Genomic DNA, 56,428 nt, shown 5'->3' on the forward strand with positions numbered 1-56,428 from the left:
CCCAAGCCCGTCCACGTCCGCGAGATCCTGGCCAGGGCCGAGGCGATCTGGCGCCGGGTCAACGGCGCGCCGGAGCCGGCTCCGGATTGCGCGGTGGCCGATCCGGAGGAGCCGCAGGGCGACACGACCCCGTCCCGCCCGGAGCGCCTCAAGGTGTTCTTCGACGGGCGCGACCCGGAGATCGACGGCGCCCCCGTCTCGCTGCCGCGGCGGGAGCGGCACATCCTGGAGTTCCTGGTGCGCAACCGGGGCCGGCGGGTGACCAAGACCCAGCTCTTCAACGGTGTCTACGGCGTCTACAGCGACGGGGTCGAGGAGAGCGTGGTCGAGGGCCACGTCAGCAAGCTGCGCAAGAAGCTGGCCCACGCGCTCGGCCACGACCCGATCGAGGCCAAGCGCTACATCGGCTACACCTACGTCGGCTGACGGCCTCCGGGGCGAGGGCGACCGCCCCCGCCCGCGGGTCGACGAGCCCGGTCTCACCGGCAGAACGTCTTCGCCCCCGGGGTCCACTGGCCGAAGCCGGAGGCCACCATGTTGGCGATCACCCGGCAGACATACTGCTTCTGCGCCGGGTTGTTGTTCGGGCCGGCGTGGTAGCGCGCCACCGCCAGGGTCCAGCTGCCTTCCCGGGCCTTGAGCTCCTTCAGGAACACCGTCGCGTACTCGACGTTCTGGCGCGGGTCGATCATCGCTTCGAGCGAGGTGAACTTCGCCCGGTGGTAATGGTGGTTGATCTGCATGCAGCCGAGATCGACCAGGCGCACGCCGCTGGCCTGCGCCTCGCCCAGGCGCCGGATCACGTCGGCGGCGCTCGCCCCGAAATACGCCTTGCCGGCGATGTTCATCGCGTAGGGCTGGAGCGAGCCGCGGTTGCCGCTCTCGGTGAGCCCGACGGCGTACAGCATGCCGAGGGGCACGCCGTGGCGCGCGGCGGCGGCCGCCATCTGCTGCTCGCAGACGTTGCCGGTCGCCGGCAGCGGCGCCTTGGCGGCGCCCGAGACCGTGGCGGCGGCGTGCGCGGCCGCCACGGTGCTAAAGATAAAGGCCGCTGCGATCGCCGGTCTGCGCATCATCTCTCTGCTCCATGGCCCGGCGCCCGCCTTCCTCGGGCGCGTCGGGGATGCGGCGGGCCGGCTGGTCCGGGCTCGCGCCGCCCTGCTGCTGGCCGCCGGCGGCGGTGAAGGACTGCCCTGCCGGGGCGCCGCCCTGGCCGGGCTGCGCCGCCTCGCCGGGAACACGCCCCGACTGGACGGTGATGAGGTCGGGCTGGTAGCCGGCCTCGCGCACTAGCGCGGTCAGGAGCCCGCCGTCACGGCGCAGGAGCTCGGCGGTTTCCTCGCGCTCGGCCCGCAGGCTCATCTCGAGGCGGCCGTCCTGCAGCCGCATCCGCACCTGCACCTGTCCGAGCTCGGCGGGGCGCAGCTGCAGCGTCAGGAGCCGCACCGGCCCCTCCGCCTGGGCGGCGGCGCTCCAGGCCGCCGCGACCGCGCCGGCCCGGACCGAGGCGGGATCCGGCAGCGCGGCGGCGCCGGTCGCCACCGCGTCGGCGATCTGGCGCAGGGTCGTCTGCGGCAGCGCCGAGGCGGCCGGGGGAACCGTGCCGGACGTGGTCGCGGCGGCCGCCGGCTGGGCCGGCGCGTCGGTGCGCCAATCGCCGGAGGCGGCCGACACCTTCGCGTCGGCCTGCCTCGCTTCGATCGTCCTGGTCTCGGTCGTCCTGGTCTCGGTCGACTTGGCCTCGGGCGCCTTCTCGATCGGCTTGCCTTCCGAGGTTCTCACTTCGGCCGTCGGCGACCGGGTCGCGTGCGAGGCGCCGTCCTCGACGGCAGGCCCGGTCCGGGTCGCGGAGCCGGCCCCGGACATCGCGTCCGGCTCGGCACCGCCCCCATCGGCGGGTCCGGCGGCGGCTCGGCCGAAGGCCTCATCCAGGGCCGCGCCCGCGGGAGTCGAAGTGGAGCCGGAAACGGTGGAGACCGGGCTCGTCGGTACCGCACCCGGCAGGGCGCGGGCGGCCGCGGCCTGTGTCACCGGAGCGGCCGCAGGCGAAGCCTCGCGCCGGGATGCGGGTTCGGCCCGGGTCGCGGAACCGGCCTCGGCCCTTGGGTTCAAACCGGCATCGGGCGTCGCGCCGGCGACGGCTCGGCTGCGTGCCTCGCTCGGGGCAGCATCGATGGGAGTTGCGCTGCCGGGTACCGCGCCGGGCAAGGGTCCGGCTGGCGCGGCCTGGTCGGGGGATGTCCGAGGTGACGCGGGCGCGGGCGCCTCGCGCGGCGGGAGCGTCGCGGCCGGGTCGGCGAGGACGGGGCGTTGCGCCGCCGGGGCGGCGGGCGCGCCGGGCCGGTCCGGAACCTGGGCGAGCCCGGGGCTCGTGGACTGCCGGGCCGGCGGTTCGCCGGCGGCTGGCGACGGTGCGCCGTCGGTCACGGCAGGCGCCGACGCAAGCGGCTGCGCGGGATCGCGCGGTCGGGCGGTCGCGGCGCCCGCCTGTGCGTCGGAGCCTGCGGCGACCGGCGCGCGGGGAGCGGCCGCGGTCGTCACAGGCCGCCCGTCGGCGGGTTCGTCGGATGTCGCGGGTGCCGGACCGGAGCCGTCGCCGATGCGCGACGCCGCCGCGGGTGCCGCAGGGGCGGGTGAGGGTTGCGGAGCCGGCACGGACGTCGAGGCGGGCGCCGGATCGAGCGATGACGACGAGGCGGCCGGCCCGCCGACGGGCGTCGACACGGTGCCGGACGCGGCCGGTGCCGGGATCGTGGCGGCGACCCCCGGGGACGCAGCCGGAACGGCCGCAGCGGAGGCCGCGGCGGGCGGCGGCACCGGAACGGCAGGCACGGAGCCGGGTCCAGCCGGCGAGGCCGAACCGGCCGCGACAGCGGAGGCCGGGAGCGGCGCGGCCATGGCGGACGCACCGGCTGCGGGCGCGACCGGGGCGAGGCCGGGCGGCGCCAGATCCGGTGCGGCGGCCCGGACCCCGGACGGCGCCGGAGCGGACACGTCCCGCGCCGTCGCGGGGCGGGCCGCCGAGACCGGGGCGAAATGGGTTTCCTGCGCGATCACCGAGGCGACCGGCTGCGCGGCCGCGCCGGAGGCGAGGGCCGGCAGCGGACCCGTCTGCGCCGGAACGGCGTCGGCCACGAGACGCAGGACCGGGGCCGCGGCCCGGGGGGCCGCGCCGCCGGCCGGGGCGGGTGTCGCGGTGTCGAGACGCGTCGGCCACGCGATGGCGGCGAAGGGTGCGACGGGCAACGAACCGACCGGGACGGGAGTGCCGGGCCCGGGAGCCGCGAGCACGGGATCGGCCGGCGGGGACGCGGCCGGGTCGGACGTCGGCGCGGCCGGCGCCTCGGCGGCGTCGGGGCTCTGCGTCGCGGGATCGGCCGGGGCGGCCGCCTCCGCGGGTGCGGCCCGGACAGAAGCGGGGCGGGCCGGGGCTTCGCGGGGCGCCATGGCCGGCAGGTCCCGCATCGCCGCCGGCAGCGGGAGGCCACCCGGTGCGATGGGCGGGGGAGCGGGCGCCGCGTCGTCCTGCGGGACGGGCGCGGCGGCAGCCGGGGGCGCCCCGACGGACGGGGGGGCGGCCGGAACCGTCGCGCCGGGGATGGGCGGCGCGGCAGGAGCGGCCGGCAGCGCAGTCCCGGCGACGACCGGGATGCCCGGCGCCGGGGCGGCCGGATTCGGCGCGCCCGCCCGGCCGGCGGCCCGCTCCATCAGGGCGGCGATGTCCGGGGCGCCCGGGCGGGCGGGGCTCCCGGCGACCGGGCCGGCGAGGAGCGCGCCGAGGCCGGCCGCGCGCGGCGCCGGCTCGGCCTGTGCGGGGGCGGCGTCGGCGGCGGCCTGGGTGCCGGCATCCGGCGAGGCGGGCGGCTCCGGCCGCTCGCGGCTTTCGAGGAACTCGAGCACGGAGTCGAATCCGGGGGCGGCGTCGGGGCGGGCCGGCTCGGCGGCGCTGCGGGCACCGTCGAGACGCGTCCGCGGACCCTGCAGCATGGCGTCGAGAGGGGTCACGGGTCGTCGGTCCTGTCGATCATCCGATCGACCCGCGCGAGCGCCTCCTGCGCGCGGGTGATCGAGGCGGCCTCGGGAATCGGGCGGCGGGCGGAGGGCGGCTCGGCGGCGGGCGGCGGCGGCGCGCCGCCGCGGATCTGGCGAGCGGTGGAGAGCGCGGCGTCGAGGAGCGCGAGGTCGGCCGGGGCGAGACCGGCCCGGTCGACGCCGCGCAGGGCCTCGAGCCCCTCCTCGTAGCGGCCCTCGGCGACGATCAGGGCGGCGGCGCGGTAGAGCCGGCCCCGGGCGGCGGCCTCTCCGTCGGGACCGGCGAGGCTGATCGCCCGCTCGGCCGCGAAGATCGCGGTCTCGCGCCGGCCCTGGTCGAGCCCGGCCCGGGCGACCAGGAGGTAGAGGTCGCGCCGCTCGCTCGGTTCGATCTCGTCGAGCATGCGTTCGAGCTGGGCAACGCGGGAGCGGTCGCTGTCGAAATCGAGCCGGGTCAGCGCCGTGGCGAAGCGCTGGCGGAAGTTGCCGGCATAGACCGAGCGGCGGAACCGCCGCAGATACTGGATCGACAGGACCTCGAAGCGCTTGGCGTCGCCGCCCTGCGCGTGGATGAAGATCTCGCGGCGCAGCGCGCCCTCCTCCACCAGGGTGCCGGGGGCGAGGAGCCGCGCGAGGTCGAGGAGCTCGATCGCCCGGCGGGGCGCCTCCCGCACCGTCACCGCCGCCTGGGTCAGGGCGAGCTGGCCGGCGAGCCCGGGGGGCTGGGTCCGGGGATCGTAGCGGCCGAGCAGGGTGCGCGCCTCGCGCTCCCGCCCCTCCAGGTAGGCGAGCGAGCCGACCACCAGGGCCGCGTCGCCCTCGGGCAGCTTGCCGGTCTCGATCATCCGCCGCAGCACGGCCGGACCGCCGCCGCTGAGCGCGAAGACCACCGCCGCCCGCAGGTTCTCGGGCGCCGCCCAGGTCTCGGGTTCGAGGGCGAGCAGGCGCTGTTCGATATGGCCGAGGAGCTGGCGCTGGGCGAGGTGGGCCTGGGTCGAGCCGCGGGCGATGCGGTCCTGCAGGAGCTGCAGCGTGCGCACCAGCTCGACCGGCAGGCCGCGGGCCGCCACCGGCAGGGGCTCGATCGGCTTGGGCGGCTCGCCGTGGCCGCCGCCGCCGTGCCCGCCACCGCCCCCGCCCCCGCCATGCGCGTCGGCCGCCGGCGCGCCGTGCCCGTCGCCGCCGGCATGCGCCGGCGGCGCGGCCGGGACGAGGCCGGCCGAGACGAGCCCGGCCAGGAGCAGGCCGGCGGTCGCGAGGACCCGCAGCCGCCTCATTCGGGCAGCCCCCGCACCAGGATCTCGATGCGCCGGTTCTCGGCCGCCTTCGGATCGGCGGTGTTGCGGGGCGCACGGTCGGCATAGCCCTCGATGCGCTCGATGCGGGCCTCGTCGACGCCGCCGCGCACCAGCATGTAGGAGGCCATCTGGGCCCGGGCGGTCGAGAGGCGCCAGTTGTCGTAGGTCTCGGAGCGGAACGGCCGGCCGTCGGTATGGCCGCGCACCACGATGCGGCCGGGCCGGGCGTTGATGATCTTGGCGATCTTCTCGATCGCCTTGACCACCTTCGGGGTCGGCTCGGCCGAGCCGACGCTGAACATGCTGAAGCCGATGTCGTCGGTGATGCTGATCAGGATGCCCTCGCCGGAGCGGCGCACCTCGACGTTCGGCATCGGCGCGCCGATGGCGGCGGGCGCCACCGCCTTGGCGATCTCGGCCTTCATCGCGGCGACCGCGGCGGTCTCGGCCGCCTTCGCGGCATCCTTCGACGGGTCCTTCGCCAGATCCTTGACGGCCTCCTTGGGCGCCGGGTCCTTCAGGGCGGCGAGCTTGGGGGGAGCGTCCTTCGCGGCCTCCTTCGCGGAATCCCTGGCCGGGTCGCGCGGCGTGAGCGGCAGGCTGTCCTCGGCCGAGGCGACGCGGGTCGGCGCGTCCTTCGGGTCGCGCGGCTTGGACGACGCGACCTGCCCGGCGGCGTCGAGGCGGTTCTCGGACGGGGCCGACACCGTCGTGCCGACCTTGCCCGGCCGCTCGGTGCGGTGGCGCGGCAGCGGCTCGACCTGCCAGTAGAGCGGATCGAAGGGATCGCGCGCCGCGTCGCCGCCGCTGATCCCGGGCTGGCCGGATTCGAGCGCGGCCGCGTCGGCGCTCGCGGTGTCGCCGCGGTCGGTCTCGGCGGCGAGGCGCGCCAGCACCGCGTAGGGGTCCTGGAACAGGGCCGATTCCCGCGCCCGGCTGCCCGGCGCGGCCTCGCTCGCCTTGCCGTCGCCCTTCCCCTCGCCCTTGCCCTCGCCGCCCTTGCCCTCGGCCTTGCCGCCCTCGGCACCGGGCTCGGAGGGGGTGTCGTGGGGATCGCGCAGGCCCTTCTTGTCGTGGGTGACCTCGGCGAGCTTCACCGGGTTGAAGTACTCGGCGATGGTCTGCTTCTGCTCCTTGCTGGTCGAGTTGATCAGCCACATCACCAGGAACAGCGCCATCATGGCGGTCATGAAGTCGGCGAGCGCGATCTTCCAGGCGCCGCCGTGGTGACCGTCCTCGTGGTCGCCGTGGCGCTTGATGATGATGATTTCCTGGTGGCCCTCGGACATGTCAGATCTCCGCCACCGCCGCCGCGATGAGGCGCGTCCAGGCGCCGAGCTGGGTGTCGATCACGGTCTGGTCGGCGCTCACCTGCACTTCCGCGGTCTCGGCGGGCGTGAACGACACGGTGTCGGCGAGGGGGCCGAGGCGGGTGGCGAGCGCCGCCAGCAGGTCCTCGGGCCCGCTCACCCGGACGTTGGCCGCCTGCGGCTGGCCGAGCAGCCGCGACAGCGCGCCGCTCAGCTCCGCCACCGCCTGGCGGCGCAGCGCGTCGGTCAGGACCGGCGCCAGGAGGCGGGCGATCCGGTCGGAGAGGGTCGCGTCGAGGGCGCGGAGCGCCGCCGAGAAACCGTCGGCCAGGGCCTCGGCCTCGGCTTGGCTCCAGTGCCGGCGCGCCGCCTCGAGGCGGATCTCCGCCGCCTCGTCGGCCTGGCGGCGGGCGATCTCGGCTTCTTCCCGTGCCTCGGCGAGGCCCTGCTGCCGGCCGCGCTCCTCGGCGGCGGCGAGCAGCGCGGCGCGCTCCTCGGGGGTCTCGCGCCGGGAATCGCGCCGCGGCTCGCCCGCGACGGGGGCCTTGAGCGCAGCGGGGCGATCCTCGCCGGCGGGCTCCTCGGGGCGCAGCGGCGCGAACCGGATCGGCGCGAAGGCCTCGGCGGCCGGGTGCGGCGGCGCAGGGGGGGCCGCCGGACGGGGCGCGGGCTGCACGACCTCGCGCAGCAGCGCCTCGGCGACCCGCAGATCGGCCACGCAGAGATCGGTCACGGGGATATCGGACCGATCCGTCCCGGACGGGGCCGCCGCGCGGCGCGGGGCCCGGGCGAGGCCGGCCCAGGGGTCGTCGAAGGTCTCGGGCAGGGTGGACGGGCCGCCGGCCGGGGCCGCGGGGAATTCCGGCAGGTAGCGGGAGATTGCGGCGTTCATCACGCCAGCTCCTCACGCAGCAGCCAGCGCTTGAGGATGGCGGCGACCTGCTCCTCGTCGAGGTCGATCATCTGCTCGAGGCGCTTCTGCGGCGAGTTCTTCGCCTTCTCGGCCATGTCCTCGATCAGGCTCGCCATGGCGGGCATCCCGTCCGGCCCGGCCAGCGCCGGCTGGCCCGGCATCGCCTGGCCGACGACGCCCTGTGCGCCCGGCGCCGGGAGCGCGCCGGCCTCGCCGCCCGGCAGGGCCGCGGCGGCGCCCGCCGCCTCGAGGGCGGCCATCTCCGCCTGGGCCGCCTCCGGCACCGCCAGGATGGCGCGCAGCGCCGGGCGCAGGCCGAACCAGATCAGCAGGCCGGCGACGATCAGGATGGTGGCCGCGTTGATGAGGGTCGCGGATTGCCGCATCATCACGTCGGCGAGGCTGAGCGGCGGCACCGGCTCCAGGGCCTGGCCGTCGTTGATGAAGCCGACCGCCGCCACCTTCACGGTGTCGCCGCGCTCCTTGCTGGCGCCGGCCGCCGAGGCGACGATCTGCTCGATCTCGGCGATCTGCTTCTCGACGGCGGCGGCCACGACGGAATCCGCGGGCGGCTGGCCGTTCGGGGTCGCGCCCTGCGCGGCGAGGCGCGAGCGGTTGACCAGCACCGCCACCGAGAGGTGCTTGACCGCGTAGCCGTCGCTGACCGTCTGGATGCTCTTCTGGCCGATCTCGTAGTTGGTCAGGTCCTCCTTCTTGGAGGTCTCGTTGCTGGCGGTGTCGTTGCCGTCCGAGCGGGTGCGCTGGTCGGGCAGGTTCTGCTGCGCGCTGGTCGGGCGCTGGGCGCTGCGGTTCTGGCTGTTCTCGTTCTCGCGCACCGAGCGGACCGAGCGGGCGACCTGCTGGTCGGGGTTGTAGATCGTCTCGCTGGTCGAGGTCTTGTCGGTGTTGAGCTGGGCCGCGACGCTGACCTCGAAGTTGCCGAGTCCGAGATAGGGGGTGAGCGCCCGGCGGATGCGGTCCTGGACCTCCCGGCTGACGTCCTTCTCCAGGCTCGCCATCTTGCCGGTCGGGGCCTGGGCGCCGTCGTCGCCCGACAGGAGCAGGGTGCCGTCGGCGCCGATCACCGTGACCCGGTCGGGCTTCATGCCGGGGATCGCCGAGGCGACGAGCTGGCGGATCGCCTGGGCGCCGCTGCGGTCGTCGGCGGGCTCGGTGCGCACCACCACGGAGGCCGAGGGCGGCTGCTGGTCGCGCCGGAACGAGCCGCGCTCGGGCAGCACGATGTGGACGCGCGCGGCGCGCACGCCCTTCATGCCCTGGATCGTGCGGGCGATCTCGCCCTCGAGCGCCCGGACCCGGGTCACCTCCTGCATGAACGAGGTCATGCCGAGGGAGCCGAGGTCGTTGAACAGCTCGTAGCCGGACTTCGAGCTCTGCGGCAGGCCCTTCTCGGCGAGCAGCATCCGGGCCTGCGCGGTATTGCCGTAGGGCACCAGCACGGCGGCGCCGTCGGCGCTGACGTCGAAGCGGATGCCGGCATCCTTGAGCACGCCGCCGATGCGGGCGACGTCCTCGCGCGAGAGCCCGGTATAGAGCGTCTCCTGCGCCGGCCGGCTCAGGTAGTAGGCGCCCAGGCCCACCGCCAGGAACACCACGAGGCCGATCAGCCCGAGCGCCGCGAGGCGGCGGGCCCCCAGCTCGACGATGTTGCTCCACAGCCTCTCGGCTTGCTCGCGACCGGACATCTCTTCCGCCAATCCCGTCCCAGCGCAGGCGACCTTGCCTGATCGCTCTGTGACGCCCCTGCCTTGTGCGGAGGTTGCGGCCCGGCGTGCGCCGGCGCACGCGGCGGCGGGCCGCCGGATTGACGACTTCGATGATGATCGTCATCAATACATACATGACGGCAATCATGATAAAGCCGCTGATCAGGAGCCCTCCCATGAGCGACCACACGCCCGCCGCCCTCGTCACCGGTGCCTCGTCGGGCATAGGCGCCACCTATGCCGACCGCCTCGCCCGGCGCGGCCATCCCCTGGTGCTGGTGGCGCGCGACGCCGCCCGCCTGGAGGCGCTGGCGTCGCGCCTGCGGGCCGAGACCGGCGTCGCGGTCGACGTGCTGCCGGCCGACCTCACCGACCCGGCCGGCCTCGCGGCGGTCGAGGCGCGCCTGCGCGACGACGACCGGATCGGCCTTCTCGTGAACAATGCCGGCGCGGCGGCGCCGGCTGGTTTTTCCGCCGACGACCTGACACCGCAATACCGCCTCGTCGACCTCAACGTGGTGGCACTGACGCGGCTGGCCGGAGCCGCTGCGCACGGGTTCCTGGCCCGGGGCGGCGGGAGCATCGTCAATATCAGCTCGGTGGTGGCGCTGGCGCCCGAATGGCTGCCCGGCGTCTACGGGGCGACCAAGGCCTACGTGCTGACCCTGTCGCAGGCGCTCCAGTCCGAGCTCGGGCCCCGCGGCCTCTACGTCCAGGCGGTGCTGCCGGCCGCGACGCGCACCGAGATCTGGGAGCGCTCGGGGCGCGCGGTGGAGAGCCTGCAGGGCGTGATGGCGGTCGACGAGATGGTCGACGCCGCGCTCAAGGGCTTCGACCGGCGCGAGGCGGTGACGATCCCGTCCCTGCCGGACGAGAGCCAGTGGGAAGCGTTCGAGGCGGCGCGCCGGGCAATGATACCGAACTTCGCGCAGGAGCACGCGGCGGCGCGCTATCGCGGATGAGGGGTTCGGGCGGCCGTCGGGCCCCCCGGGGTGGAGGTCGTGGCGGCCTCCGCCGCCCCCTCCCCCGTCCCGGGGCGACCGACGACGATGCACCGGGCAGAACCGCCACCGGGCAGAACCACCGAGGCCGCGGGCCACGCCCCGGACCGGCCGGGCAGCGGATGCTCGTCAGAACCGCTCGACCCACGGCCGCAGATCGACCTCGAACGACCACGCATCGCGCGGCTGGCGCAGCAGGTCGAGATAGGCGCGGGCCACGCCCTCCGGCGTGAGGGTGCTGTCGGGCTTGTCCGCCGGGTCGGGCCGGCGGGCGTTGCGTACCGCGCCGTCGACGACGACATGGGCGACGTGGATGCCCTTGGGCCCGAGCTCGCGCGCCGCGCTCTGGGCGAGGCCGCGCAGGGCGAACTTGCCCATCGCGAAGGCGGCCGAGAGCGGAAAGCCCTTCACGCCCGCCGTGGCGCCGGTGAACAGGAGCGCGCCGTGGCCCCGCTTCTCCATGCGCCGCGCCGCTGCCTGAGCGACCAGGAAGGCGCCGAAGGCGGTGACCTCCACGGCCCGCCGCACGGCCTCCGGATCGAGGGTGGCGAGCGGGCCGGGGACCCGGGCGCTAGCATTGTAGATCACCGCGTCGGGCTCGCCGATGCGGGCATCGGCCTGCGCGAACAGCCGCTCGACCGCCTGCGGGTCGGCGGCATCGGCCGCGAAGGTCTCGGCCCCGGTCTCGGCGGCAAGGGCGGCGAGCTTGTCCGTGTCGCGCGCGGCGAGGCCGACCCGGACTCCCTCGGCGGCGAGTTGCCGGGCGAGCGCGGCGCTGATGCCAGCGCCGGCGCCGACGATGAGGGCGGTGCGATAGGGCAGGCTCACGGGCGCTCCTCCCGGGAAGGGGGCAGGTCGAAGACCAGGCAGGTGGTGCTGGCGGTGGCGCAGAGCCGGCCGGCTTCGTCGGCGAGGCTCGCCTCGGCCACCGCCTGGCGGCGCCCGGCATGGACCACCCGGCCGATCGCCGTGACCGAGCCGGAGCCCTCGGTCACCGCCCGCAGGTAGTTCACCTTGATCTCCAGCGTGGTGTAGCCGCGCCCGGCCGGCAGGGTGCTGTGGACCGCGCAACCCATCACGCTGTCGAGCAGCGTCGCCAGCGCGCCGCCATGGACGCTGCCGATCGGGTTGTAGAGGTATTCGCCCGCCGGCATCCGCATCGTCACCCGGCCCGGCTCCGCCTCGGCGAGCGCGATGCCCATCAGGGTCACGATCGGCGGCGGCGGCATGTCACCGGCGATCAGCGCCCGCAGGAAGTCGAGCCCGGCCATGCCGTGGCCGGCCCGGGCGGTCGCCCGCGGATCGGCCCAGGCGACCCGGCGCTCCCGCACCGGTCCGTCCTCCTGCGACGAGGTGGCGTCCATCGCTTCCCCTCCGGCCTTCTTTGATGACGCGCGTCATGTTATTATATTGATGATCGCCGTCCTCAATCATGTCAACGGCAGGGAGCCGACCGTCGGATGCGGGTGAGCCGCGAGCAGTTCCAGGAGAACCGGCGCCGGATCCTCGAGGCGGCGGGCCGCCTCTTCCGGGAGAAGGGCTTCTCCGTCGTGACGGTGGCGGAGGTGATGGAGGCCGCGGGCCTGACCCATGGCGGCTTCTACGGTCACTTCACGTCGAAGGAGGACCTGGCCGCTCAGGCACTCGCCCAGGCGCTGGCGCCCGCGCCGCGGGAGCCCGGGGCGGCACCGGACCTCGCCGGCTTCGTCGCGGCCTATCTGTCGGCGGCCCACCGCGACCGACCGGGCGGCGGCTGCGCGCTCGCGGCCCTGGGCGGCGAGGCGGCGCGCCAGCCCGCCCCCGTGCGGCGCGCCTTCACGGACGGACTCGAGGCGCGGCTCGCCCGGATGCAGGAGGCCCTGCCGGAGGGCGACCGGGCGGCGGCGCTCGCCGCCGTCGCGAGCCTCGTCGGGGCCCTGGTGCTGGCCCGGGCGGTGGACGACCCCGCCCTCTCCGACGAGATCCTGGCGGCGACCCGGGGGGCGCTCGCCCCCACTCGCCCTTGAGTCAGGTCGGCAGGCTTTTGGTAACCCTCGCGTGACCAAGCTGGGGGCGTCCCTGTCCGAGGCCCGCGATGGTATTGCGTGTTGCGTTTCCGTACCTGACGTCGGCGGCGGCCGTGGCCTGGATGCTCGGCACCGGCCTCGCGGCCGCCGTCGAGCCCGCGGCCCCGGTACCGCCCGCCCCGGTGCCGGGCACCGCCGCGCAAGGACTTACAGCGCAGGGCCCGTCCGCGCAGGCCGCCCCGGTCCCGCCGGCCGCGGTCGAGCCCGCGCGGCGCGAGGCGACGACCGCACCCGAACCCCTGCCCGGCGACGCGCCGCCGCTGCCGGTCGGCCCGATCAAGCCCGGCGCCGCCCCGAGGACGGGTGACGCAAGACCTGCGGACCCGAGGCTCTCCGAGCCGCGCCCCGCCGAGGGCAAGCAAGCTCCCAAAAAGGTCTCGCGCGAATTGCCGCCCCTCGTCGTGGCGCGGATGTCGCAGGACACCACCCCGACGCTCACCCCGGCGACCTTCCTCGACACCCTGCGGGCGGCTGAGCGCTACCAGGGCCTGGTCGAGGCCGGCGGCTGGCCGTCCCTGCCGGCCGACCTCACGGTGAAGCCCGGCGAGCGCAACCCGGCGATCCCGCTTCTGCGCCGCCACCTCGTGATGACCGAGGACCTCGCGCCCGGCGGCCCGGAGGGCGACCAGCTCGATCCCGGCCTCGTCGCGGCGCTCAAGCGCTACCAGGCGCGGCACAACCTGCCCGAGACCGGGCTCCTCGGCCGCCAGACGCTGGCCGCCCTCAACGTGCCGGCGAGCGTGCGCCAGCGCCAGCTCGCGGCCTCGGCCAACCGGCTGATCGGGTCGAGCTTCCCGTTCGGGGACCGCTACGTCGCGGTCAACATCCCGTCGGCGGCCGTCGAGGCGGTGGACCACGGCAGCGTCGCGCGCCGCTACGTCGCGGTGGTGGGCAAGCCCGAGCGCGCCTCGCCGATGGTCGAGACGAAGATCACCAACATCAACTTCAACCCGACCTGGACCGTGCCGGTGTCCCTCATCAAGAAGGACATCATCCCGCACATGCGCAAGGACCCGGGCTACCTCGCCAAGATGCACATCCGCATGCTCGACGGACAGGGCCAGGAGGTGCAGCCGACCGCCGTCGACTGGTCGACCGAGCGGGCGGTGAACTACACGCTGCGCCAGGATCCGGGCTTCGACAACTCGCTCGGACAGGTGCGGATCGACATGCCGAACCGGCACGCGGTCTACATGCACGACACGCCCTCGAAGGGGCTATTCTCCCGCGACGTGCGCTTCCACTCCTCGGGCTGCGTGCGGGTCGCCGACGTGAAGGCGCTGGTCGGCTGGCTGCTCGAGGGCACGCCGGGCCCGAACGGCCCCGGCTCGACCTGGGGCCCGATGGAGATCGAGACCGGCATCGCCACGGGCGAGCGGCGCGACATCAAGCTCGCCAAGCCGATCCCCGTGACCTTCGTCTACCTCACCGGCTACGCCACCCCGGACGGCCGGGTGCATTTCCGCGACGACGTCTACGGCCTCGATACCGGCAAGCCGGTGGAGCCGGCGGTGACGGGTGCGATCGCCAAGCCGGCCCCCGGCAAGGCGGTCCCGGGCCCGGTCGGGGCCGGCAAGGCGGTGCCGGCCAAGCCCACCGCGACCAAACCGTCTGCCGCCAAGCCATCCGCAATCAAGCCGGCCGATGCGAAGCCGGCATCGGATGCCGCGCAGGCCGCACCGAAGCCCGCTGCCAAGGCGGTGCCGAGCCGGACGGTACCGGCCCCCAAGGCCGGGCCGGATGCCGAGCGCCGGCCCGCGACACCGGCGACCTGATCCACCGGAGGCCACGGCGGCATCATCGGAATGCCGGGCCTGCCGCCCCCAGCATATTGATGCCCGGGATGGGTATCTTTCATCGTTCGTTATGATCTGTCGCGCCCAAGCTAACATGTTAGCTTCCAGGCACCGCCGCAGGCATGGCCCCGACCCGACGACCCGCTTCCCGCCCGGCGGCGATCCGCCGATGACACCGCGCCCCGGCAAGGGCCCGGCGCGTGGCCCGCACCCGCTCGCGCGCTTCGCCCGGGACCGCAGCGGCGCCTTCCTGATCGCCTTCGCGGTCGCCCTGCCGGTCCTGCTCGGGGCGGTGAGCGCCGCCGTCGAGTACAGCCGCCTCCTCTACCGCAAGGCGCAGCTGCAGAGCGCCGCCGATGCCGGGGTGCTGGCCGGCGCCAACATGCTCAAGCTCGCCAACGCCGACGACACGGCAGTGGCAAGCGTGACCCGGCAGGCGATCGAGGCGCAGGCGCGCACGCCGGCCGACCGCCGGAGCCTGATCGGCGCGGAGGTCGGCGACGGGCGCCGCTCGGTCTCGACGGTGGTCGAGGAGACGGTGCCGTCGCTCATGGGCAAGCTGCTCAGCCTGCCCTCGACCACGATCGTGGTCCGGGCGACCGCCCAGCTCGTCGGCTCGTTCCGGCTCTGTCTGCTCGCGCTCGACAATTCGGCCAAGGGCGCCCTCGACCTCGAGAAGCGGGCGCAGGTCACCGCCGAGGGCTGCACGCTCTACTCGAACTCCAGGAGCCCGAGCGGCATCCAGGGCAAGGACAGCGCCACCGCCCGCGCGCTCTCGATCTGCTCGGCGGGGGGCTTCGACGGATCGAAGGCCCTGTTCACGCCGGCGCCGATCACCGATTGCACGCCGATCGACGACCCCCTGAAGGACCGGCCGCTGCCGACGCCCGACTACGACTGCGTGATCCTGAGCCCGTCGGCCAATCCCGGCAAGAAGATGCCGCCGCCCGGCCCGATCGACATGGTGACGGGCGTCGTCACCCTCGATCCCGGCACCTATTGCGGCGGCCTTCGCATCACCGAGAGCGCGATCGTCACCCTGCGCCCCGGCACCTACGTGATGAAGGACGGGCCGCTGATCGTCGACAAGAAGGCGAGCGTGTCGGGCCAGGGGGTGGCGTTCTACTTCACCGGCAGCAAGGGCGGGATGCTGTTCGACAAGGACACCGCGGTGAGCCTCACGGCGCCGACGAGCGGGCTGATGGCGGGGCTCCTGATCGCCGAGAGCCGCACGGTCTTCGATCCGGTCCCGGTGCCGATCGACACCTACATCACGCCCCCGCCCCCGCCGCCCCCGGGCGGCGCCAAGCCGATGCGCGAGTACCGCATCCTCAGCGACAACACCCGCACGATGCTGGGGACGATCTACTTGCCGGCGGGCCGGCTGATCGTCGACAGCAGCCGCCCGGTGGCCGATCAGTCGGCCTACACGGTGATCGTCGCCCGGCAGATCAACCTCTACGAGGGCCCGAACCTCCACCTCAACGCCAATTACGGCGCGACCTCGGTGCCGGTCCCCGAGGGGGTCGGGCCGCGCCCGGGGGCGGCGACCCTGCGCAACTGATGCCCGGCCCGGCTCGGAGCCTGCTCGACCGATGCCATGGTCGTCGGGAGGGCCTTTGACCCCATCGGCAACCTCAGCCTGAGGTGTCGGCCCATCGACGATGGGACTGACGCCTCGGGATGAGGTCGAGAGTGGGACGAGGGCTTCACGCAGCCCGAGCAGGCGCTCAGGAGATCCCGAGCCCCCGCACCAGCGTGATGCTGACGAGAAGCAGCACGGCGAGCGAGGCGACGACCGCCAGCGTCACCCGGCCGCCGACCCGGGCCACCACCCGCACGTCGACCCCGAGCCCGAGGGCCGCCATGGCGATCACCGTCAGGATGCCGGCGGTCCGGGTGAGCGGCGCGAGCGCGGCATCGGGCACGAGGCCCAGCGAGCGGGCGGCGGCGAGGCCGAGGAAGCCGAGGATGAACCACGGCACCAGCTTGAAGAAGCCGAGCTTCTTCCTCGCCCCGGCCGGCGCGCCGGGCTCGTCGCGCAGGTGCGGGGCGACGAGGGACAGGCCGAGCACGACGGGTCCGAGCATCAGCACCCGCACGAGCTTGACCAGCGTGCCGACCTGGGTGCTGACGAGGCTCACCGGCACGGTGGCGGCGAGCACCTGGGGCACCGCGTAGACCGTGAGGCCGGCGAGCACGCCGTACTCGGTCGGGTTGGTGCCCAGCAGCGGGATCAGGAGCGGCAGGCCCAGCACGACGAGGACGCCGAGGATCGCCGTGAAGGCGATCGAGGAGGCGACGTCGTCGCCGCTCGCCCCGATCACCGGGGCGACCGCCGCGATGGCCGAGTTGCCGCAGATCGCGTTGCCGCAGGCGATCAGGATCGACATCCGGGCCGGCAGGCCGAGCAGCCGGCCGATGACGTAGCTGGCGACGAGCGCGATCACCACGGTGGCGACGATGCCGGTGAGCAGGGCCGGCCCCGAGGCGACGAGCGCCTTGAGGCTGATCGAGGCGCCGAGCAGCATCACGGCGACCTCCAGCAGCTGCTTGGCGCTGAAGGCGATGCCGATGCGCCAGCGCGGCCCCGGCTCCCACAGCGAGCGGATCGCGATGCCGGCGAGGATCGCGATCACCAGCGCCTCGACGTAGGGGTGGTGGACGAGGTGCTCCTCCGCCGCCTGGACCAGGCTCGCCGCCGCCGTGACGGCGACGCAGAGGGAGAGGCCGGGCAGGACCGCGATCGCGGTACGCCCCATCGTGTCAGGCCGCATCGCCGGGCAAGCTCGCGCAGGAAGGTCTCTGGAGGGACGGTCGTGGGGGAAGGGGTCGGCCCGCGGTCACGGGCGGAAACCCGTGCCGATGCCGGCCCGCGGCGGCTGGCCGAGCCAGAGCAGGACCAGGCCGAGGACCAGGGCGACCGGTGCGGCTGGCGACAGGGTGAAGGGCAGGCCCAGGAGCTTCCACAGGGCCGGCTGCCCGCCCTCGGCCATGGCCTGGAGGCTGGCGGCCCGGTCCTTCATCAGCGCGGAGGCGAAATCGCTGACCGAGGTGACCAGGACGGCGTTGTTGGCGATCGAGCGGGCGCCGTCATAGACGATCCCGACGAAGCCGGCGGCGAGAAGCAAGAGGCCGAGGCAACGGCACAGGAAGCGGATCATCCAGGGCTCCGGACCGCGCCCCCCGGGACGCGCGGCACCTTGAGTAGTGAGAGGCCCTTGCCGGCGCAAGGATTTGCGGGGGGCGGCGCGAGCGTGAGCGCGGCACCGTGGCGGGTTGATCCCACACGACCCGGCGTGCCACGGCCCCGGCGGACCGACGGCCAGGGGAACGGCATGAGGGCAACAGCATGAGGGGAGCGGCATGAGCGGCAGGACGGGCGGGCGACCGGAACTGGTGATCTTCGATTGCGACGGCGTGCTGATCGACAGCGAGCCGATCAGCCTCGCGCGCCTGACCGAGAACCTGCAGCGCATCGGCGTGCCGATCGACCTCGCCACGGTGGCGCGGCGCTTCACCGGCACCAGCATGACCTCGATCATGGCCCACATCGCCACCGATTACGGCGTGCCGACGCCGGAGGGCTTCGTCGACGCGGTGCGGGCCGACACCCTGCGGGCCTTCGACGCCGAGCTCCAGGCCATCGCGGGCGTCGCCGCGGTGCTGGAGACGATGCCGGACCGGCGCTGCGTCGCCTCGAGCAGCGATCCGCAGCGCCTGCGCCACGCGCTGACGCTCACCGGCCTCCTGCGGCACTTCGACGGGCATGTCTTCAGCGCCACCATGGTGTCGCGGGGCAAGCCGTTCCCGGACCTCTTCCTCTACGCCGCCGCGCAGATGGGGGTGGCGCCGGAGGCCTGCGTGGTGATCGAGGACAGCGTGCCGGGCGTCGCCGCGGCGCGGGCCGCCGGGATCCCGGCGCTCGGCTTCTGCGGCGGCGGCCACTGGTCGCACGACCGGGCCGGGGCGGATCTTCTGGCCGCCGGCGCCGTCCGGGTCTTCGACGAATTCGCCGACCTGCCCCATCTACTCGGGACGTGGGACCGCGTGTCCCGTTAAGGGACGGGGAGCCCTGGCACCGGTTTCGCATTGACCTCGCGCGCGCTCCCGGCACAGTCCGGGGCCGCCGCGACCGGTCCCGCGATCCGTTCCGGGAACCCGTCCTCGTCAACCGGAGCCCGCCGTGAGACCAGCCCGCATCGTCGCCTTCTCGGGCAACGTCCGCCGCCCGTCCCGGACCCGCGCGCTGGTGGAGGCGGTCACGGCCGAGCTCGGCCGGCAGCGCCCCATCGACCTCAAGGTCTACGACCTGGCCGAGATCGGCACGGGCCTCGGCGCCACCACGCGGCAGGCCCTGCCGCTGCCGATCGCCCACATGATCGAGGCGATGGAGGGCGCCGACGGGCTCGTCGTCGGCTCGCCGGTGCACAACGGCGCCTATTCGGGCCTGTTCAAGCACGTCATCGACTTCCTCGATCCCGCCGCCATCGCGGGCAAGCCGGTGGTGCTGACCGCGACCGGCGGCGGGCCGCGCCACGCCCTGATGGTCGAGCACGCCTTGCGCCCGCTCTTCGGCTTCTTCACCGCCCATGTCGCGCCGACGGCGGTCTATGCCGGCGAGGCCGAGATCGAGGACGGGATCGTCACCGACGCCCGGGTCGCCGAGCGGGTGGCCGCGGCCGCGGCCGAGCTCGGCCACCTCCTCGACGTGGCCGAGGCCGCCCGCCGGGCCGGATCGGGACGGGCGGCGGCGGGTCTCTAACCCTCCCCGCCCGACCGCGCCTGGAGCCGGCGGAAGGTCCGGCCGTAGGCCGCGTAGCTCGCCACCGTCCGGGCCATCATGGCGCGGCGCTCCGAATCGAGGCGCGCGAGCTTCCGGGCCGGGCGCCCGCCCCAGAGCCAGCCGGAATCCAGCACCTGCCCGGGATCGGTGGCGCTGCCGGCAGCGACGAGCACGTCGGCCTCCACCACCGTGCCGGGGCCGAGGCGCGCCCCCATGCCGACCAGGCAGTGCGGGCCGATGCGGCCGTCGCCGGCGCGCACGTTGTGGCCGAGCGTCGTGTCGTGCCCGATCACCAGGCCGTCGGCGCGGGTGTGGAGGGCGCAATTGTCCTGCACGTTGACGTTCGACCCGATCACGATCGGCCCGAGCCCGGCCTCCAGCCGGCAGGAGAAGAACACGCTCGCCCCCGCCGCCAGGGCGACCCGGCCGTGCAGCCGGGCCGTGCGGGCGACGAAGACGGCGGGATCGGCCGCGAAGGCCTCGCCCGGGCCCGGGGCCGGCTCGGCGGCGGCGGCCTCGCGCAGGCGCTCGGCCCGCTCCGCCAGCTCGCCGGGGGCGAGCGGCCGCACCGGCCGGGCCGGGCTGCCGGCGCAGACGAAGCCCGCCGGCAGGGTGGTGCGCGGAAACACCGTGCTGCCGGCCTCGAGCAGCACCCCGTCCTCGATCACGGACCCGTCGAGGACGACGCATTCCTCCTCGATCACGCACTCGTCGCCGACCGTGCAGGCATGCACCACCGCGTCGCGCCCGACCGTGACCCGGTCGCCGACGATGCAGGGATACATCTCGGCGGCGATGTGCAGGGTCGAGCGGGCGCCGAGCCAGAACCGGTCGCCCACCACCACGTCGTGGCCGTCGGCCCGGATCACCGATTCGTCGCCGAGCCAGGCCTGGGCGCCGAGGCTCGCCCGCCCGATCACCGCGCTGCCGCGGCCGCACCAGACCGGCCGGGCCGCGAAGGTCGGCTCGGTGTCGTCGTAGGGAAGGAGGAGGTCAGGGGTCACGGGGGCGATCCTCCGGCCGCACAAGGCCGGCCGTTCCTCGCCCAGGTCTACCCCCGCGCGGGCGCCGCGCACAGCCTGCCGCGCGCGGCCCGTCCCGAGGCGTGTCTCGGCCCGGGGGCGTTCGTGCGAGAGCGCCTCACGATCGCGTTGCAACACGGTGCACGACAGCGACATGAATCCGCGATGATTGTCTCTCCCACCCGCGACCTCATCCCGAGGCGTTGGTCGATCGAAGATCGACTGACCTCGAAGGAGGCCTCCAGATGTCGCTGCGATGTCTGGAGGCCTCCTTCGAGGCTCAGCGATCGTCGATCGCCCGCACCTCAGGATGAGGTTGTGCATGGGAAAGCCTTGACGCAGAATGGCTTCACGCCCCTGTCGTGTACCGTAGCGTTGCAATCGCGAAGCGCTCTAGGTTTTTGATTTTGCCGCATTTTCTATCGACGAACCGGCATCCACTCCGTCGGAAAATGCGCTAGAGAGCCCGGTCAGATCTCTCTGCGCGGACCCGTCATGACCCCTCGCCTCTCGATCCAGCCCGAGCCCTTCGACGTCGCGGCGGAGATCGCCGCCCTCACGGCGGAACTCGGCGGGCGGGCGGGCGCCGTCGTCAGCTTCACCGGCCTGTGCCGCGACGAGGACGGGCGGCTGGCCGCCCTCGAGCTCGAGCATTATCCCGGCATGGCCGAGGCCGAGATTGGCCGCGTGCTCGACGAGGCCGCCCGGCGCTGGCCGCTCCAGGGCGCGGTGGCGATCCACCGCCACGGCCTGGTGCGGCCGGGCGAGGGCATCGTGCTGGTGCTCGCCGCCTCCGCCCACCGCACCGCCGCCTTCGAGGCCGCGAGCTTCCTGATGGACTACCTCAAGACCCGCGCGCCGTTCTGGAAGCGCGAGCACCGGGCCGACGGCACCCTGGGCGGCTGGGTCGAGGCGATGGAGCACGACGCGGCCGCCGCCGCGCGCTGGTGAGCGCGGGCACCCGCCCCGACCGTCGCGACGCGGGCCCCGCACGGATCGACATGACGTCCCGCGCGCCGCGCCGGCCCGGGCGGGCAGCGCCCCTTCGCGGGTGAATCCACGAAAACGACAGCATTCGAATCGTGGGAAGCGGGGATTGCGGACAATTCGAGCGGTCGAGCTGAGGATTCGCTGACCGGGCTCGGGCAAGCTCGTCCCATGATCCGCGACCACAGATCCTCCGACCCGCTGCCGTTCGATCCCTTCAGCGCGCGCAACCTCGCGATGGTCTGCGCGCTCGTCGGGCTCGTCACACTCCTGATCTCCGAGCGGCCGACGCCCGGGGGCGTGCTCCTCGCCTGGGGCGGCCTCGTCGGCTGGGCCCTGCTGCGGGTCTTCGGTCGGGCGCCGCAGCCGGTCCGGAAGCGGCCCCGCCGCCGGCCGATGCCGGTCGTCGAGATCCTGGAACCGGAGGAGTGGGCGCCCCGCCGCCCGGCCCCGGCGCTGGCGCTGCCCAAGCCCATCGCCCTGCCCAAGGGGATGACGGCGCCCGAGCCGGTCGCCGCGCCGGAGGAGGCGGCCTGGAAGACCCCGGCGCATCCCGCCGTGCTCGCCGGCGTGCGGCGCCGGCGCGAGGAGGGTTAGGCAGCGGTACGGCGGTCGCCGGATGGCCGCGCAAGGCTATGTGTGCCGGCAGGGCGGCCCGGTGCCGCCGGCCGGAGAGTTCCCCCGACATGCCCGTTTCCCCCTCGCCGGATGCCCTCGCGCCGGGCGCACCCCGCCCCGCCTGGACGAGCACCCGCTCGCTCGTCCTCGCCGGAATCGGGGTGGTGGCGTTCACGGCGGCGCTGCTGCTGGCCTGGCACTCGGCCGACACGCTGCTGCTGATCTTCGCCGGCATCCTGTTCGCGGTCTTCCTCGACGGGCTCACGCACTATCTCGGCCGCGTCGTGCCGCTCGGCCACGGGTTCCGGCTCGCGATCGTCAGCGTGCTGCTCACCGTCATGGTCCTCGGCATGGTCGGGCTCGGCGGCGCCACTGTGGCGGGGCAGGCCCAGCGCCTGGGGGAGACCTTGCGCGAGCAGTCCGGCACCGTGAAGTCCTGGCTCGACGCCCGCGGGGTCGATACCCGCTTCCTCGATTTCGGCAAGCTCAAGGACGCGGCCGCCCAGGGCGGCGGGGCGCAAGGCGGCGCGGCCGAGGAGGAGCGCCCGAAGGGCCCGAGCCTGCCGAGCCCCGGCACCCTGCTCTCGGGCGCCGGCAGCGTGCTCGGCCAGGCCTCGACGGTGGCGCTGGCGGTGTTCGGCGCCATCGGCAACGTGTTCATCGTGGTCGTGCTCGGGCTGTTCGTGGCCGCCGAGCCGCGCACCTACCGCGACGGCTTCCTGCGCTTCGTGCCGTCGCGCCAGCGCACCCACGCGGCCTCCGTCGCCGACGACATCGGCATCACGCTGCGCCACTGGCTGTTCGGCCAGCTCGTCGTGATGGCGGCGATCTTCGTCTGCGTCTGGCTCGGGCTGACGCTGGTGGGCATCGATGGATCCCTGATCCTCGGGCTCCAGGCCGGGCTGCTCTGCTTCATCCCGACCATCGGGGCGCTCGTCGCCGGCATCATCATCGTGCTGGCCTCCCTCGCCTCGGGGCTGAAGGGCGTGGTCGCCGGAATGGCCGTCTACCTTCTGGTGCAGACGCTCGAGAGCTACGTGCTGACGCCGTTCGTGCAGAAGCGGGCCCTCGACATCCCGCCCGCGACCCTGTTCGCCGGCCAGATCCTGCTCGGCGTGCTGTTCGGCCTCTGGGGCGTCGCCCTGGCGCTGCCGCTGATGGCGGTCGTGAAGGTGCTGCTCGACCGGCTCTACATCGAGGACACGCTGGGGGAGGATGCGGGCTGAGGCTCGCCCTTCGCACGAGGCGCGACGGCCCGGGACGGACCCCGGGGGGATCGTCCCATCCTCTCCTCCCACCTCATTCTGAGGCGTTAGTCGATCGAAGATCGACTAACCTCGAAGGAGGGCTCCCGTAATCTCGGAGACTTCTGGAACCATCCTTCGAGGTCAGCCCATCACTGATGGACTGACACCTCAGGATGAGGTCGCGGGTAGGATGAAAGCCGCCCTCCAGGTTGAACGGCCTCTCGGCTCCGACGGCCTCAGGCGCTCTGCGGCTTCGTCACCTTGGCCTCGATCGCGTCCCAGACCGCGACCGCGAGATCGGGGCCGCCGAGGCGCTTGATCGCCCGGATGCCGGTCGGCGAGGTGACGTTGATCTCGGTCAGGTTGCCGTCGATCACGTCGATGCCGACGAGGATCAGGCCGCGCCGGCGCAGCTCCGGGCCGATCGCCGCGCAGATCTCCTGCTCGCGCGGGGTGAGCGCCGTGGCCCCGCCGGTGCCGCCCCGCACCATGTTGGAGCGGATGTCGTTGGCCGCCGGCACCCGGTTAACGGCGCCCAAGGGCTCGCCGTCGACCAGGATGATGCGCTTGTCGCCCTCGGTGATCCGCGGCAGGAAGCGCTGCACCACCCAGGGCTCCCGGAAGGTGACCGAGAACAGGTCGAACATCGACCCGAAATTCGGGTCGTCGGGCAGCACCCGCAGCACCGCGGCGCCGCCGTGGCCGTGCAGCGGCTTCATCACCACGGCGCCGTGCTCGGCCCGGAACTCCTCGATCTCCTGCTTGTCGCGGGTGATCAGGGTCGGGGGCATCAGCTCCGGATAGGCGGTGACGAAGAGCTTCTCGGGGGCGTTGCGCACCTCGAACGGGTTGTTCACCACGAGCGTGTGCGGGTGGATGCGCTCGAGGAGGTGCGTCGCCGTGATGTAGGCGAGGTCGAAGGGCGGGTCCTGGCGCATCAGCACCACGTCGACCTCGGCGAGATCGATCCGTTCCTGCGCGCCGAGATGGGCGTGGTCGCCCTCGACGTCCTGCACCCGCAGAGGCTCGGCCCGGGCGGTGACGCGCCCGTCGCGCATCGAGAGCCGGTCGGGGGTGTAGTGCAGCAGCGTGTGGCCGCGCCGCTGCGCCTCCAGCAGGAGCGAGAAGGTGGTGTCGCCGGCGATGCGGATCGCCTGGATCGGGTCCATCTGGACCGCGACGGTGAGGGCCATGTCGGGAGATCTCCGGTCGCCCGGGGTTATCGGGCGGCCCGCGCCCGATGGCAACGGCCGCGAACGGAGGGAGGCCCCGCGCGCTTGTCGCGGCGGGGCCCCAAGTCGGGGAGGAAACGCCCATGAGCGTCGGAGAAAACCATGCACGAGGCGTGCCAACGCACCCGGTCGTGCCGGGCCCGCCTCACTCCCCCGCCTGCGGGTCGTCGTGGGAGTCGTCGTGGGGGTCCTGGCCCGGCCAGTCGACGATGCGGTCCAGGAGCTCCTCGGTCTCGAACTCCTCCTCGGTGCCGCTGACGCGGTCGCGGACCGAGATGCCGGCCTCGTGCACGGTGCGGCGTGTACCGGAGACGAGGGGGTGCCACCACGGCAGGTCGTGCCCGTCCCGCACCAGGCGGTAGCCGCAGGTCGGCGGCAGCCAGGTCAGGGTGCGCACCGCCTCGGGCGTCAGGCGGACGCAGTCGGGCACCTTCTTCTGGCGCCGGGCGTAGTCGCGGCAGCGGCAGGTGGCGGCGTCGAGGAGCGTGCAGCCGACATCGGTGTAATGGATCTCGGCCGTGTCCTCGTCCTCGAGCTTCAGGAGGCAGCAGCGGCCGCAGCCGTCGCACAGGCTCTCCCACTCCGCCGGGCTGAACGCCTCCAGGCTCTTCCCGCGCCAGAACGGCGTGCCGGCCTTGAGGGAGTTCTCGGCTTTCGACGAGAGGGGGGTGGCCTTGCCCGGAAGAGAGGTGCCGGGAGGGGATTTGCGGGCGTCGGCCACGGGTGCTGGGCCTCGAAGGCGCCGGGAAGCCGGGCGCGGATGCGGGGGAGAACGGAAGGAAGACCCCTCCCCTGCCGCAGGCCGGGGCCGAGGGCAAGCGCGGCTGCGGGAGGCTGCGCAATCCTGCGACGTCGTGTCGGCGCATCCGTGCCCCATATAGTGCGGGGAGAGGAGCGATCCGCCTCTCTGCCGCCCCGGTCTCGCGCTAGAGTGCGGGGCTTGATAGACCCGACCGCGCGCCCATCCGAGGACCCGTCGTGCCCGAGAACCGGCCCACCAACCGGCTGACCCAGCTCCGGACCCGCCTGTCCCGCGGGGCGCTCGGCTTCGACGCCTGGCTGAACGACGCGCTGTTCAGCGGCAGCCGCTCGTTCGGCGAGGGCTACGGCCGCTATGCCGAGAAGATCCAGCGGCGCTTCCGGGTCACCGGCGTCAAGCGCCTCGTCCTCGACCTCGCCAGCGAGGGCGTGACCCTCGGGCTCGCCGGCGGCGTGGTGATGCTGACGCTCGCCCAGTCGGCCTTCAACCAGACCAGCGAGAACTGGCTCAAGGCGCCGGACCTCGCCGTGACCTTCCTCGACCGCTACGGCACCGAGGTCGGGCGGCGCGGCATCAAGCACGACGATTCGCTGCGCGTCGACGAGTTTCCCGACATCCTGGTCAAGGCGCTGATATCGACCGAGGACCGGCGCTTCTACGAGCACTGGGGCATCGACCCGATCGGGACCCTGCGCGCCGTCACCGTGAACGCGCGCGGCGGCGGCCACGTCCAGGGCGGCTCTTCGCTGACCCAGCAGCTCGCCAAGAACCTGTTCCTGTCGAACGAGCGCTCGCTCGAGCGCAAGGTCAACGAGGCGTTCCTGGCGCTCTGGCTCGAATGCCACCTGACCAAGAACGAGATCCTGAAGCTTTATCTCGACCGGGCCTACATGGGCGGCGGCACCTTCGGGGCGGCGGCCGCGGCCGACTACTATTTCGGCAAGAACCTCAAGGACATCACCCTGCCGGAGGCCGCCATGCTGGCCGGCCTGTTCAAGGCGCCGACGAAGTACGCCCCGCACGTGAACCTGCCGGCGGCGCGCGCCCGCGCGGCGGACGTGCTGCACAACATGGTCGAGGCCGGCTACCTGACCGAGGGCCAGATCCAGTCGGCCCTGCGCAACCCGGCGACGCCGGTGACGCGCTCACGCGACATCAGCGCCGACTACTACCTCGACTGGGCCTTCAACGAGATCAAGAAGCTCGTCGACGAGGGCAAGCTCAAGAAGGAGCGGGTGCTGGTCGTGAAGACCCCGCTCGACCTCGCGATCCAGAAGCGGGCCGACCAGGCGGTCGAGAACGTGCTGCGCCAGTTCGGCGACGCCTTCGACGTCGAGCAGGCGGCGCTGGTCACCATGGATCCGGACGGGGCGGTGCGGGCGATGGTCGGCGGGGCCGATTACGGCCAGAGCCAGTTCAACCGCGCCACCGACGCGCTGCGCCAACCCGGCTCGTCGTACAAGCCCTACGTCTACGCCGCGGCGCTCGCCACCGGGCAGTGGCGGCCCGAGAGCAAGGTGGTCGACCGGCCGGTCTGCATCGGCAACTGGTGCCCGGCGAACTATGGCCGCTCGTTCGCCGGCACGGTGCCGCTCTGGGTCGCGGTGGCGAAATCGATCAACACCATCCCGGTGCAGTTCTCGATCGCCATGGGCAAGCAGCTCGGCGAGACCCACGACGCCCGCGCGGCCAAGCTCGGCCGGGCCAAGATCATCGAGTTGTCCCACAAGATGGGCATCACCTCGAACCTCGTCGATTCGGTCTCGCTGCCGATCGGCTCGGCCGAGGTGACGGTGATCGACCAGGCGGCGGGCTACTCGGTCTTCGCCAACGGCGGCAGGCGCGCCAAGCCCTACGCGGCGACCGAGATCCGCACCGGCGCCGGCGAGGTGATCTACCGCCACGACACCAGCGAGCCGGCCCCCGAGCAGGTGCTGTCGACGCGCGTCGTCGCCGACATGAACTTCATGCTCAACAAGGTCGTCGACGAGGGCACCGGCCGCAAGGCCGCGATCGAGGGCGTGCGCACCGCCGGCAAGTCCGGCACCACCAACGCCTACCGCGACGCTTGGTTCGTCGGCTATACCGGCAACCTCGTCACCGCGGTCTGGTACGGTAACGACGACCATTCCTCGACCAAGAACATGACCGGCGGCTCGCTGCCGGCGATGACCTTCCACGAGGTGATGGCCCCGGCCCACCAGGGCATCGAGCTGAAGGCCCTGCCGGGCTTCGAATCCGACAAGGCGGCCGCCCGCGCAGCGCAAGGCCCCGCCCCGACCACCCCGCCCCCCGGCGCCCCGGCAGGCGCCCTCTCGCGGCGCTCCTTCGAGGTCTTGGGCGGGCTCGGCCAGCTCTTCCGCTCGGTCGAGAGCCCGCCGCCGGGGCGGGCGGCGTTCAACGCGGTGGGAGGGCAGGTCGGGGTGCCGTGAGGGATGGGCGGACCGCTTCGGCCGGGCCGGCGCGACGCCGCCTTTCGGATGAGACCGCATCGATCCCGCCGAACCCATCGATGCCGCAGAGGGAGAAGCGCGGCGTCGCTCGCTCCTCCGAGCGGCACCTCCCGGGTTCCGTTCCAGTCCGGGATGTGCGGTGGCCCGGCGACGTCCGGGTCGCTCTCGTTTCACCGCGTCATCCCGCAACGCCGTCCTGAGCGCTCGCAGGATGGTGCCGGCGGCGACCGCACGGGCCTGCGGCGATGGACGAGGGCATCGGCCGGGCGGATCGACACGACGGCGCCGTCGGCGAACCCTCGCGCCGACATCCCCGCCTTCGACCGGCCGGCGCTGGCCGCAGGGACACATCTAACCGCGGGTCCGAAGGCGCCGGACCGCACCATTGACATCGAAATCCACCAAAGTTATTGCGATCTAGAATTTGAATTCTTGGTAAGCTAATGTCCCAACCTTCGCTCATCAGACAAACTCATAACGACGCCGACACCTGCGTTTTCGAGATGAGCTGCGCGAACTCGTATTATGCTTATCCGAACCTGCTTGAACTCGAAGCGATTCCAGGAAACGTGAAGGGGACGCTCGAATTCCTGTGGCGGCGCTCGGTTCATGAAGGTCGGAAAGTCAGGATTCTACAATTTTTCGATGTTTTCGTTGCGAAGGAAGGCCTCGTCTTCGATCGCGATTTCAATCTGATTCCGGAAACGCGGACATATCATAACGACGGCGAAGTCAACGAAGGACTTGAGAAAGTCAGATCGTTCGCTCTGTCCGGCGACGGGGCGTCGATCGATCGGTGCATTCTGGGGAAGAGCCGGGGAGCGACCAATTACGGGCATTTCATTCTCGAGATGCTCCCCCGAGCGTGGGTGGCCCGCAGGCACCTTCGGGTGGACGACTGGCCGGTCCTGATCCATCGTGCTTCGGCGGATCTCGTTCGAACCGCGTCGCAGGCCCTGAACGCCATCGGCGTGCCCGACGACAAGATCGTCCTGACAGGCGAAGAGCCGATCTTCGTCAAACAACTGATCTTCGTCGACGGCCTGACGCAACACTCGTACTATTTATCTCCGTTTGTTTTTCAATGCCTCGACGAAATATCAGCGAATATTCAAGCTGATGCGGACAAAAAGATCTATGCGAGTCGCGGGGCCAATTCGTCGCGCAATTTCCATGAAGAAAATGTCGCCGCGCGCAAGCTGATCGAGCTGGGATACAACGAAAAATTCTCCGGCGCTCTCGACTTTCAGTCCCAGATCAAGATGTTCAAAGGCGCGGACCGCATCGTCGGCGTGATGGGGGCAGCCCTCACGAACATCGCCTTCTGCAATCCTGGAACAGCGATCTTCTGTTTCATGCCGAACACCGCATCCGAGGTGCTGTTCTGGATGATCGCCCAGGCGCGGCGCCTCGATTATCGGGAAATCCGCTGCACGGAAGTCGGACCCCAAACCGGCAGCCTGCCCTGGGACCGTTCGATCCAGATCGATCCGGACAGGCTCGCGAGGATCGTGTCCGCGTAGAGCCTTGTCCGGCGAAGTGGATTTCGGTTCGTCGACAGCGGACGCGGCCAGATCGAAGACCCGGCGCCGTGTCGGGCAGAGTGGGCACCCGCTCGTCGAACGATGGTCCAGCGCGGCCCGCAAAGGGAGTCTTCGGAGCGGTCGGCTCCGCCCGGTCGCCATCGCCGCCACCGAACCAGGCCGGTGCGCCGCCCACCGACATGGGGCGGCGCGCGCATCGGTACCGAGCTCGCCAACCATGGACGTCCATCGCTGTCGCGGTCATCGTTCCCTCGGGACCAGGTCCATGCCCATCATCCACGAGTGACTCATGCCCGACATACGCCCCCTGATGCTCCGCGCAGAGCGACAGTTGAGACCCGCAGCTTTTGGATACGACTACAACGACGGAGGATTGAGCAATCAGAAATTGACCCTGCTCGGCCTCGTGCTCGCGGTCGACAAACAAACTGAGCCGCGTAAACGCAGGATGTTCCTGCCGGACCTCTACAGCAAACATCATGACGAGACGCGGTCGGCGCGCGTCCCATTCGGCGATGTCTTTTTCGAAGACGTTTTTCGCGATTTTGCCCGACGCTGGAACATCGAGATCGTTGGTCGGCCTCTCTTCTTCGATCAGGAACGGATCGCGCGTGGCGGATGGACCTATTTCGGCGAGGCGTCCTGCCATCTCGCCGATCTCTGCACCCACCGTCGGGAAACGATATTCGAGGATCTGTCGTCCGACTTCTTCAGGTCGCTGGTGCCCAAGGTAAAATTCGACAGGTCTTTCATCGAGATTTGCAAAGCGATATATATCGATAGAAATATCAATACAGTTGCACAATTTAGAATTGAAGAGGATTGGCACGTATTTTGTGTAAATCACCTATCTCATACCTTGAAAGAGCCGGAAGATATTTATCTAGACCCCGAAGATATTTCCAAGAAAATACAAGCCAGCGTCGATATGGGCCAGCCCAGCCTGTACGTCACCTGCGATGAGCGCTACTTGAGGCAACCAAAAGAAACGATTAGACAAAACGTCAAAATGGCGAGCGGCATCGATATATTTTTCAAATCGGACGTGGGGGATCAAGCCAGACTCTCGGCGATGAATCAGCTGAATTCCTCGATCGTCGATTTTGAAATCGCGAAAATGGCGAAAACGTACGTCGGCAATTCGCGCAGCACATTCTCGAACACCTTGTCTTTCGAACGATACTGCGCCAACTTCAACAAATCCGCTTCGGACTACATCTACAATGCGCCGGGCGGGACTTTGGGTCGTCGTCGCGATCTCGGTACACGAGACACCCCGAGCGCCGTCCTCGCAGGATGAGCGCGCACCCGGCGAGCCTTGGCTTACCACTGCCGCCGAGTTCGCTCCGCTCTTGGTGCCCCGCGAAGGGTGACGTGCCGATGTCCGGGCGCCGGCCGGGACGGAATCGGGATCGCTCGCTCGGGCCACCGGGCGCCCACGAAACTCCGACGAGGGCGGGACGCCGCCCCCACCGGCCGAAAGCCTCACACGGGAGCCTCGGCTCCACCGCGGATCGTCATTGTTCCCACGTGACGCCCTCGCGGACCACCCTGGCCGGTGCGCCGATGATGAGGCTGTTGGGAGGGAAGCTCTGCTTCGAGACGAAGGACCCTTTCCCCACGACGCTGTCCCGGCGGATATGGGCGCCGCCCCACAGTGAGACGCTGCCGGCGCTCCAGACGTGATCCTCCATGATCACGTCGCCGGGCGGGTTCAGACGCTCACCGGTCGCAACGTCGATGATCTTGTGAACGTGCGACGTCGAGAAATTCGTGCCTTCGGCGATCAAGCAATTCTCGCCGATTTCGATTTTCGCACTCTCGTGCATGTGGATGTGGGAATGGCCGTTGAAACCGGTTCGTGCGCCGATGCGCAGCGAGCCCGGGGCGATCAGCTGAATATTGACTCCGTTCAATACACACTGCTCGCCGATGTAAACGTGATTATTTCCATGAATCTTTAAATGAATATGTGCGCAAGCGATCGGATTTCCTATATATATCGTATTTCCGTATCCAAGTATTTCTATCAATCCATTCCCAGTCTCAAGCATTTGTTCCGATAGGTCGATTTGGTTCTGTCCCGCATGCTCTTCGAAGATTCTTACCGGCATCGAGAGGTCCTTTGATGGGCGCAGGGTTGCGATGTAGCGGGTTTCGCACCCGGGTGTCGATGCCGCTCCGGTGACGCCCGGCCCACCCGTCGATCATCCGGTCGTGGGCCATGGCCACAATCCGGAGGGCCGGCCCAAAAACCCGTTCGGCCCCGGCCCGACCTGGGCTAGATACGGCCCACGATGCTGACCGAGAAAATCGCCCTCCCGGATTCCGGGCGCGCCGCGTCCTCCGGCCGCCGACTTCCTGCCCGCCTCCTGCGGGGCGCCGTGCGGCTGCGCCGGCTCGGGACCGTCGGACTGGTGCTCTACGCGCTGGCCCTCGGCGCGGGCTTAGGCCTCGCCACCGCCAACTGGGCGACGCGGGGGCGCTACCCGTTCGGGGGCGTCACGCTCAACGCCTGGACCGCCTGGCCGAAGATCGGCGCGCGCGACGCCGACCCCTACGTGCGGGCGATCCATGCCCGCACCGGCGAGGTGCCGCTGGCGCTCGGCGAGGGCCTGCTGCTCACCGCGCTCACCGACGATTCCGGGCGCCGGCTCGATCCGTCCTGCCGCTACCGCATCGCCGGGGCCACCCCGCCTTCCCGGGCCTGGACCCTGACGGTGGAGCGGCGCGGCCGGGCCAGAGCCGATGCGGCGACGGATGCGGCGAAGACCGAGGGGTCGAAGACCGAGGGAGCGGGGGACGCGGGAGCGCCACGCACCGGGTTCACCTCCACGGAGGTGCTGCGCGACCGCGACGGCCGGTTCGCCGTGACCCTGGGCCCGGTCGTGCAGCCCGGCAACTGGCTGCCGATGCCGGCGGGCGAGGGCTCGATCCGGCTGGTCCTGCGCCTCTACGACACGCCGGTGGCGGCGAGCACCGGCGTGCTCGAACGCGAGGGCGTGCCCTCGATCACCCGGGAGGATTGCCCGTGACGCCGCTCGGCCGCTTCATCCTCGCCACCCTGTGCGGCCTCGTGCTGGCAGGGCTCGTCCACGTCGCGGCGGTGCTGGCGATCCCCTACCTCGCCACCGGGGACGCGCTGAGCCAGGCCCGCGCCACGCTCGCCAACGACACCTCGGTGCTGGTCCACGCCGTCGAGACCGGCGGCAAGGCCGAGGGCGCGCCGGCGGCGGGCTGGCTGCCGCGGCAGGACCCGGCAGTGGCGGTCGGCGTCTGCGCCTACGACCTCGACGACGGACCGGTGCGGATCACCGCCGAAACCGGCCCGCTCCTCGAGACGATCGCGCTGCACGGCCGCAACGGCGCCTATTACGCCATCACCGACCAGGCGGCCCTGCGCGGCACCGTCGAGCTGGTGATCATGACCAAGCGCCAGTACGACGAGGCGCTGGCGAGCGCCGACGAGGACGAGCGCAACCGCGACATGCGGATCGTCGCCCCGAGCCGGGAGGGCTTCGTCAGCATCCGGGTGCTGGCCGCCCTGCCGAGCCAGCAGGCGCTCGCCAACGAAGCCGCCCGCTCGGTGTCCTGCACCATCGACGGGCCGGACGAGTAGGCCGCAGGCCTCGTCGTCCTCGGGCATCGACACGTCGATGCCCGTTCGGGCTGGTCCCGGCGCCGTCGCACGCATCCGTTCGAAGGCGCGGCGGACCTATCCCTTGCGCACCAGCACCGCAGGGCCGGGCTCCGGCGGGACGAGGCCGCAGCGCGCCTCGGCATCCGGCGGCAGCAGCGGGTCGAGGAGGCTGCGGCGCGAGTCGAGGAACGCCAGGGCGCGCTCGCCGGCCACCGCCTCCTCCTCGGGGGCCGCGACCAGCAGGTGCTCGAGGGCGTAGCGGTAGGACGCCGCCCGGGCGCCCGTCTCCAGCCGCACCCATGCGATGAGGCAGCGGTTCTCGGCCACCCGCATCGCGGCGCTGCGCACGTCGCGGTCGTCGAGGGTGGTGATGAAGGGCAGGCTCTGGAGCCGCGTCAGGTCCGCCCGCACCACCCGGGACGCGGTCTCGGCGAAGGCCGGCACGAGGCGGCCGTCCGCCACCATGTCGTCCGAAAGGCGCCGGTAGCGCGATATCGCCGAGCGATACGGTCCGGCAGTGATCGCCTCGTAATAGGCGGCGGGGTCCGACAGGCGCCAGCCGACCGGCAGCACCCGGGCACGGGTGAGGTTGTCGAGGGCGGCTTCGAACAGGCTGCGCTCGCGCGCCGGCATCAGGAAGCGCCAGGCCCGGTCGCGCAGCGCCCGCTCGTCCTCCGTGAAGGGAAACAGCGAGGCCGCCTCGCCCCGCTCGCGCGCGGCGAGCGTGCCGGCGGCGTCGATCAGGCTATTCCAGGCGGTGGGCGCCGGGCGGCCGAAATCGCCCTGCTGGACGCAGGACGCCACCAGGGGGGCGGCGAGCAGCACGCCGACGACGACGAGACCGCGCGCGGACATCGCCCGGGAAGCAACGGCCCGGGAAGCAATGGCCCGGCGAACCGTGACATGGGGAGCCATGACCCGGAGCCTCGGCTCAGCGCGTGCAGCGCCGCTCGGGGGCGGGCAGATCGGTCTCGGCGGGATCGGGCAGCCTCTCATAGCGCACTCCCGTGAACAGCAGAATCGTGCCGCGGACCGGGTCCGCCGCAGGGTGATCGACCGGGCCGGACGCGGCCTCGCCCGCGCCACCCGCCCGGGTCGTGCCGCCCGCCCGGCGCGGGCCGCCGGCCCGGAACGGGATGATGTCCGCCGAGGGACGTCGCTGGTGGCCGATCATGCGCGCTCTCCCGCCTCTCCACGTCCCTCCGGGACCGCCGCCCGTCGCGGCTTCACGGATCGACCAAAGCACGGGCATGGTTAACGGACTGTTTCCGAGCCGCCATTCCCGAGGGGCCGCCGGGACTTCGGCGTAAACCATCGGTGAGCGGAGATGCGCGAACCGGGCCGTCATCCCCGTTGTCCCCAGGCACCGGGCCGACCCGTGCCCGCAGCCTTAAGCGTCGCTTTACGCGCGGCCTCGCATTCTCTGGATCGCTTTCATGTCCTGCGTAACCGATCGCCCATGGCTCGCTCCGCCGCCGACGCTCCGCCGGACCTGTCCGGCCTCCTCGATCTCGCACGAGACCGGCGTCTCGACATGAAACCCGTGCTGCTGCGGGTGCAGACGGACCTCTTCCGGGCCGCACCGGTGCGGGACGTCGCGACGATCCGGGCCTTCGAGGCCCTGGCCTGCGGGCTGATCCCGACGGTGGACGCCGCGACCGCCGAGATCGTCGCCCAGAAGCTCGCGCCGCTCCCCGACACGCCCCAGAGCGTGCTGGCGCTGCTCGCAGCGCAAGGCGGCGGCGCCCGCGACGCGGTGCTGGCCGGGAGCCCGGTGCTCACGACCGCCCTGCTCGAGGCCGCCGGCAGCGGCCCGGGCCTCGACGCGGTGCTGGCCCGCCGGCCCGACCTCGGCCGGGCCCTGGTCGAGGACCTGAGCCTGCGCGGCGACCCGGAGGTCGACCTCTCGCTCGCCGGCAACCCGGGGGCGCCGCTCGCCGGGCCGGCCCTGGAGCGGCTGGTGGAGCGGGCGCGCCGGCGGCCCGATCTCGCCGCCCTGCTGCTCACCCGCGACGACCTGCCGGCGGTCGACCTCGCCCCGCTCTACCTCCAGGCCGAGCCGGAGCGCCGCACGGCGATCCGCGAGGGCGTCGCTGCCCGCGCCGCCCTGCGGCCGCAGGGCCGGGCCGGGATGCGCGCCGCCGGCGCGGCGCTCACCGCCTTCGCGGGCCGGGGCGAGCCGGAGCGGTTCGAGGCGGCGCTCGGCGAGGCGCTCGGCATGCCGGGGGCGTGCTTCCGCGCCACCGAGCCGGAGCGGCGCGACCTCCTGGCGCTCGCCCTGCGAGCCGCCGACCTCGCCGAGGAGGAGGCGGTGTTCATCTTCCTGCGCCTCGATCCCTCGATCGCCCGCTCGGTCGACGCGGTGTTCGGCCTGACCCGGCTGTTTCGCTCGATGGACGCCGCCACGGCGCGCGACCTCGTCGCCTCGATCCTCGGCGGCGAGCCGACCGCGCGCAGCGCCACGCCCGACCAGCACCGCCCGGCCCACGGCCCGGCCTCGCCGCGCCTGCGCCCGGCGGCGACCGCCGCCCCGGCCCTGCGGCCCGCCCTGCCGGAGCGCACCCGCAAGACCCGGTGAACCGGGCTCGGCGCGCGGGGCGCGGCGGTTTCACCTCGGCCGCGAAATGGTCTAGGCACGGCATCCGGGATGCCGTGCCGCCCGTGACGGGCGAAGCCGCGGCGACAGAACGAGAAACCGTCGCGGAGGACGTTCGTGAGTGCCAGCCTGCCGGTCGCGCTGCCCGACATCGGTGACTTCAAGGACGTCCCGGTGGTCGAGATCCTGGTCAAGCCCGGGGACCGGATCGCCGTCGACGACCTCCTGATCAGCATCGAATCCGACAAGGCCACCATGGAGGTGCCCTCGCCGGTGGCGGGCATCGTGTCCGAGATCCTGGTCGCGCCCGGCACCCGGGTGTCGCAGGGCACGCCGATCCTGATGGTCGACACCTCCGGCGAGGCGGGAGCGCCCGCCCCCGCCGCATCGTCCCCTGCCCCGCAGGCTCCCACCCCGCAGCCCCCCGCCCCGCAGCCCCCCGCCCCCGCCGAGGCCCCGGCAGCCCCGGCAGCCCCGGCGGCCGGTAGCGCGCCCGCATCCCCCGTCCCGTCCGAGGCCCACGCCACCCCGTCGGTGCGTGCCTATGCCCGCGAGCTCGGCGTCGAGCTGGCCGGCATCGCCGGCTCGGGCCCCCAGGGGCGCATCCTGCGCGAGGACGTGCTGGCCTTCGTGCGCGGCCAGATGGCCGCCCCGGCTCCCGCGGCCCCGGCGCCCACCGCCGCCCCGGCCGCGCCCGCCTCCGGGATCGGCGCCGGCCTGCCGCCCTGGCCGCAGGTCGACCACGGCAAGTTCGGCCCGGTGCGGCGCGAGTCCCTATCGCGCATCCAGCAGATCTCCGGCCAGGCGCTGACCCGCAACTGGCTGACGATCCCGCACGTCACCAATTTCGACCACGCCGACGTCACCGAGACCGAGGCGCTGCGCCGCGAGCTGAACGGGGCCGCCCGCCCCGGCAGCCACAAGGTCACCATGGTGGCGATCCTGATCAAGGCGGCCGCCGCGGCGCTGCGGGCCCATCCGCGCTTCAACGCGGCGCTCGACGGCGACGGCCTGATCCTGAAGGACACCGTCCATGTCGGCTTCGCGGTCGACACGCCGCGGGGCCTCCTGGTGCCGGTGGTGCGCGACTGCGACCGCAAGGGCCTCGTCGAGATCGCCCAGGAGATGGGGGAACTCGCCGAGCAGGCCCGGTCCGGCACGCTGCCGCCCGCCGCGATGCAGGGCGGCGGCTTCTCGGTCTCCTCGCTCGGCGGCATCGGCGGCGACGGCTTCACCCCGATCATCAACGCGCCCGAGGTGGCGATCCTCGGCGCGGCGCGCTCGCGGATCGAGCCGGTCTGGGACGGCAGCACCTTCCAGCCCCGCCTGATCCTCCCCTTGAGCCTGTCCTGGGACCACCGGGCGGTGGACGGCGCGGCGGCGGCCCGCTTCCTGTCGCACCTCGCCGCGGTGCTCGCCGACCTGCGCCGGGGCGCCCTGTGATCCGGGCGGCCGTCGAGGCCGACCATCCGGCCCTGGCGCGGCTCTTCGAGGAGATGCAGGCCTACTACGCCGTGCCCTGCCCGCCCCGCGGGGAGATCGAGACGTCGCTCGCCGGGCGCCCGGCCGGCACCGAGATCCTGGTGGCGGAGGAGAGCGGGGCCCTCGCCGGCTTCGCGGCCTTCTCGGCGATCTATCCAGGCCCGGGCCTCGCCGGCGGCCTCTTCCTGAAGGAGCTGTTCGTCGGCGCCCGCTACCGCGGCGGCGGCCACGGCCGCGCCCTGGTGCGGGCGGTAGCCGCGCAAGCGGTGGCGCGCGGGTTGAAGCGCGTCGACTGGACGGCGGATGCCGGGCAGCCGGCGCTGCTCGCGTTCTACGAGGGGCTCGGGGCGGCGCCGAAACCCGACAAGATGTTCTTCCGGCTGGACGGGGAGGCGTTGTCGCGGCTCGGCGGGCAGGGATGATACGAGCTGCGCCGCTTGCGCGGCATCGGCGAGCCGGTGCCGGTGCCGGTCCACAAGTTCATCTGAGATCCGGCGCCACGCCCTGATCGACGAGGCCGAGGCGCGGCACCACGGTGCCGGGGGCGAGGATCGCGCCCGGGGCCACGACGGCGTTGGCGCCGAGCCGCGCCCCGTTCCCGACGAGGGCGCCGAACTTGGCACGCCCGATCTCGATCAGCCTGCCGTCGTGCCGGAAGGCCACCGTGGCACCGGGCCACTCGTTGCGGTGGTTGGCGATGACCGCGCCGGCCTCGAGGTTGACGGCCCGGCCGATCACGCTCTCGCCGACGAAGTTGAAATGGGCGAGCGCCGTGCCGGCGAACAGGAACGAGGCCTTCAGCTCCGAGCCGGGCCCGATCGTACAGGCCTCCTCCAGCCAGGCGCCGCCCCGCAAGGTGGCGCCGTGGCCGATGAAGCAGCGCGGCCCGACGACGAGCGGGCCCTTGAGCACCGCGCCGGGCTCGATCCGGGTGCTGGCATGCACCGCCACCTCGTCGGCGACGGAGAAATCCGCGCCCAGGCGGGCCAGCAGCCGGCGGACGATGTCGTCTGCCGCGCCCGTGAGCGCCCAGGGCGGCTCGGCAGCGAGATCCGCGAGGGCGGAGGCGGGCAGGGCCGGGATGTGACGGACGAGCAGGTTCACGGCCGTCACGATCCCCGGGGGCTCAATCGCAGACGCGGACGCGGCGGATGTAGACGTCGCCGAACTCGTCGACCATCCGGCGGCGGACGGTGTAGCACTCGGGGCCGTAGGCCGGGGCGTAGCCGTAGGCCGGCCCGCCATAGACGGGGGTATAGCCGTAGGCAGGAGCCGGCGCGTAGCCGTAGCCATACCCGTAGGCCGGGCGCGAGCCGGCCGCGATGGCGCTGCCGAGGGCGAGGCCGCCGACCGCCCCGAGGGCGAAGGCCGGCCCGGCCCGCCAGCGCGCCTCGGCCGGGGCGGCGCCGACCAGGGTCACGCTCGCCAGGGTGGCCGCAGCCACGCAGATGGATGCGATGCGCTTCATGGCAGATCCCCATGACGTAAGGGTTGAACAAGCATTCGCGAGCACATGAAACCCGATGACCGTGGTGCCTGCGTGCTCGATGTCCCGTTTATCGCGCCGCCAGGCTGAACGGAGGCTGAAGCTTGGGCACAGGATTCCTTCAGCCTGCTACGCGGCGTCGGCCGTCGGCTTCGCCCGGACGATGCGGTGGCCCGACACCTCGGCGCCGGCCTCCGGGGCGAGGCGGCGGAACGACAGCGCCGAGAGCCCCGAGAGGATCGCCACGGCCAGGAAGGCGGGCCCGAAATCCTCCGCCCGGATCTCGGTGCGGCCGTGCCACTCGGACGCCGACTGGAGCACGAAGGCCCCGAAGGCGACGCCGATGCTCAGGGAGAGCTGCTGCGCCACGCTGGCGAGGCTCGTCGCCGCGCTCATGTCGCGCGGGTCGACGTCGGCATACGCGATGGCGTTGACGGCGGTGAATTGCAGCGAGCGGAAGCAGCCGCCGACGAGGAGCACCGCGATGATGAGGGCGTGCGGCGTGCCCGCGGTGAACAAGCCGTTGACGGCGAGGAGGCCGGCGGCGACCACCGCGTTCAGCGTCATCACCGCCCGGAAGCCGAAGGCGCGCAGGATGCGGGCCGCGATCGTCTTCATGAACAGGGCGCCGGCGGCGGCCGCGAAGGTGATGAGGCCCGAATGCAGCGGGTCGAGCCCGAAGCCGAGCTGGAGCATCAGCGGCAGCAGGAACGGGATCGCCCCGGTGCCGATGCGAAACAGGCTGCCGCCGAGCACCGCCGCCCGGAAGGTCGGGTAGCGCAGGAGGTCGAGGCGGATCACCGGATGCTCCACCCGGCGGCTATGGGCGAGGTAGAGCCCGCACAGCACGACGCCCGCCCCGGTGCAGGCCCAGGACACCGCCTCCGGGAGCAGGTGGCGCCCGCTGGAGGCGAGCCCGAGCATCAGGCTGGCGAGCCCGGCCCCCGACAGGACGAAGCCGAGGAGGTCGAGGGGCGGGCGCTCCTCCTCCTTGACGTCCTGGAAGTAGCGGGTGGCGAGCAGGATGCCGGCGAGCCCGATCGGCAGGTTGATGAAGAAGATCCAGCGCCAGTGGAGCGCCGTGGTGATGAAGCCGCCGAGCGGCGGGCCGATCACCGGGCCGACCAGCGCCGGGATGGTCAGCGTCGCGAGCGCCTGGACCAGCTCGCCCTTGGGCACGCTGCGCAGGAGCACGAGGCGCCCCACCGGCACCATCATCGCTCCGCCCATGCCCTGCAGGAAGCGGGCGGCGACGAACCAGCCGAGCGAGTTCGAGGCCGCGCAGGCGAGCGAGCCGGCCATGAACACCGCGAGCGCCCAGCGGAAGACCGTGCGGGCGCCGTAGCGGTCGGCGGCCCAGCCGCTGATCGGGATGAAGATCGCGAGGCTGACCAGGTAGGAGGTCAGGGCCAGCTTCAGGGCGATCGGGTCCTCGCCCATGTCCGCGGCGATCGCCGGCAGCGACGTGGCGAGCACGGTCGAGTCCGTGTTCTCCATGAACAGGGCCGTCGCGACGACGAGGGGGACGATCCGGACGGTGCGCATGGCACCGTATCTAGCGCTCGCCCGGAACGCCGGAAGCGCGAATCGGCGGGGCCTGCCCCGTCATCCGTGCGGGGCAGGCCGATCCCGGCGTTACGCGGCCGCCACCGGGAGCATCCCGTCTCCGGCCGCGCGCCGGGGCGCCGGGGCGTGGGCCACCGGCAGCACGCCGTCGTCGGCGAGCGTCACGAAGGCGCTCCCGTCATAGGCCAGCAGCGCGCCGGTCTCGATCTCGAAGAACCAGCCGTGCAGGGCGAGCCGCCCCTTGGCGAGCGCCGCCGCCACGCTCGGATGGGTGCGCAGGTGGGCGAGCTGCGCCACCACGTTCTCGAGGGCGAGCGCCCGCAGGCGCTCGGTCGGTCCGAGATCGGCCGGGTAGGCCTCGCAGACGATGCGGTCGGCGGCGTGGCTGTGGCGCAGCCAGGCAGCGACGTTCGGCATCGCGTCGAGGGCGCCGGGCTGCATCAGCCCCTTCATGGCGCCGCAATCCGAGTGGCCGCAGACCACGATGTCGCGAACCCCGAGCGCCACCACCGCGTACTCGATCGCCGAGGAGACGCCGCCGTTCATCTGCGAGAAGGGCGGCACGATGTTGCCGGCGTTGCGGCAGACGAACAGCTCGCCGGGCCCGGCCTGGGTGATGTGCTCGGGCGAGACCCGGGAATCGGCGCAGGCGATGATCAGGGCCTTCGGCTGCTGCCCGTCGCGCACGAGGCGCCGGTACATCTGCCGCTGGCCCGGAAACACGCTGCCGCGGAAGGTCGAGATGCCCTGGATGATGCTGCTGTCCACGAGGTGTCCTTGTGCGGGAATGAGGTGCGGGAACGGGAGGATGCGGGCAACGCCGCGATCCGTCGGGATGGTGGCTCGCCGCCGGCTCGTACGGACCCCGCTCCCGCCGCTTGCGCGGGGAAGCGAGACGATCCGCAAGTCACCGACTGTATTTCCCGGCGATCCGTCGTTGTTTCACCGACGACGAGGACGATGACGGAGACGATGTTCCGGGGATGTGCGGGCTCGCACCCGGGTTGATCCTGCGAGATAATCCCGGCCCCGGGCGACGACGTGCGGCGGCGCACGCACTGGTCGGTGGATCGCCGGACGATATCGGACGGGACGGCGCCGCGAGGCGTCCGCCCGCGCGGAATCGGTCGCGGCCGGCGGCCCCGGCTTGACCGCTCCGGCCCCCGCGGCCCATACCACCGGCAGCATCGAGGAGGCCCATGGTCACCACCGCGAGACGGCCTCCGGGCCTGCCCCCGCGCTCCGGACCGGCGCCGGCCCTGCGGCGTCCGGGCGCCCCCGCCCCGCGGTTCCGTCGCCCGCTCTGATGGACCGCGATCCGATCGTCTTCGCCTGGCGCAGCGCCAAGCGCCGGCACGCCGCCGCCATCGCGGTCGCCCTCGGGCTCGGCGCGCCCCTGGTCGGGCTCGGGCTGCTCGCCCTGCGCGATCTCGTCGACGAGCTCCTGGCCCTTGCCGAGCCGGGGCGCGGGCCGATCCACTTCCTGCACCTCGTCGTGCCGCTGCCCGAGCGCCTCGGCGGCCACGGGCTGGTGCTGGTGGGCGGCTGGCCGCTGCCCGAGAGCGCCCTGACCCTGTGGGCTCTCGGCGCCCTGATCCTCGTCGCCCTGGCGCTCGCCGGGCTCGGCTGGGGCGTGGCGCGGCTCTGCGTGACGGCGCAGGCCGAGGCGGTGCGCCGCCTGCGCGAGGTGGCCGAGGACGCGATCCTGCGCTCCGGGCCGGCCGCCCGGGACGACGCCCGGGCGCTCGCCGGCCAGGTCGGGGCGGCGATCCGCGCCGCCGACGGGCTCCTCGCCGTCGGCATCCTGGTCCCGGCGCTCGCCGCGGGCAGCGTGCTCCTGGCGCTGGCGGTCGCCGCCGCGGTGGCGCCGCGTCTCGTGGCGGCGGCGGGCATCAGCCTCGTCGCCGCGGCGCTCGCCCGCCAGCTCCTCATCGCCCGGACCGAGCGCCGGGACGACCAGCGCCGGCTCGAGGGCGCCGCCCTCGAGCGCGGACTGACCGACCTCGTGCGGCGGCTGCCGGCGGTGCGGGCCCACGGCACCACCGCCTTCGAGCATGCCCGCCTCGGCCACGTCGCCGAGCGGGCGCGCCGGGCCCTCACCGAGACCGAGAACGACCTCTCCCGCGCCCGCGCCCCGGCCCTCGCCCTGGCGGTGCTGGTGCCGACCGTGATGCTGGCGGCCGCCCTGTGGCAGGCCCCCGCCCCCGCCGCGCCGGTGAGCGCCGGCGGCCTGTCGGCAGTGCTGGGGGCGCTCGCGATCGCCTCGAGCGCGGTGGCGGCCTTCCTGCGCCAGAGCCGGCGGCGCCGCGCCGCCCTGCCGGCCTTCCGGGAGATCGCCCGCGCCGCCGCCTCGCTGGAGGCCCGCGCCCGGGCGCCGCGCCGGCTGCGCAGCCAGTCCGCTCCCCTGCCGGACGGCGGGCCGATCGTGCTCTCGACCGTGGCGGCCTACGATCCGGCCTCGGGCGAGCGCCTGATCGGCCTCGATCTCTCGCTGCCGATGCCGAGCCACGTCGCGATCCTGGGCGACCGCGGCAGCGGCAGCCGGGTGCTGGCCGCCCTGATCGCCGGCCAGCTCGAGCCGACCGCCGGGGCGGTGACCTATGCGGGCACCGACCTGCGCTCGGTCGAGCCTGCGGAGCGGGCGCGCCGCATCGCCTATGCGGGCGGCGAGCCGGTGCTGATGAGCGGCACGCTCCTGCAGAACATCCTCTACGGCGACCCCGCCTTCGCCGACGGATCGAGCCCCGACGCGAGCACGCCCAACGCCGGTGAGCTGGAGGAACGCCTGGTCGAGGCGCTGTCGGTCACCGGGCTCGACCGGCTGGTCTACGGGCGCGGGCTGGCCAGCGTGCTGCCGCGCCGCCTCGACGCCACGACCGCCGCGGCCATCGTCGAGACCCGGGACGCCCTGCGGGCGGCGCTCGCCGCCGACCACGCCGCCCATCTGATCGAGCCGTTCGACCCCGCCCGCTACAACCGCCAGGCGACGGTGGGCGAGAACATCCTGTTCGGCGCCCCGGTCGGCTCGGCATTCTCGGAGGCGCGGCTCGCCGGCCACCCCTTCACCCGGGCAGTGCTGGAGGCCGAAGGCCTGACCCGGCCGATGACCGAGATGGGGCTCGCCATCGCCCGGGCCACCGTCGAGATTTTTTCCGACCTGCCGGACGACCACCCGCTCTTCGACGCGTTCTCGCTGTTTCCGGCGCGCGAGCGCGGCTTCTTCGAGGACCTGGTGGCGCGCCAGCCCGAGGCCTCCGGCTGGCGCCGCGGCCCCGCCGGCCAGCGCGACCGCGCCCGGCTGATCGGCCTGTGCCTGCGCTACAGCGAGACCCGGCACCGCTTCGGCCTCATCGACGAGGCGATGGAGGCGCGCCTCGTCGCGGCGCGGCGCACCTTCGCGGCCCTGCTGCCGGCCTCGCTCACCGGCTCGGTCGAGTTCTACGATCCCGGCAAGGTCACCGCGGCGGCGAGCCTGGAGGAGAACCTGCTGTTCGGCCGCGTGGCCGGGGCGGAGGCCGGGGCGGGCGCACGGGTGCGCGCCCTGATGCAGGCGGTGCTGCGCGAGCGCGGCCTCGAGCGCACGGTCTACCGCTTCGGCCTGGCGAGCCAGGTCGACCCGCGGGCGGCGGAGAGCGGGCTCGGCGGCCGCGACGGCTTCACGCCGTTCGAGCGCGCGGCGATCGACCTCGCCCGCTGCCTGGTGCGCCGTCCCGACATCCTGGTGGTCGGCCTCGCCCTCGACGACCGCGGCGCCCCCGAGGTGATGGCGGGCATCGAGCGGCTGCGGGCGGCGCGGGCCGGCCGCGGCCTCGTAGTCTGCCTGCCGGCCGAGTGCCGGCCGGACGAGGCCGCCCCCTTCGACGTCGTGCTGCGGGCCGAGCGCACCACCGTGGTGCGGGCCGGCGGGCCGCCGGATGCCGCGCGGACCGCGCCGTTCGGGGACCGGGCCGCCGCGTCGTCCCCGGCGACCGAGTCATCCACAGAGCCGGTGCGGGACCGCACTCGCTTAACGGCAGATTAGGCCGTCCGGGGGAACCTTCGTCTTGTGCTCACCGTTCGTGCTGCACATCTTTCGTGTAGAGTTCCCACCCGTGTCTTGCCGGTCTGTCCGGCCGGAGCATTCGCCATGTGCGTTGTCGCACATCCATCCCCTGCAACCCCCATCACGGTCACCGGCATGACAACGAGGGGTCCTCTCATGGAAGCCGGCTTGACGCTCCGGTTCTGGGGCGTCAGGGGGTCGACCTGCGCCTCGGGCCCCGATTTCGTGGAATTCGGCGGGCATACGCCCTGCGTCGAGGTCCGCTGCGGCGAACGGCTGTTCGTGATCGATGCCGGCACCGGCATCAACGCGTTCGGTGCCCACCACCGCGACCGGGTGCCCCAGCGGGTGGACCTGCTGCTCAGCCACCTCCACCTCGACCATGTCGGCGGCCTGCCGTTCATGAAGCCGGCGGTCCTCGACCCCTCCCGCGAGATCCACACCTGGTGCGGCAACCTCGACGGGCAGAGCGCCGCCGAGCCCCTCGACCGGCTCTTCTCGCCGCCGCTCTTCCCGATCACCCTCGACATGTTCCCCGCCCGCTTCGTGCATCACGGGTTCCGGGCCGGCGAGAGCCTGACCTTCCCGGACGGGGCGGTCGTCGACACCATCCCGCTGCAGCATCCCCAGGGCGCCACCGGCTACCGCTTCCGGCATGCCGGCCGCTCGGCCTGCTACATCAGCGACCTCGAGCATTCCGAGCCCTGGCCCGACCCGGCGCTCCTCGACTTCGTGCGCGGCGCCGACCTGGTGGTCTATGACGGCATGTTCACCCAGGGCGAGTACCCGTCCTGCCGCGGCTGGGGACACTCGACCTGGCAGAAGGGCGTCGAGCTGTGTCAGGCCGGCGGCGTCGGCAAACTCGCCATCGTGCACCTCTACCCGCAGCACACCGATTCGCTGCTGCGCGACCTGGAGGTCCAGATGCAGGGCCAGATGCCCGGCGCCTTCGTGGCCCGCGAACGCCAGGAGATCACCTTCGCGGCCGTCGCGGAGGCGAGCCCGCGACGGCGGGTCGCCCAGGTCGCCTGAAGTCGCCCGATCGGGTGGTACAATCGGGGTTGCCCGATCAGAACGCCGTCGCGGCCCAGCCCGAGAGAAGGCCGGCGCCCAGCACCAGCACGAAGGCGGCGGCCCACAATTCGAGCACGCCGACCGCGATCGCCCCGCCCTGGCCGCGCCCCCCGGCGAGCCGCAGGGCGAGCGCCTTGGCGAAGACTGCGAGCGCCGCCAGGATTCCGGTGGTGATCGCGGTGCCGAGCGCCATCGCCAGGGTCGCGGCGACACCCGCCCACAGGATGCCCTGCGACAGGGCGAAGACCAGCACCAGGATCGCCCCGGCGCAGGGGCGGGTCCCGGCGGCCAGCACCACGCCGGCCTGCTCGCGCCAGCCCGCCAGCCGCTCGACCCTGGTTCCGTCGGCAAGGCCGGCATGGCCGCAGCCCGGCCCGCAGGCCGGCCCCGCCTCGCGGTTGAGGAGGCGCGCGAGCTGCCCGGCCTTGCGCCAGGTCACCGCGGCCCCGAGCACCGCCACGCAGGCAAAGCCCGCGGTCTCGATCACCGTGCCGGCCTGGTTGAGGCCGGCGGCGGTGAGGCGCAGCACCACCGCGCCGCCGCCGACCAGCGCCAGGGCGACGACCGCCTGGAGCAGGGCCGCCAGCAGGCTCAAGGTGAAGCCGCGCTTCAGGGCGCGCTCGCCGGCCATCAGGTAGCCGGCGATCACCGCCTTGCCGTGGCCGGGCCCAGCGGCATGCAGCACCCCGTAGGCGAAACCGAGACCGACGAGGGTCGGGGCCCCGTCCCGGCCGTCCTTGACCGCCGAAACCGCGGCCTGGAGCGCCCGCGAGAAGCCGGCCTGCATGGCGAGCAGCCAGGCGCCGAGGCTCGTGGCGCCGTTCGGGCTCGCCTCGCGAAAGCCGATGCCGAAAGGCGAGCGCGGCGGCGCCCGGAAGCCGGGAGCGAGCAGCCCGAGCAGGACCGCCAGCAGGGCGGCGGCGGCGAGGACCGCGAGGGCAGCCAGCAGCAGGCGCTGGATTCCGCGGGAGGGGAGAGCGAGGGGAAGGGCGCGGGTCAGCACGCGACGACGATCCGGTTGGCGAACTGCACGCCGTAGGTCGAGGCGGCGGTGATCGCCTCGAAGAAGGCCTCCGACATGCCGGTGGCGGCGGGCGCGGGCGCGGTAGTCTTGGGCCGGTGCGCGGTGACGCGGCAGGCGGCCGGCGCGCCGACCAGCGTCGCGACCTCGCCGCCCTCGGCGAGGCTGAAGGCGACGAAGTAGGTCGGGTCGTAGACCTCGAGCGAGGCCGTGCCGGCGACCGGCGTCTTGAGCGGCAGGGTGAAGCGCAGGGTCAGCTGCCCGTCCGAGAAGGTCATCGCCGGTTCGGCGGCGGCGCCGAGATCGACCTTGCGGCCGTTGACCTTCAGCACCGTGAAGTAGGCGTTGTCGGCGAGGTTCTCGGCGTTGTCCCGGGCAAGCGCGGCGAGTGCGGCCGGGTTGACCGGCCCGGTCATCGATTGGCCCAGCCCCTGGATCGCGAAGGCGGAATAGGTCGGATCGAAGGTCCAGGCGTGGCGCACCGCCCGCAGGACCCCGTCGGGCCCGTAATCGAGCTCGGCCCGGGTGGCGATCCAGACGTGCGGATGCGCGAGAGCCGGCGTCGCCGCGGCGAGGGCGGCAGGCAGGAGGCCGACGAGGAGACGGGACGGGCGCAGCATGACGATGTCCTTCGGCGACGCTCGCCCGTCGTGGTGAAGCGGTGGTGAAGCGCGTCGCGCCCCCGGTGGCGCACTGGTCCCGCCGCATTGCGGCGGGAGCGGGGCGGTGGGGGACGGGCTCCGAAATACGAAGGACCGCGCCCGAATCCTCCCCTCTCTGCGGGGGAGGGTGGCACCCGGAGGGGGCCGGGAGAGGGGCAGCGCGACACTTCAGGATTAGGTGCCCTTCATCATGGTCGCGACCCCTCCGGAAGCGTCGTCCCCTCTCCCGTCCCGCTCCGCGGGGCACCCTCCTCCGCAGAGGGGGGAGGGTTCGGGCGGGAACCGCACATCAGCCCCCGCTCCAGCAGGTCGAGATGCCCGTCCAGGTAGGCCGGCCCGTCGAGGGCGTGGTCGTCGCCGAACATCAGCCGCCAGGTACAGGCCATGATGACGGGGGCGAAGAGCAGGTGGGGGAATTGCTCGGCGGCGGAAGGCCGGAACTCGCCCCGCTCGACCCCGTAGCGGACGACCCGGCGCAGGGCCTCCACCTCCGGGCCGATCACCTCGGCGCGCCAGCGATCGGCGAGGTCGGGGAAGCGGCTGACCTCCGCGAGCAGCATCCGGATGATCTCCCGGGTGCGCCGGTCCTCGACCATCTGCGCGTATTCGAAGGCGAAGTGGGTGCGCAGGATCGCCATGGCGGAGCCCTGCGGGGCGGCGGTGAGGGCCGCCAGGTGCTCGCGCGAGGGACGGCTCATCTCGTGCATCGTGGCAAGGAACAGGTCCTCCTTGCTCGGGAAGTACAGGTAGATCGTGCCCTTGGTGATGCCGGCGCGGGCCGCCACGTCGTCGAGCTTGGTCGCCATGAAGCCGCTGCGGGCGAATTCCTCGAACGCCGCCTCCACGATCTCGCCGGGCCGCTCCTCCTTGCGCCGCCGGCGCTGTCCCGCCACTGCCATCTCGTACCCTTATTGACTGCCTGGTCAGTTATTAGTACGAGACAGGGGTCGCCTTCAAGGAGCGCGCCATGGCCCGCACGGTGATGTGCCCGTCCCAGATCCGCCGGTCTCGTCCAACCCAACCGACCTGGCCCGGGTTCACCCGCCTGGCCAACGGCCTCGACCTGCACGCTCCCGCGTCCTCCCGCGCGCATCCGCTGCTGCCCCGGCGCGGCGCCGTGCCGGCGCTCGCCCTGGTGCTCGTCGCCATCGCCGGCTGGGCCGGGCTGCTCGCCTGGACCCGCGTCGATCCGGTGGCGGCGCCCTGCACGACCTGCGTGGTCGAGCAGGGCCGGCTCTGAGCCGGCACGTCCTTTCGCCTTCGCCCCGGTCCGTCGCCGGGGCCTCACCCACAGATGCGGCGACGCCTCCCCTCGCGGGCGGTCCGCCGCATCTGGAAGGAGCGGCCGCACCCGCCCCCTCGCGGCCGCTCCTTCACATCCACCCCCCGCCCGTGCTGTCCTTCGGGGCTTCCCGTCCCACGCCGAACCGGTACGCTCGACGACCATGAGATCCAGCCCGACCCTCCGGGGCCTCCACCGCTCGGCCGTGGTCACCGCCCTGCTCCTTGCAGGGCAGATTCTCGGTGGGCAAACCCTCGCCGGCCAGGCCCGCGCCGACGCGCCCGCCCCGACGGCCAAGGACGAGGCGAAGCCGGCCGCGGCGCAGGACGCGAAACCTGCAGGCGCGCTTGCCGAGGTCCGGGTGGTCACCGCGGCGCTCGCCCCGGTCTCGGCCGAGGTCGTGCTGACCGGCGACATCCAGGCCAAGTTCCTGAGCAACATCGCGTTCCGGGTCAGCGGCAAGATCCAGGAGCGCCTGGTCGAGGTCGGCGAGCACGTCACCGCCGACCAGGTGCTGGCCCGGCTCGAGCCGCAGGAGCAGCAGGTCAACGTCGACACCGCGCAAGCCGCGCTCGCCTCGGCCGAGGCGCTCTTGACCCAGGCCAAGGTCGGCTTCGAGCGCCAGCAATCCCTGATGCGCAGCGGCTACACCACCCGCACCGCCTACGACCAGGCCGAGCAGACCCTGCGCACCACCCAGGCCTCCGTCGAATCCGCCAAGGCGGCTTTGGGCAACGCCCGCGAGCAATTCTCCTACACCGAGCTGAAGACCGGGGTCGCCGGCATGATCACGGCGCGCAACGCCGAGGCAGGCCAGGTGGTCCAGTCGGGCCAGACCGTGTTCACGCTCGCCCAGGACGGGCCGCGGGACGCGGTGTTCATCGTCTCCGAGACGCTGCTCGCCGAGCCGCCGGAGGGCAAGACCGTCGACATCATCCTCCTGTCCGATCCGCGGGTGCGCACCACCGGGACGGTCCGGGAGATCTCGCCGGCGGTCGATCCGTCCTCGGGCGGCGTGCGGGTGAAGATCGGCCTCTCGGCCGTACCGCCCGAGATGTCGCTCGGGTCGACGGTGGCGGGCCTCGGCCGCTTCCGCGCCCGGCAGGCGATCAGCCTGCCCTGGAGCGCGCTGTTTCGCTGGCAGGACCAGCCGGCGGTCTGGGTGCTCGATCCGGGCAGCGGCACCGTCGCGCCGAAGACCGTCACGATCGACCGCTACGCCGGCTCGGCCATCGTGCTGTCGGACGGCGTCGCGCCGGGCGAGCGGGTGGTGACCGCCGGGATCCAGCTCCTGCGCCCCGGCCAGGCGGTCGCGGTGGTCGGGGAGGACGGGAAGTGAAGCACGTCCCCGCCCTCGCAGTCCTCGTCCTCCTCGCCGCCTGCCAGGAGAAGAAGGCCGAGGCGCCGCCGCCGGTGCGCCCGGTGCTGACCACGAAGGTCGAGATCCGCACCGCCGAGACCTTCGGGCCCTTCGCCGGCACGGTCGAGCCGCGTTACCAGACCCAGGCCGGGTTCCGGGTGCCGGGCCGGATGGTCGCCCGCGACGTCTATGTCGGCGACCTCGTGCCCAAGGGCGCGCGCCTCGCCGCCCTCGATCCCACCGTGCTGCAATTCGCCGTCACCCGGGCCCGGGCCGACGTCACCGACGCCGAGGCGCAGCTCGCCAACGCCAACGCCGTCGAGGGACGCCAGCGCACCCTGTTCGACGGCGGCAACGTCACCCAGGCCGCCCTCGACGCGGCGGTCGCCACCCGCGACACCGCCGCGGCGCGCCTGGCCCAGGCCAAGGCCGCCCTCCAGAAGGCGACCGACGAGCTCGGCTACGCCACCCTGAAGGCCGATGTCGACGGGGTGGTGACCGCCTGGAGCGCCGAGGTCGGCCAGGTGGTGAGCGCCGGCCAGGTCGTGGTGACGCTCGCCCGCCCCGACATCCGCGAGGCGGTGGTCGACATTCCGGACGGGCTGATGGCCGGCATCAAGGCCGGCACCGAGTTCACCGTGACGCTCCAGGCCGCCCCGACCATCACCGCCAAGGGCCGGGTGCGCGAGATCGGGCCGCTGGCCGACCCCGCGACCCGCACGCGCCGGGTGCGCATGACCCTCACGGCGCCCCCGGAGGCGTTCCGGCTGGGCACCACCATCACGGTGGCCTTGGCCCGTGCCACCCCGCCGCGCATCACCCTGCCGGCCACCGCCCTGCTGCGGGAGGAGAGCCGCACCAGCGTCTGGGTGGTCGCGCCGGACGGCAAGTCGGTCGCCCGCCGCGAGGTCGCGGTGGTCCCGGTCTCCGACACCGCGCACCACGACGACGATGCGGTGACCTTGAGCGACGGCCTCAAGGCCGGCGAGACCGTGGTGGTGGCGGGCGTCCACAGCCTGAAGGACGGGCAGGCGGTGCGCCTGACCGCCTCGGGCCTCTGACCGCTCCCTGATTTTTTTCGCGCGCGGCCCGACCCGGCCCGCCTTCCAGACCCCTTTCAGCGCGAGGCCGCGCCCGATGAAGTCGTTCAACCTCTCCGAATGGGCGCTGTCGCACCGCTCCTTCGTCTGGTTCCTGATGGCGGTGGCGATCGTCGCCGGCGCGATGTCCTATCGCAAGCTCGGCCGCGAGGAAGACCCCGCCTTCGCGATCAAGACCATGGTGGTGCAGGCGGTGTGGCCCGGCGCCACGATCAGCGACACCCTCGACCAGGTCACCGACCGGATCGAGAAGGAGCTGCAGCAGATCGGCGCGGTCGACTACACCAAGAGCTACACCACGCCGGGCCAGGCGACGGTGTTCGTGAACCTGCGCGACACCACCCCGCCGCAGACGATCCCGTGGCTGTTCTACCAGGTCCGCAAGCGGCTCGGCGACATCAAGGGCACCTTCCCGCAAGGCATGCAGGGCCCGTTCTTCAACGACGAGTTCGGCGACGTCTACGGCAACGTCTACGCCTTCACGGCCGACGGGCTCTCGATGCGCCAGCTGCGCGACTACGTCGAGACGGTGCGCACCCGGATCATCAAGGTGCCGAGCATCGGCAAGACCCAGATCATCGGCGCCCAGAACGAGGTGATCTATCTCGGCTTCTCGACCCGCAAGCTCGCGGGCCTCGGCGTCGACGTGCAATCGCTGATCAAGACCCTGCAGGCCCAGAACGCGGTGGCGCCCTCGGGCGTGATCCAGGCCGGGCCGGAGCGGGTCTCGGTGCGGGTCGGCGGGCAGTTCACCGACGAGAACAGCCTGAAGGCGATCAACCTGCGGGTCAACGACCGCTTCTTCCGCCTCTCGGACGTGGCCGAGATCGAGCGCGGCTACACCGATCCGCCCGAGGCGCTCTTCCGCTACAACGGCCGGCCGGCGATCGGGCTCGCCATCGCCATGCAGCAGAGCGGCAACCTGCTCGAGTTCGGCGAAGCCCTGAAGTCCCGCATGCGCCAGGTCGAGGCCGAGCTCCCCGTCGGCGTCGGCATCCACCTCGTCTCGGACCAGCCCAGAATCGTCGAAGAGGCGGTCGGCGGCTTCACCAAGGCGCTGGTCGAGGCGGTGGTGATCGTGCTCGTGGTCTCGTTCCTGAGCCTCGGGATGCGGGCCGGCCTCGTGGTGTCGTTCTCGATCCCGCTGGTGCTCGCCATCGTGTTCGTCGTCATGGAGGTGATGGGGGTCACGCTGCAGCGCATCTCGCTCGGCGCCCTCATCATCGCGCTCGGCCTCCTCGTCGACGACGCGATGATCACCGTCGAGATGATGGTGTCGCGGCTGGAGGCCGGCGACAGCCTGCACAAGGCCGCGACCTTCGCCTACACCTCGACCGCCTTCCCGATGCTCACCGGCACCCTCGTCACCGTGGCGGGCTTCCTGCCGATCGGCTTCAACGGCTCGGCGGCGGGCGAGTACACCTACTCGCTGTTCGTGGTGATCGCGGCCTCGCTCCTCGTCTCCTGGGTGGTGGCGGTCCTGTTCGCCCCTCTCATCGGCGTGAAGATCCTGCCGAAGACCATGAAGGGCCACCACGAGAAGCCGAGCCGCCTGCTCAACGGGTTCCGGGCCCTGCTGCTGCCGGCGATGCGCTTCCGCTGGATCACCGTGGCCGCCTGCGTCGGGATGCTGGGTGCCGCCGTCGTCGGCATGGGCCACGTCCAGCAGCAGTTCTTCCCGGCCTCCGACCGGCCCGAGGTGCTGGTCGACATGACCCTGCCGCAGAACGCCAGCATCGCCGAGACCAAGACGCAGATGGACCGGTTCGAGGAGGCCCTGAAGGGCGACTCCGAGATCAAGCGCTGGAGTTCCTACGTCGGCCAGGGCGCGATCCGCTTCTACCTGCCCCTCGACCAGCAGCTCTCGAACGCCTTCTTCGGCCAGATCGTGATCGAGACCGTGTCGCTGGAGGCCCGGGACCGCACCATGGCGCGGCTCAACGCGCTCGCCCGGCGCGACTTCGTCGGCACCGACGTGTTCATCCATCCCCTCGACCTCGGCCCCCCGGTCGGCCGGCCGATCCAGTACCGGATCAGCGGCCCCGACCTGCAGGTGGTGCGCGCGCAGGCGCTCAAGCTCACCAACCTGGTGGCGCGGAACCCGCATGTCGGCCTGCCGACCTTCGACTGGAACGAGCCCGGCAAGGTCCTGCGGGTCGAGATCCTGCAGGACAAGGCGCGCCAGCTCGGCGTGACCTCGCAGGACATCGCCGGCATCCTCAACGGCGTGGTCGGCGGCACCACGATCACCCAGGTCCGCGATGCGATCTACCTCGTCGACGTGGTCGGCCGGGCGCAGGGGCCTGAGCGCCGCTCCGTCGACACGCTCCAGAGCCTGCAGGTGCCGACCGCCGGCGGCGCCACCGTGCCGCTGCTCGCCTTCGCCAAGATCCACTACGACCTCGAGCAGCCGATCGTCTGGCGCCGGGACCGGATGCCGACCATCACGGTGCGCGCCTCGATCACCGACGCGACCCAGCCGCCGACGGTCGTCGATGCGCTCGCCCCCGCGGTGGCGCAGTTCCGCGCGGAGCTGCCCGACGGCTACGACCTCGCGACCGGCGGCGCCGTGGAGGAGGCCGCCAAGGGCCAGGGCCCGATCGCCGCGGTGGTGCCGGTGATGCTGCTGGTGATGGCCTTCTTCCTGATGGTGCAGCTCCAGAGCGTGCAGAAGCTGTTCCTCGTCTCGAGCGTCGCCCCGCTCGGCCTGATCGGCGTCGTCGCGGCGCTGCTGCCGTCGGGCGCCCCGATGGGCTTCGTGGCGATCCTCGGCATCCTGGCGCTGATCGGCATCATCATCCGCAACGCCGTGATCCTGGTGACCCAGATCGACGAGTTCGAGGCCGAGGGCATGACGCCCTGGGACGCCGTGGTGGAGGCGACCTGCCACCGCATGCGCCCGATCCTGCTCACCGCGGCCGCCGCGAGCCTCGGCATGGTGCCGATCGCCCGCGAGGTCTTCTGGGGGCCGATGGCCTACGCGATGATCGGCGGCATCATCGCGGCGACCTTCCTGACCCTGTTCTTCCTGCCGGCGCTCTATGTCGGCTGGTACCGGATCCGGCCGCAGAAGACGGGCGAAGGGCACGCTCCCGGTCACGCTCCCGCCGGGACGTGAAGCCGGACTCGCACCACCCGCCCGCCGCTTGACTTCGAGCGCGCTCGAACCCCTAGCCTCGGATGCGTCGTGGCGAGAAGGTGCGCATGAGGATCGGGGAACTGGCCGCGCGTTCGGGACTGACCGCCCACACCCTCCGCTACTACGAGCGGATCGGGCTGCTCCCCTACGCCGACCGGAACCGGTCGAGCCACCGTGACTACGACGCATCGATCCTGACCTGGATCGCCTTCCTGGACCGTCTCAAGACGACCGGGATGCCGATCCGGGAGATGGTGCGCTACGCGGCCCTGCGAAACGACGGCCCCACCACGCAGGCGGAGCGCCGCGAGATGCTGGAACGGCACCGCGCGCGCGTCCGCGCGCACGTCGCCGAGCTGCAGGATTGCCTTCTCGTCCTCGACACCAAGATCGCCGGCTATGCCGGCACCGACGAGAGGATGCAGGCGCATGACACAGGACCATCGGGCCGGCGACAGCCGGCTGGAACGCGGACGCCGGGCCATCGCTGAGATCGACGGCCATGCCGGAGAGGCGGTCGTCGCCTCGCTCGCCGACATCGCCCCGGATTTCGCGACCTACCTGCTCGAGTTCCCGTTCGGCGACATCTACAGCCGCCCCGGCCTCGACCTGCGCGCCCGCGAGATCGCCACCATCGCGGCGCTGACCGCGATGGGCAACGCGACCCCGCAACTCAAGGTGCACATCGCGGCGGGACTGAACGTCGGTCTCTCGCGCGAGGAGATCGTCGAGATTCTCATGCAGATGGCGGTCTATGCCGGATTCCCGGCGGCGCTGAACGGCCTGTTCGCCGCCAAGGCGGTGTTCGCCGAGCGTGAGGCGGCCGGCTGAGCCGCTCGGTCCTCCGGTGGCGGGGCCGGTGATCCGGCTCCGCCCGTGGGTGCGCGTCCGTGGGTACGCGACGAGTCGTGCGACTCTGGCGTGAACACGTCGAGACGAACAACAACCTTCCCTGGCGTTTCACCTCTCCTTGCGTAAGATACGGCACACGCCAGTGTCCGTGGCGCCGGGAGGCAGGATGACCCCAACCATGATCGAAGCGAGCCGAAGCCCTGCGCCGCGGGGTGCGCCCGTGACCTTCGACACGCGGCTCGGCGGCCTGACCCGGCTCGCCCTCAAGGGCGTCCTGCTCTCGCTCGTGACCTTCGGGATCTACCGCTTCTGGTACGTCACCGACCTGCGGCGCTACTTCTGGAGCCGCACCGCCGTCGACGGGTCGCCGGCCGAGTATACCGGCACCGGCAAGGAGCTTTTTCTCGGCTTCCTGGTGGCGCTGGCACTTCTGGTGCCGATCTATCTCGGCCTGTTCGCGATCTCGCTCGCGGTCCCGGCGCTGGCCCCGCTCTCGGTCGTGATCTCCTTCGTCACCCTGTTCGTGCTCGGGCAATACGCGCTCTATCGCGGGCGCCGCTACCGGGCGATGCGCACGCTGTGGCGCGGCATCCGGCTCGGCCAGGACGGGTCGGCCCTCGTCTATGCGGCCCGGGCGGCGGGCTGGTGGCTCCTCGTCTACCTGAGCTTCGGGCTCGCCTTCCCGTTCATGCGCGCGAGCCAGGAGCGCTATCGCGTCGGCCACACCCTGGTCGGTACGAGCCGGCTGAGCTCGATGGCGCGCGGCCGCGGCGTGCTGGGGCCGTGGCTGCTGCTGTATGTCGTCGGTCTCGGGATACCGATCGGGCTCGGCGTCGCGCTGCTGGTCGCCTCCGACTTCTCTCTGCCGGCCGACCTGATGGTGCCGAAGCCCGGCGGCAAGGCGGGCGAGACGATCCTCAACCCGGCCTATGCGGGCGCGACGATCGGCCACCTCGCGAACGCCCTGTTCGTCGCCGCCCCGGTCTGCCTCGTAGCAGCATTCCTGCTGTTTCCGTACTACCGCGCCCGCGAGGCCCGGGCTTTCGCGAACGCCCTGCGCCTCGGCGGCGTGCGTCTCGCCTCGACCCTGCGGGCCCGAACCTTCTACGCGGCCTATCTTCGCTACGCGGCGGCGCTCGTCGGCCTCCTGCTCGCACTGGGCCTCGGGGTCGGCCTCCTGACCCTGGCCGCGCAGCAGGCGGGAATCGGCGTGGTCCACTGGGCCGTCGTCCTGGCCTATCTCGGCGGTGCGCCCCTGTTGGCGGTGCTCTATGTCCGCCTGGTGCAGGCCCGGCTCTGGGCCGCGGTCGCGACGAGCCTGACGGTCGTCGACCCGGACGAGCTCGCGGCGATCCTCGCCTCGGCCCGGGGTGCCGGCAGCGGCCTGCAGGAGGGCCTCGCCGACGCGCTCGACGTCGGCGGCGCCCTCCAGATCGGCTTCTGAGCGGTGGGACACCCGCTGCCGCAGACCTCCCCCGTCGAGGCCGAGGGCCGCTACTTCGACGGCCTCAGCGCGCGCCCGCACCCGGTGCGCCTGCGGCTCGACGAGCGGTTCCGGATCACGGGCGGCGCCGTCGCGAAGAACTGGGACCCGCTCGACCTCCGGGCGGCGGATGCGCCGCCGCCGCTGATGCGGGTCGGCCCAGGCCACGCGCCGGACCGGGTCGAGTTCGCGGATGCGGCGCTCGCCGCCGCCCTGGCGGAGCGCTGCCCGGATCTGCATCGGCGGGAGGGAGCGGGCGGCACCGCGCGCCTCGTGCTGTGGTCGGTCGCCGCCGGGATCTCGGTCCTGCTCGTCGCGCTTTTCGGCGTGCCGTACGTGGCACGCCTGCTGGTCCCGCTGGTGCCGGATGCCGTCGAGGCGCGTCTCGGCGCCGTGGTCGAGCCGCAGGTGTTGCGCGTCCTGGGACATCCGCCGTCCTGCACCGGAGAGGCCGGGCGCGCCGCCCTCGACCGCCTCGTCGCCCGGCTCGTCGCAGTGCGGCGCCCCGACGAATCGCTGCCGGCGGACCTCGCGGTGAACGTGCGCCGCCACGACATGGCGAACGCCCTCGCGCTGCCGGGCGCCCGGGTGATGCTCCTCTCGGGCCTGATCGCGCGGGCGAGATCGCCCGACGAGGTCGCGGCGGTGCTCGCCCACGAGCTCGGCCATGTCCGGGCACGCGATCCGACCCGCGCCCTGATCCGGGCCTCCGGCACGTCGTTCCTGCTGAGTCTCGTACTCGGCGACCTCACCGGCTCGACGGTGATCGTGGCGGTCGGCGAGGCGGTGCTCTCGGCGGGCTACAGCCGCGAGGCCGAGCGGGCGGCCGACGCCTACGCGGTCGATCTGAT

General features: G+C 72.7%; 51 protein-coding genes (2 of these 51 cut by a window edge). 28 read left to right on the forward strand and 23 right to left on the reverse strand.

Annotation, left to right across the window (positions count from 1 at the left end):
- Positions 1-426, forward strand: partial view of a response regulator transcription factor gene (locus tag V3T34_RS05360; protein WP_060848200.1) — the 3' portion only. It extends 297 nt beyond the left edge of the window; 426 of the gene's 723 nt are visible here — the last part of the coding sequence; its start codon lies beyond the left edge, outside the window; it ends in the stop codon at positions 424-426.
- Positions 427-479: 53 nt separating this feature from the next.
- On the opposite strand, the gene V3T34_RS05365 is transcribed toward V3T34_RS05360, so the two are convergent.
- The 6 genes from V3T34_RS05365 to fliF form a co-directional block, all read right to left on the reverse strand.
- Positions 480-1,073 (reverse strand): transglycosylase SLT domain-containing protein, encoded by a 594-nt coding sequence (locus tag V3T34_RS05365; RefSeq protein ID WP_060849502.1) that lies wholly within the window; start codon positions 1,071-1,073, stop codon positions 480-482.
- Complete coding sequence (gene fliK, locus V3T34_RS05370; protein ID WP_305077544.1) at positions 1,036-1,782, reverse strand: flagellar hook-length control protein FliK; 747 nt, start codon at positions 1,780-1,782, stop codon at positions 1,036-1,038. The genes V3T34_RS05365 and fliK overlap by 38 nt, the downstream gene beginning before the upstream one ends.
- A 2,219-nt stretch (positions 1,783-4,001) precedes the next feature.
- Positions 4,002-5,309 carry a chemotaxis protein MotC gene (locus V3T34_RS05375; RefSeq protein WP_305077545.1) on the reverse strand — a complete coding sequence of 436 codons (1,308 nt, stop codon included), beginning with the start codon at positions 5,307-5,309 and terminating at the stop codon, positions 4,002-4,004.
- Positions 5,306-6,619, reverse strand: a complete 1,314-nt coding sequence (locus V3T34_RS05380; RefSeq protein WP_305077546.1) for a MotB family protein — start codon at positions 6,617-6,619, stop codon at positions 5,306-5,308. Before V3T34_RS05380 ends, V3T34_RS05375 begins: the two co-directional genes overlap by 4 nt.
- 1 nt (position 6,620) lies before the next feature.
- Positions 6,621-7,532 (reverse strand): hypothetical protein, encoded by a 912-nt coding sequence (locus V3T34_RS05385; protein ID WP_305077547.1) that lies wholly within the window; start codon positions 7,530-7,532, stop codon positions 6,621-6,623.
- Positions 7,532-9,259, reverse strand: a complete 1,728-nt coding sequence (gene fliF, locus V3T34_RS05390; RefSeq protein ID WP_060848205.1) for a flagellar basal-body MS-ring/collar protein FliF — start codon at positions 9,257-9,259, stop codon at positions 7,532-7,534. Before fliF ends, V3T34_RS05385 begins: the two co-directional genes overlap by 1 nt.
- 197 nt (positions 9,260-9,456) lie before the next feature.
- On the opposite strand from fliF, the gene V3T34_RS05395 reads away from it, so the two are divergent.
- Positions 9,457-10,242: an SDR family NAD(P)-dependent oxidoreductase gene (locus V3T34_RS05395; protein ID WP_305077548.1), complete on the forward strand. Its 786-nt coding sequence runs from the start codon at positions 9,457-9,459 to the stop codon at positions 10,240-10,242.
- 168 nt (positions 10,243-10,410) lie between these two features.
- Here the strand turns inward: V3T34_RS05395 and V3T34_RS05400 are convergent, their stop codons facing one another.
- Positions 10,411-11,109 carry an SDR family NAD(P)-dependent oxidoreductase gene (locus V3T34_RS05400; RefSeq protein WP_060848207.1) on the reverse strand — a complete coding sequence of 233 codons (699 nt, stop codon included), beginning with the start codon at positions 11,107-11,109 and terminating at the stop codon, positions 10,411-10,413.
- Positions 11,106-11,645 carry a PaaI family thioesterase gene (locus tag V3T34_RS05405; protein WP_305077549.1) on the reverse strand — a complete coding sequence of 180 codons (540 nt, stop codon included), beginning with the start codon at positions 11,643-11,645 and terminating at the stop codon, positions 11,106-11,108. The genes V3T34_RS05400 and V3T34_RS05405 overlap by 4 nt, the downstream gene beginning before the upstream one ends.
- Before the next feature lie 96 nt (positions 11,646-11,741).
- Here V3T34_RS05405 and V3T34_RS05410 point away from each other — a divergent pair, with 96 nt between their 5' ends.
- From V3T34_RS05410 to V3T34_RS05420, 3 genes are all read left to right on the forward strand, one after another.
- Complete coding sequence (locus tag V3T34_RS05410; protein WP_305077550.1) at positions 11,742-12,287, forward strand: TetR/AcrR family transcriptional regulator; 546 nt, start codon at positions 11,742-11,744, stop codon at positions 12,285-12,287.
- Between the two features lie 68 nt (positions 12,288-12,355).
- A complete protein-coding gene (locus V3T34_RS05415) occupies positions 12,356-14,122 on the forward strand; it encodes a L,D-transpeptidase family protein (RefSeq protein ID WP_331369108.1) in 1,767 nt (588 codons plus the stop codon).
- Between the two features lie 190 nt (positions 14,123-14,312).
- A complete protein-coding gene (locus V3T34_RS05420; protein ID WP_305077552.1) occupies positions 14,313-15,707 on the forward strand; it encodes a TadE/TadG family type IV pilus assembly protein in 1,395 nt (464 codons plus the stop codon).
- Positions 15,708-15,873: 166 nt separating this feature from the next.
- Here the strand turns inward: V3T34_RS05420 and V3T34_RS05425 are convergent, their stop codons facing one another.
- Positions 15,874-16,920: a YeiH family protein gene (locus tag V3T34_RS05425; protein ID WP_060848211.1), complete on the reverse strand. Its 1,047-nt coding sequence runs from the start codon at positions 16,918-16,920 to the stop codon at positions 15,874-15,876.
- A 66-nt stretch (positions 16,921-16,986) separates the two neighbouring features.
- Positions 16,987-17,307, reverse strand: coding sequence for a hypothetical protein (locus tag V3T34_RS05430; protein ID WP_060848212.1), 321 nt, complete (start codon positions 17,305-17,307; stop codon positions 16,987-16,989).
- 202 nt (positions 17,308-17,509) lie between these two features.
- Between V3T34_RS05430 and V3T34_RS05435 the strand changes: the two genes are divergently transcribed.
- Together V3T34_RS05435 and msuE are read left to right on the forward strand one after the other, a co-directional pair.
- Positions 17,510-18,205: an HAD family hydrolase gene (locus tag V3T34_RS05435; RefSeq protein ID WP_091753194.1), complete on the forward strand. Its 696-nt coding sequence runs from the start codon at positions 17,510-17,512 to the stop codon at positions 18,203-18,205.
- Positions 18,206-18,329: 124 nt separating this feature from the next.
- Positions 18,330-18,908: an FMN reductase gene (msuE, locus tag V3T34_RS05440; protein WP_060848214.1), complete on the forward strand. Its 579-nt coding sequence runs from the start codon at positions 18,330-18,332 to the stop codon at positions 18,906-18,908.
- Here msuE and V3T34_RS05445 read toward each other — a convergent pair.
- Entirely contained in the window at positions 18,905-19,933 is a 1,029-nt protein-coding gene (locus tag V3T34_RS05445) for a gamma carbonic anhydrase family protein (RefSeq protein WP_091888401.1), read from the reverse strand. The two genes, msuE and V3T34_RS05445, sit on opposite strands and share 4 nt — an antisense overlap.
- Positions 19,934-20,446: 513 nt before the next feature.
- On the opposite strand from V3T34_RS05445, the gene V3T34_RS05450 reads away from it, so the two are divergent.
- The 3 genes from V3T34_RS05450 (at position 20,447) to V3T34_RS05460 (ending at position 22,782) form a co-directional block, all read left to right on the forward strand.
- A complete protein-coding gene (locus tag V3T34_RS05450; protein WP_060848216.1) occupies positions 20,447-20,902 on the forward strand; it encodes a molybdenum cofactor biosynthesis protein MoaE in 456 nt (151 codons plus the stop codon).
- 207 nt (positions 20,903-21,109) lie between these two features.
- Complete coding sequence (locus V3T34_RS05455; RefSeq protein WP_060848217.1) at positions 21,110-21,535, forward strand: hypothetical protein; 426 nt, start codon at positions 21,110-21,112, stop codon at positions 21,533-21,535.
- Positions 21,536-21,624: 89 nt separating this feature from the next.
- Entirely contained in the window at positions 21,625-22,782 is a 1,158-nt protein-coding gene (locus tag V3T34_RS05460) for an AI-2E family transporter (protein WP_060848218.1), read from the forward strand.
- Between the two features lie 257 nt (positions 22,783-23,039).
- Here V3T34_RS05460 and gshB read toward each other — a convergent pair whose 3' ends face one another.
- A complete protein-coding gene (gshB, locus tag V3T34_RS05465) occupies positions 23,040-23,996 on the reverse strand; it encodes a glutathione synthase (RefSeq protein WP_091888396.1) in 957 nt (318 codons plus the stop codon).
- A 184-nt stretch (positions 23,997-24,180) separates the two neighbouring features.
- Entirely contained in the window at positions 24,181-24,756 is a 576-nt protein-coding gene (locus V3T34_RS05470; protein ID WP_305077554.1) for a YcgN family cysteine cluster protein, read from the reverse strand.
- A gap of 257 nt (positions 24,757-25,013) precedes the next feature.
- Between V3T34_RS05470 and V3T34_RS05475 the strand changes: the two genes are divergently transcribed.
- The 3 genes from V3T34_RS05475 to V3T34_RS05485 all read left to right on the forward strand — a co-directional run bounded on the left by V3T34_RS05475 (position 25,014) and on the right by V3T34_RS05485 (position 30,092).
- Positions 25,014-27,227: a transglycosylase domain-containing protein gene (locus V3T34_RS05475; RefSeq protein WP_091888392.1), complete on the forward strand. Its 2,214-nt coding sequence runs from the start codon at positions 25,014-25,016 to the stop codon at positions 27,225-27,227.
- A 464-nt stretch (positions 27,228-27,691) separates the two neighbouring features.
- The gene (locus V3T34_RS05480) at positions 27,692-28,771 is read left to right on the forward strand and encodes a glycosyltransferase family 61 protein (RefSeq protein ID WP_305077555.1); all 1,080 of its coding nucleotides are present in this window, start codon (positions 27,692-27,694) and stop codon (positions 28,769-28,771) included.
- A gap of 310 nt (positions 28,772-29,081) precedes the next feature.
- The gene (locus V3T34_RS05485) at positions 29,082-30,092 is read left to right on the forward strand and encodes an O-fucosyltransferase family protein (protein ID WP_305077556.1); all 1,011 of its coding nucleotides are present in this window, start codon (positions 29,082-29,084) and stop codon (positions 30,090-30,092) included.
- Positions 30,093-30,309: 217 nt separating this feature from the next.
- Here V3T34_RS05485 and V3T34_RS05490 read toward each other — a convergent pair whose 3' ends face one another.
- Complete coding sequence (locus V3T34_RS05490) at positions 30,310-30,906, reverse strand: acyltransferase (protein WP_139234989.1); 597 nt, start codon at positions 30,904-30,906, stop codon at positions 30,310-30,312.
- Positions 30,907-31,089: 183 nt separating this feature from the next.
- Between V3T34_RS05490 and V3T34_RS05495 the strand changes: the two genes are divergently transcribed.
- The gene (locus tag V3T34_RS05495) at positions 31,090-31,827 is read left to right on the forward strand and encodes a DUF1214 domain-containing protein (RefSeq protein WP_305077557.1); all 738 of its coding nucleotides are present in this window, start codon (positions 31,090-31,092) and stop codon (positions 31,825-31,827) included.
- Complete coding sequence (locus V3T34_RS05500) at positions 31,824-32,411, forward strand: DUF1254 domain-containing protein (protein WP_060848224.1); 588 nt, start codon at positions 31,824-31,826, stop codon at positions 32,409-32,411. The genes V3T34_RS05495 and V3T34_RS05500 overlap by 4 nt, the downstream gene beginning before the upstream one ends.
- A 96-nt stretch (positions 32,412-32,507) precedes the next feature.
- On the opposite strand, the gene V3T34_RS05505 is transcribed toward V3T34_RS05500, so the two are convergent.
- Both V3T34_RS05505 and V3T34_RS05510 read right to left on the reverse strand, forming a co-directional pair.
- Positions 32,508-33,287, reverse strand: a complete 780-nt coding sequence (locus V3T34_RS05505; protein WP_305077558.1) for a hypothetical protein — start codon at positions 33,285-33,287, stop codon at positions 32,508-32,510.
- A gap of 76 nt (positions 33,288-33,363) precedes the next feature.
- Positions 33,364-33,606 carry a hypothetical protein gene (locus V3T34_RS05510; protein WP_060848225.1) on the reverse strand — a complete coding sequence of 81 codons (243 nt, stop codon included), beginning with the start codon at positions 33,604-33,606 and terminating at the stop codon, positions 33,364-33,366.
- Between the two features lie 285 nt (positions 33,607-33,891).
- On the opposite strand from V3T34_RS05510, the gene V3T34_RS05515 reads away from it, so the two are divergent.
- The 3 genes from V3T34_RS05515 to V3T34_RS05525 all read left to right on the forward strand — a co-directional run bounded on the left by V3T34_RS05515 (position 33,892) and on the right by V3T34_RS05525 (position 36,932).
- Positions 33,892-35,010 carry a DUF2336 domain-containing protein gene (locus V3T34_RS05515; protein WP_091888384.1) on the forward strand — a complete coding sequence of 373 codons (1,119 nt, stop codon included), beginning with the start codon at positions 33,892-33,894 and terminating at the stop codon, positions 35,008-35,010.
- Between the two features lie 135 nt (positions 35,011-35,145).
- Entirely contained in the window at positions 35,146-36,471 is a 1,326-nt protein-coding gene (locus V3T34_RS05520) for a 2-oxo acid dehydrogenase subunit E2 (protein WP_305077559.1), read from the forward strand.
- Positions 36,472-36,524: 53 nt separating this feature from the next.
- Complete coding sequence (locus V3T34_RS05525) at positions 36,525-36,932, forward strand: GNAT family N-acetyltransferase (protein WP_082742816.1); 408 nt, start codon at positions 36,525-36,527, stop codon at positions 36,930-36,932.
- Positions 36,933-36,990: 58 nt separating this feature from the next.
- Here the strand turns inward: V3T34_RS05525 and V3T34_RS05530 are convergent, their stop codons facing one another.
- The 4 genes from V3T34_RS05530 to V3T34_RS05545 form a co-directional block, all read right to left on the reverse strand.
- Positions 36,991-37,614 carry an LbetaH domain-containing protein gene (locus V3T34_RS05530; protein ID WP_305077560.1) on the reverse strand — a complete coding sequence of 208 codons (624 nt, stop codon included), beginning with the start codon at positions 37,612-37,614 and terminating at the stop codon, positions 36,991-36,993.
- Between the two features lie 22 nt (positions 37,615-37,636).
- Positions 37,637-37,978: a hypothetical protein gene (locus tag V3T34_RS05535; RefSeq protein ID WP_060848228.1), complete on the reverse strand. Its 342-nt coding sequence runs from the start codon at positions 37,976-37,978 to the stop codon at positions 37,637-37,639.
- A 147-nt stretch (positions 37,979-38,125) separates the two neighbouring features.
- Positions 38,126-39,541, reverse strand: coding sequence for an MDR family MFS transporter (locus V3T34_RS05540; protein ID WP_091753212.1), 1,416 nt, complete (start codon positions 39,539-39,541; stop codon positions 38,126-38,128).
- 90 nt (positions 39,542-39,631) lie between these two features.
- On the reverse strand, positions 39,632-40,330 hold the full coding sequence (locus V3T34_RS05545; RefSeq protein ID WP_305077561.1) for a carbonic anhydrase: 699 nt from the start codon (positions 40,328-40,330) through the stop codon (positions 39,632-39,634).
- 538 nt (positions 40,331-40,868) lie between these two features.
- Here V3T34_RS05545 and V3T34_RS05550 point away from each other — a divergent pair.
- A complete protein-coding gene (locus V3T34_RS05550) occupies positions 40,869-43,583 on the forward strand; it encodes an ATP-binding cassette domain-containing protein (protein WP_305077562.1) in 2,715 nt (904 codons plus the stop codon).
- Between the two features lie 156 nt (positions 43,584-43,739).
- On the forward strand, positions 43,740-44,636 hold the full coding sequence (locus V3T34_RS05555) for an MBL fold metallo-hydrolase (RefSeq protein ID WP_091888374.1): 897 nt from the start codon (positions 43,740-43,742) through the stop codon (positions 44,634-44,636).
- Between the two features lie 37 nt (positions 44,637-44,673).
- Here V3T34_RS05555 and V3T34_RS05560 read toward each other — a convergent pair whose 3' ends face one another.
- The 3 genes from V3T34_RS05560 to V3T34_RS05570 form a co-directional block, all read right to left on the reverse strand.
- The gene (locus V3T34_RS05560; protein WP_331369109.1) at positions 44,674-45,681 is read right to left on the reverse strand and encodes a nickel/cobalt transporter; all 1,008 of its coding nucleotides are present in this window, start codon (positions 45,679-45,681) and stop codon (positions 44,674-44,676) included.
- Positions 45,675-46,319 (reverse strand): DUF1007 family protein, encoded by a 645-nt coding sequence (locus V3T34_RS05565; RefSeq protein ID WP_305077563.1) that lies wholly within the window; start codon positions 46,317-46,319, stop codon positions 45,675-45,677. Before V3T34_RS05565 ends, V3T34_RS05560 begins: the two co-directional genes overlap by 7 nt.
- A 230-nt stretch (positions 46,320-46,549) precedes the next feature.
- Complete coding sequence (locus tag V3T34_RS05570) at positions 46,550-47,260, reverse strand: TetR/AcrR family transcriptional regulator (protein WP_305077564.1); 711 nt, start codon at positions 47,258-47,260, stop codon at positions 46,550-46,552.
- Between the two features lie 68 nt (positions 47,261-47,328).
- Here V3T34_RS05570 and V3T34_RS05575 point away from each other — a divergent pair, with 68 nt between their 5' ends.
- The 8 genes from V3T34_RS05575 to V3T34_RS05610 all read left to right on the forward strand — a co-directional run.
- A complete protein-coding gene (locus V3T34_RS05575) occupies positions 47,329-47,601 on the forward strand; it encodes a hypothetical protein (RefSeq protein WP_305077565.1) in 273 nt (90 codons plus the stop codon).
- A gap of 205 nt (positions 47,602-47,806) precedes the next feature.
- A complete protein-coding gene (locus V3T34_RS05580; protein ID WP_060848234.1) occupies positions 47,807-48,982 on the forward strand; it encodes an efflux RND transporter periplasmic adaptor subunit in 1,176 nt (391 codons plus the stop codon).
- Complete coding sequence (locus V3T34_RS05585) at positions 48,979-50,064, forward strand: efflux RND transporter periplasmic adaptor subunit (RefSeq protein WP_060848235.1); 1,086 nt, start codon at positions 48,979-48,981, stop codon at positions 50,062-50,064. The genes V3T34_RS05580 and V3T34_RS05585 overlap by 4 nt, the downstream gene beginning before the upstream one ends.
- Before the next feature lie 76 nt (positions 50,065-50,140).
- Positions 50,141-53,221 carry an efflux RND transporter permease subunit gene (locus V3T34_RS05590; protein ID WP_305077566.1) on the forward strand — a complete coding sequence of 1,027 codons (3,081 nt, stop codon included), beginning with the start codon at positions 50,141-50,143 and terminating at the stop codon, positions 53,219-53,221.
- A gap of 86 nt (positions 53,222-53,307) precedes the next feature.
- Positions 53,308-53,733, forward strand: a complete 426-nt coding sequence (locus V3T34_RS05595; protein ID WP_305077567.1) for a MerR family transcriptional regulator — start codon at positions 53,308-53,310, stop codon at positions 53,731-53,733.
- Entirely contained in the window at positions 53,672-54,073 is a 402-nt protein-coding gene (locus V3T34_RS05600) for a carboxymuconolactone decarboxylase family protein (protein ID WP_305077568.1), read from the forward strand. The genes V3T34_RS05595 and V3T34_RS05600 overlap by 62 nt, the downstream gene beginning before the upstream one ends.
- Positions 54,074-54,272: 199 nt before the next feature.
- Positions 54,273-55,538, forward strand: a complete 1,266-nt coding sequence (locus tag V3T34_RS05605; protein ID WP_305077569.1) for a YjgN family protein — start codon at positions 54,273-54,275, stop codon at positions 55,536-55,538.
- Positions 55,539-55,541: 3 nt separating this feature from the next.
- Positions 55,542-56,428 carry the 5' portion of a M48 family metallopeptidase gene (locus V3T34_RS05610; RefSeq protein WP_305077570.1) on the forward strand. 250 nt of this gene lie beyond the right edge of the window, so only the first 887 of its 1,137 coding nucleotides appear in the window; it begins with the start codon at positions 55,542-55,544; the stop codon falls past the right edge of the window.

Source organism: Methylobacterium ajmalii (assembly GCF_036448855.1).
GTDB lineage: Bacteria > Pseudomonadota > Alphaproteobacteria > Rhizobiales > Beijerinckiaceae > Methylobacterium > Methylobacterium ajmalii.

Excerpts from the sequence above, each read along its gene's own strand:
- V3T34_RS05575 (WP_305077565.1), top strand. The coding sequence starts at position 47,329 with ATGGCCCGCACGGTGATGTGCCCGTCCCAGATCCGCCGGTCTCGTCCA.
- V3T34_RS05480 (WP_305077555.1), top strand. The coding sequence starts at position 27,692 with ATGTCCCAACCTTCGCTCATCAGACAAACTCATAACGACGCCGACACC.
- V3T34_RS05375 (WP_305077545.1), bottom strand. The coding sequence starts at position 5,309 with ATGAGGCGGCTGCGGGTCCTCGCGACCGCCGGCCTGCTCCTGGCCGGG.
- V3T34_RS05570 (WP_305077564.1), bottom strand. The coding sequence starts at position 47,260 with ATGGCAGTGGCGGGACAGCGCCGGCGGCGCAAGGAGGAGCGGCCCGGC.
- V3T34_RS05565 (WP_305077563.1), bottom strand. The coding sequence starts at position 46,319 with ATGCTGCGCCCGTCCCGTCTCCTCGTCGGCCTCCTGCCTGCCGCCCTC.
- V3T34_RS05590 (WP_305077566.1), top strand. The coding sequence starts at position 50,141 with ATGAAGTCGTTCAACCTCTCCGAATGGGCGCTGTCGCACCGCTCCTTC.
- V3T34_RS05455 (WP_060848217.1), top strand. The coding sequence starts at position 21,110 with ATGATCCGCGACCACAGATCCTCCGACCCGCTGCCGTTCGATCCCTTC.
- V3T34_RS05495 (WP_305077557.1), top strand. The coding sequence starts at position 31,090 with ATGCTGACCGAGAAAATCGCCCTCCCGGATTCCGGGCGCGCCGCGTCC.
- V3T34_RS05490 (WP_139234989.1), bottom strand. The coding sequence starts at position 30,906 with ATGCCGGTAAGAATCTTCGAAGAGCATGCGGGACAGAACCAAATCGAC.
- V3T34_RS05365 (WP_060849502.1), bottom strand. The coding sequence starts at position 1,073 with ATGCGCAGACCGGCGATCGCAGCGGCCTTTATCTTTAGCACCGTGGCG.
- V3T34_RS05510 (WP_060848225.1), bottom strand. The coding sequence starts at position 33,606 with ATGATCGGCCACCAGCGACGTCCCTCGGCGGACATCATCCCGTTCCGG.
- V3T34_RS05430 (WP_060848212.1), bottom strand. The coding sequence starts at position 17,307 with ATGATCCGCTTCCTGTGCCGTTGCCTCGGCCTCTTGCTTCTCGCCGCC.
- V3T34_RS05420 (WP_305077552.1), top strand. The coding sequence starts at position 14,313 with ATGACACCGCGCCCCGGCAAGGGCCCGGCGCGTGGCCCGCACCCGCTC.
- V3T34_RS05425 (WP_060848211.1), bottom strand. The coding sequence starts at position 16,920 with ATGCGGCCTGACACGATGGGGCGTACCGCGATCGCGGTCCTGCCCGGC.
- V3T34_RS05505 (WP_305077558.1), bottom strand. The coding sequence starts at position 33,287 with ATGTCCGCGCGCGGTCTCGTCGTCGTCGGCGTGCTGCTCGCCGCCCCC.
- V3T34_RS05395 (WP_305077548.1), top strand. The coding sequence starts at position 9,457 with ATGAGCGACCACACGCCCGCCGCCCTCGTCACCGGTGCCTCGTCGGGC.
- V3T34_RS05550 (WP_305077562.1), top strand. The coding sequence starts at position 40,869 with ATGGACCGCGATCCGATCGTCTTCGCCTGGCGCAGCGCCAAGCGCCGG.
- V3T34_RS05485 (WP_305077556.1), top strand. The coding sequence starts at position 29,082 with ATGCCCGACATACGCCCCCTGATGCTCCGCGCAGAGCGACAGTTGAGA.
- V3T34_RS05415 (WP_331369108.1), top strand. The coding sequence starts at position 12,356 with ATGGTATTGCGTGTTGCGTTTCCGTACCTGACGTCGGCGGCGGCCGTG.
- V3T34_RS05540 (WP_091753212.1), bottom strand. The coding sequence starts at position 39,541 with ATGCGCACCGTCCGGATCGTCCCCCTCGTCGTCGCGACGGCCCTGTTC.
- V3T34_RS05410 (WP_305077550.1), top strand. The coding sequence starts at position 11,742 with ATGCGGGTGAGCCGCGAGCAGTTCCAGGAGAACCGGCGCCGGATCCTC.
- V3T34_RS05460 (WP_060848218.1), top strand. The coding sequence starts at position 21,625 with ATGCCCGTTTCCCCCTCGCCGGATGCCCTCGCGCCGGGCGCACCCCGC.
- V3T34_RS05450 (WP_060848216.1), top strand. The coding sequence starts at position 20,447 with ATGACCCCTCGCCTCTCGATCCAGCCCGAGCCCTTCGACGTCGCGGCG.
- fliF (WP_060848205.1), bottom strand. The coding sequence starts at position 9,259 with ATGTCCGGTCGCGAGCAAGCCGAGAGGCTGTGGAGCAACATCGTCGAG.
- V3T34_RS05605 (WP_305077569.1), top strand. The coding sequence starts at position 54,273 with ATGATCGAAGCGAGCCGAAGCCCTGCGCCGCGGGGTGCGCCCGTGACC.
- V3T34_RS05580 (WP_060848234.1), top strand. The coding sequence starts at position 47,807 with ATGAGATCCAGCCCGACCCTCCGGGGCCTCCACCGCTCGGCCGTGGTC.
- V3T34_RS05535 (WP_060848228.1), bottom strand. The coding sequence starts at position 37,978 with ATGAAGCGCATCGCATCCATCTGCGTGGCTGCGGCCACCCTGGCGAGC.
- V3T34_RS05600 (WP_305077568.1), top strand. The coding sequence starts at position 53,672 with ATGACACAGGACCATCGGGCCGGCGACAGCCGGCTGGAACGCGGACGC.
- V3T34_RS05515 (WP_091888384.1), top strand. The coding sequence starts at position 33,892 with ATGGCTCGCTCCGCCGCCGACGCTCCGCCGGACCTGTCCGGCCTCCTC.
- V3T34_RS05595 (WP_305077567.1), top strand. The coding sequence starts at position 53,308 with ATGAGGATCGGGGAACTGGCCGCGCGTTCGGGACTGACCGCCCACACC.
- V3T34_RS05555 (WP_091888374.1), top strand. The coding sequence starts at position 43,740 with ATGACAACGAGGGGTCCTCTCATGGAAGCCGGCTTGACGCTCCGGTTC.
- V3T34_RS05380 (WP_305077546.1), bottom strand. The coding sequence starts at position 6,619 with ATGTCCGAGGGCCACCAGGAAATCATCATCATCAAGCGCCACGGCGAC.
- gshB (WP_091888396.1), bottom strand. The coding sequence starts at position 23,996 with ATGGCCCTCACCGTCGCGGTCCAGATGGACCCGATCCAGGCGATCCGC.
- V3T34_RS05435 (WP_091753194.1), top strand. The coding sequence starts at position 17,510 with ATGAGCGGCAGGACGGGCGGGCGACCGGAACTGGTGATCTTCGATTGC.
- V3T34_RS05385 (WP_305077547.1), bottom strand. The coding sequence starts at position 7,532 with ATGAACGCCGCAATCTCCCGCTACCTGCCGGAATTCCCCGCGGCCCCG.
- V3T34_RS05405 (WP_305077549.1), bottom strand. The coding sequence starts at position 11,645 with ATGGACGCCACCTCGTCGCAGGAGGACGGACCGGTGCGGGAGCGCCGG.
- V3T34_RS05525 (WP_082742816.1), top strand. The coding sequence starts at position 36,525 with ATGCAGGCCTACTACGCCGTGCCCTGCCCGCCCCGCGGGGAGATCGAG.